This window comes from Empedobacter sp. UBA2044 (assembly GCF_002333005.1).
Taxonomy (GTDB): domain Bacteria; phylum Bacteroidota; class Bacteroidia; order Flavobacteriales; family Weeksellaceae; genus Empedobacter; species Empedobacter falsenii_B.
In genome coordinates, this window is record NZ_DDBA01000051.1 from 1 (window position 1) to 40466 (window position 40466).

General features: G+C 31.7%; 44 protein-coding genes and 1 pseudogene. 30 read left to right on the forward strand and 15 right to left on the reverse strand.

Translation table 11 applies throughout. The annotated features are described in order from the left end of the window. The first annotated feature begins 495 nt into the window (after nucleotides 1-495). Nucleotides 496-924, forward strand: coding sequence for an NUDIX domain-containing protein (locus B4E59_RS08625; RefSeq protein ID WP_280037508.1), 429 nt, complete (start codon nucleotides 496-498; stop codon nucleotides 922-924). On the opposite strand, the gene B4E59_RS08630 is transcribed toward B4E59_RS08625, so the two are convergent. The 4 genes from B4E59_RS08630 to greA are packed head-to-tail and all read right to left on the reverse strand — an operon-like array spanning nucleotide 921 to nucleotide 2771. Continuing rightward, complete coding sequence (locus tag B4E59_RS08630) at nucleotides 921-1304, reverse strand: hypothetical protein (RefSeq protein ID WP_219035367.1); 384 nt, start codon at nucleotides 1302-1304, stop codon at nucleotides 921-923. The two genes, B4E59_RS08625 and B4E59_RS08630, sit on opposite strands and share 4 nt — an antisense overlap. Next, nucleotides 1305-1874 (reverse strand): tetratricopeptide repeat protein, encoded by a 570-nt coding sequence (locus B4E59_RS08635; RefSeq protein WP_219035368.1) that lies wholly within the window; start codon nucleotides 1872-1874, stop codon nucleotides 1305-1307. 3 nt (nucleotides 1875-1877) lie between these two features. After that, nucleotides 1878-2270 carry an HIT family protein gene (locus B4E59_RS08640; RefSeq protein WP_114999218.1) on the reverse strand — a complete coding sequence of 131 codons (393 nt, stop codon included), beginning with the start codon at nucleotides 2268-2270 and terminating at the stop codon, nucleotides 1878-1880. Between the two features lie 21 nt (nucleotides 2271-2291). Beyond that, a complete protein-coding gene (gene greA / locus B4E59_RS08645) occupies nucleotides 2292-2771 on the reverse strand; it encodes a transcription elongation factor GreA (RefSeq protein WP_019976987.1) in 480 nt (159 codons plus the stop codon). A gap of 130 nt (nucleotides 2772-2901) precedes the next feature. Here greA and B4E59_RS08650 point away from each other — a divergent pair, with 130 nt between their 5' ends. The 10 genes and pseudogenes from B4E59_RS08650 to B4E59_RS08695 all read left to right on the forward strand — a co-directional run bounded on the left by B4E59_RS08650 (nucleotide 2902) and on the right by B4E59_RS08695 (nucleotide 10397). After that, nucleotides 2902-3351: a hypothetical protein gene (locus B4E59_RS08650; RefSeq protein WP_221856625.1), complete on the forward strand. Its 450-nt coding sequence runs from the start codon at nucleotides 2902-2904 to the stop codon at nucleotides 3349-3351. 206 nt (nucleotides 3352-3557) lie between these two features. Continuing rightward, nucleotides 3558-4850 carry a phosphopyruvate hydratase gene (gene eno / locus B4E59_RS08655; protein ID WP_291052510.1) on the forward strand — a complete coding sequence of 431 codons (1293 nt, stop codon included), beginning with the start codon at nucleotides 3558-3560 and terminating at the stop codon, nucleotides 4848-4850. 80 nt (nucleotides 4851-4930) lie between these two features. Then, nucleotides 4931-6214, forward strand: coding sequence for a citrate synthase (locus B4E59_RS08660; RefSeq protein WP_125350643.1), 1284 nt, complete (start codon nucleotides 4931-4933; stop codon nucleotides 6212-6214). 133 nt (nucleotides 6215-6347) lie between these two features. After that, entirely contained in the window at nucleotides 6348-7016 is a 669-nt protein-coding gene (locus B4E59_RS08665) for a sterol desaturase family protein (RefSeq protein ID WP_219035371.1), read from the forward strand. Nucleotides 7017-7055: 39 nt separating this feature from the next. Continuing rightward, nucleotides 7056-7964 (forward strand): M28 family metallopeptidase, encoded by a 909-nt coding sequence (locus B4E59_RS08670; protein WP_219035372.1) that lies wholly within the window; start codon nucleotides 7056-7058, stop codon nucleotides 7962-7964. Further along, nucleotides 7964-8146, forward strand: a complete 183-nt coding sequence (locus B4E59_RS08675) for a hypothetical protein (RefSeq protein ID WP_038333804.1) — start codon at nucleotides 7964-7966, stop codon at nucleotides 8144-8146. Before B4E59_RS08670 ends, B4E59_RS08675 begins: the two co-directional genes overlap by 1 nt. Before the next feature lie 66 nt (nucleotides 8147-8212). Next, nucleotides 8213-8731 carry a DUF421 domain-containing protein gene (locus B4E59_RS08680; RefSeq protein WP_219035373.1) on the forward strand — a complete coding sequence of 173 codons (519 nt, stop codon included), beginning with the start codon at nucleotides 8213-8215 and terminating at the stop codon, nucleotides 8729-8731. A 6-nt stretch (nucleotides 8732-8737) separates the two neighbouring features. Continuing rightward, nucleotides 8738-9301: pseudogene (locus tag B4E59_RS08685) on the forward strand (DinB family protein). 62 nt (nucleotides 9302-9363) lie between these two features. Beyond that, complete coding sequence (locus tag B4E59_RS08690; protein ID WP_125350649.1) at nucleotides 9364-9696, forward strand: PadR family transcriptional regulator; 333 nt, start codon at nucleotides 9364-9366, stop codon at nucleotides 9694-9696. 83 nt (nucleotides 9697-9779) lie between these two features. Further along, nucleotides 9780-10397, forward strand: a complete 618-nt coding sequence (locus tag B4E59_RS08695; RefSeq protein ID WP_291046996.1) for a hypothetical protein — start codon at nucleotides 9780-9782, stop codon at nucleotides 10395-10397. Between the two features lie 26 nt (nucleotides 10398-10423). Here B4E59_RS08695 and aqpZ read toward each other — a convergent pair whose 3' ends face one another. Beyond that, the gene (aqpZ, locus tag B4E59_RS08700) at nucleotides 10424-11134 is read right to left on the reverse strand and encodes an aquaporin Z (protein ID WP_291052516.1); all 711 of its coding nucleotides are present in this window, start codon (nucleotides 11132-11134) and stop codon (nucleotides 10424-10426) included. 149 nt (nucleotides 11135-11283) lie between these two features. Beyond that, on the reverse strand, nucleotides 11284-14139 hold the full coding sequence (gcvP, locus tag B4E59_RS08705) for an aminomethyl-transferring glycine dehydrogenase (RefSeq protein WP_286495377.1): 2856 nt from the start codon (nucleotides 14137-14139) through the stop codon (nucleotides 11284-11286). Nucleotides 14140-14369: 230 nt separating this feature from the next. Between gcvP and hisE the strand changes: the two genes are divergently transcribed. Genes hisE through B4E59_RS08725 form a run of 4 tightly spaced genes read left to right on the forward strand, consistent with a single transcriptional unit; the run spans nucleotide 14370 to nucleotide 16494 of the window. After that, nucleotides 14370-14714, forward strand: coding sequence for a phosphoribosyl-ATP diphosphatase (hisE, locus tag B4E59_RS08710; RefSeq protein ID WP_291052519.1), 345 nt, complete (start codon nucleotides 14370-14372; stop codon nucleotides 14712-14714). 18 nt (nucleotides 14715-14732) lie between these two features. Beyond that, nucleotides 14733-15509, forward strand: coding sequence for a M48 family metalloprotease (locus tag B4E59_RS08715; protein WP_291052522.1), 777 nt, complete (start codon nucleotides 14733-14735; stop codon nucleotides 15507-15509). A 16-nt stretch (nucleotides 15510-15525) separates the two neighbouring features. Beyond that, the gene (locus B4E59_RS08720; protein ID WP_038333832.1) at nucleotides 15526-16197 is read left to right on the forward strand and encodes a TPM domain-containing protein; all 672 of its coding nucleotides are present in this window, start codon (nucleotides 15526-15528) and stop codon (nucleotides 16195-16197) included. Nucleotides 16198-16221: 24 nt separating this feature from the next. After that, complete coding sequence (locus tag B4E59_RS08725) at nucleotides 16222-16494, forward strand: hypothetical protein (protein WP_038333836.1); 273 nt, start codon at nucleotides 16222-16224, stop codon at nucleotides 16492-16494. Nucleotides 16495-16639: 145 nt separating this feature from the next. On the opposite strand, the gene B4E59_RS08730 is transcribed toward B4E59_RS08725, so the two are convergent. After that, a complete protein-coding gene (locus tag B4E59_RS08730; protein WP_114999244.1) occupies nucleotides 16640-17041 on the reverse strand; it encodes a thiol-disulfide oxidoreductase DCC family protein in 402 nt (133 codons plus the stop codon). A gap of 72 nt (nucleotides 17042-17113) precedes the next feature. On the opposite strand from B4E59_RS08730, the gene B4E59_RS08735 reads away from it, so the two are divergent. Beyond that, the gene (locus tag B4E59_RS08735; RefSeq protein WP_291052527.1) at nucleotides 17114-18502 is read left to right on the forward strand and encodes an HTTM domain-containing protein; all 1389 of its coding nucleotides are present in this window, start codon (nucleotides 17114-17116) and stop codon (nucleotides 18500-18502) included. 42 nt (nucleotides 18503-18544) lie between these two features. Beyond that, nucleotides 18545-19048, forward strand: a complete 504-nt coding sequence (locus B4E59_RS08740; protein ID WP_219034560.1) for a DUF2314 domain-containing protein — start codon at nucleotides 18545-18547, stop codon at nucleotides 19046-19048. Between the two features lie 75 nt (nucleotides 19049-19123). Here B4E59_RS08740 and B4E59_RS08745 read toward each other — a convergent pair whose 3' ends face one another. Next, nucleotides 19124-21256, reverse strand: coding sequence for a Tex family protein (locus tag B4E59_RS08745; protein WP_291046986.1), 2133 nt, complete (start codon nucleotides 21254-21256; stop codon nucleotides 19124-19126). 362 nt (nucleotides 21257-21618) lie between these two features. On the opposite strand from B4E59_RS08745, the gene B4E59_RS08750 reads away from it, so the two are divergent. Together B4E59_RS08750 and B4E59_RS08755 are read left to right on the forward strand one after the other, a co-directional pair. Then, nucleotides 21619-22041, forward strand: a complete 423-nt coding sequence (locus tag B4E59_RS08750; RefSeq protein WP_221856687.1) for an acyl-CoA thioesterase — start codon at nucleotides 21619-21621, stop codon at nucleotides 22039-22041. Between the two features lie 54 nt (nucleotides 22042-22095). Next, nucleotides 22096-23301 (forward strand): RsmB/NOP family class I SAM-dependent RNA methyltransferase, encoded by a 1206-nt coding sequence (locus tag B4E59_RS08755; protein WP_038333863.1) that lies wholly within the window; start codon nucleotides 22096-22098, stop codon nucleotides 23299-23301. A 63-nt stretch (nucleotides 23302-23364) separates the two neighbouring features. Here the strand turns inward: B4E59_RS08755 and B4E59_RS08760 are convergent, their stop codons facing one another. Continuing rightward, nucleotides 23365-25518: an OmpA family protein gene (locus B4E59_RS08760; RefSeq protein WP_291052530.1), complete on the reverse strand. Its 2154-nt coding sequence runs from the start codon at nucleotides 25516-25518 to the stop codon at nucleotides 23365-23367. A gap of 289 nt (nucleotides 25519-25807) precedes the next feature. On the opposite strand from B4E59_RS08760, the gene B4E59_RS08765 reads away from it, so the two are divergent. The 3 genes from B4E59_RS08765 (at nucleotide 25808) to mnmA (ending at nucleotide 29414) form a co-directional block, all read left to right on the forward strand. After that, a complete protein-coding gene (locus B4E59_RS08765) occupies nucleotides 25808-26674 on the forward strand; it encodes a cupin-like domain-containing protein (protein ID WP_125350158.1) in 867 nt (288 codons plus the stop codon). A gap of 165 nt (nucleotides 26675-26839) precedes the next feature. Further along, nucleotides 26840-28156: a Na+/H+ antiporter NhaC family protein gene (locus B4E59_RS08770; protein ID WP_291052533.1), complete on the forward strand. Its 1317-nt coding sequence runs from the start codon at nucleotides 26840-26842 to the stop codon at nucleotides 28154-28156. A 64-nt stretch (nucleotides 28157-28220) separates the two neighbouring features. Continuing rightward, nucleotides 28221-29414, forward strand: coding sequence for a tRNA 2-thiouridine(34) synthase MnmA (gene mnmA, locus B4E59_RS08775; RefSeq protein WP_219034556.1), 1194 nt, complete (start codon nucleotides 28221-28223; stop codon nucleotides 29412-29414). A gap of 152 nt (nucleotides 29415-29566) precedes the next feature. On the opposite strand, the gene B4E59_RS08780 is transcribed toward mnmA, so the two are convergent. Continuing rightward, complete coding sequence (locus B4E59_RS08780) at nucleotides 29567-29797, reverse strand: CDGSH iron-sulfur domain-containing protein (protein WP_280037543.1); 231 nt, start codon at nucleotides 29795-29797, stop codon at nucleotides 29567-29569. A gap of 161 nt (nucleotides 29798-29958) precedes the next feature. On the opposite strand from B4E59_RS08780, the gene B4E59_RS08785 reads away from it, so the two are divergent. Then, nucleotides 29959-30438: a GNAT family N-acetyltransferase gene (locus B4E59_RS08785; protein ID WP_291052537.1), complete on the forward strand. Its 480-nt coding sequence runs from the start codon at nucleotides 29959-29961 to the stop codon at nucleotides 30436-30438. 56 nt (nucleotides 30439-30494) lie between these two features. On the opposite strand, the gene B4E59_RS08790 is transcribed toward B4E59_RS08785, so the two are convergent. Next, nucleotides 30495-30839, reverse strand: a complete 345-nt coding sequence (locus B4E59_RS08790; RefSeq protein ID WP_291052540.1) for a DUF2071 domain-containing protein — start codon at nucleotides 30837-30839, stop codon at nucleotides 30495-30497. A 90-nt stretch (nucleotides 30840-30929) separates the two neighbouring features. Here B4E59_RS08790 and B4E59_RS08795 point away from each other — a divergent pair, with 90 nt between their 5' ends. Next, nucleotides 30930-31964: an alpha/beta hydrolase gene (locus tag B4E59_RS08795; RefSeq protein ID WP_291046974.1), complete on the forward strand. Its 1035-nt coding sequence runs from the start codon at nucleotides 30930-30932 to the stop codon at nucleotides 31962-31964. Between the two features lie 43 nt (nucleotides 31965-32007). Here the strand turns inward: B4E59_RS08795 and B4E59_RS08800 are convergent, their stop codons facing one another. Beyond that, entirely contained in the window at nucleotides 32008-32499 is a 492-nt protein-coding gene (locus tag B4E59_RS08800) for a metallophosphoesterase family protein (RefSeq protein ID WP_125350164.1), read from the reverse strand. A 34-nt stretch (nucleotides 32500-32533) separates the two neighbouring features. On the opposite strand from B4E59_RS08800, the gene truA reads away from it, so the two are divergent. The 4 genes from truA to B4E59_RS08820 all read left to right on the forward strand — a co-directional run bounded on the left by truA (nucleotide 32534) and on the right by B4E59_RS08820 (nucleotide 36617). Then, nucleotides 32534-33289 carry a tRNA pseudouridine(38-40) synthase TruA gene (truA, locus tag B4E59_RS08805; RefSeq protein WP_291046972.1) on the forward strand — a complete coding sequence of 252 codons (756 nt, stop codon included), beginning with the start codon at nucleotides 32534-32536 and terminating at the stop codon, nucleotides 33287-33289. Then, nucleotides 33276-35036 carry an ABC transporter ATP-binding protein gene (locus B4E59_RS08810; RefSeq protein ID WP_291052543.1) on the forward strand — a complete coding sequence of 587 codons (1761 nt, stop codon included), beginning with the start codon at nucleotides 33276-33278 and terminating at the stop codon, nucleotides 35034-35036. Before truA ends, B4E59_RS08810 begins: the two co-directional genes overlap by 14 nt. A gap of 77 nt (nucleotides 35037-35113) precedes the next feature. Continuing rightward, nucleotides 35114-35530, forward strand: coding sequence for a hypothetical protein (locus B4E59_RS08815; RefSeq protein WP_019976952.1), 417 nt, complete (start codon nucleotides 35114-35116; stop codon nucleotides 35528-35530). 136 nt (nucleotides 35531-35666) lie between these two features. Next, the gene (locus tag B4E59_RS08820; RefSeq protein ID WP_038333906.1) at nucleotides 35667-36617 is read left to right on the forward strand and encodes a LysR substrate-binding domain-containing protein; all 951 of its coding nucleotides are present in this window, start codon (nucleotides 35667-35669) and stop codon (nucleotides 36615-36617) included. Between the two features lie 56 nt (nucleotides 36618-36673). Here B4E59_RS08820 and B4E59_RS08825 read toward each other — a convergent pair whose 3' ends face one another. Next, on the reverse strand, nucleotides 36674-37792 hold the full coding sequence (locus tag B4E59_RS08825; RefSeq protein WP_291052546.1) for a calcium:cation antiporter: 1119 nt from the start codon (nucleotides 37790-37792) through the stop codon (nucleotides 36674-36676). A 196-nt stretch (nucleotides 37793-37988) separates the two neighbouring features. Between B4E59_RS08825 and B4E59_RS08830 the strand changes: the two genes are divergently transcribed. After that, nucleotides 37989-38300 (forward strand): DUF3817 domain-containing protein, encoded by a 312-nt coding sequence (locus tag B4E59_RS08830; protein WP_291052549.1) that lies wholly within the window; start codon nucleotides 37989-37991, stop codon nucleotides 38298-38300. A gap of 33 nt (nucleotides 38301-38333) precedes the next feature. Here B4E59_RS08830 and B4E59_RS08835 read toward each other — a convergent pair whose 3' ends face one another. Together B4E59_RS08835 and B4E59_RS08840 are read right to left on the reverse strand one after the other, a co-directional pair. After that, the gene (locus B4E59_RS08835) at nucleotides 38334-38639 is read right to left on the reverse strand and encodes a helix-turn-helix domain-containing protein (protein ID WP_291052553.1); all 306 of its coding nucleotides are present in this window, start codon (nucleotides 38637-38639) and stop codon (nucleotides 38334-38336) included. Nucleotides 38640-38651: 12 nt separating this feature from the next. Continuing rightward, nucleotides 38652-39080, reverse strand: a complete 429-nt coding sequence (locus B4E59_RS08840; protein ID WP_280062512.1) for a transposase — start codon at nucleotides 39078-39080, stop codon at nucleotides 38652-38654. Nucleotides 39081-39230: 150 nt separating this feature from the next. On the opposite strand from B4E59_RS08840, the gene fabV reads away from it, so the two are divergent. After that, on the forward strand, nucleotides 39231-40433 hold the full coding sequence (gene fabV / locus B4E59_RS08845) for an enoyl-ACP reductase FabV (protein ID WP_291052557.1): 1203 nt from the start codon (nucleotides 39231-39233) through the stop codon (nucleotides 40431-40433). The last annotated feature ends 33 nt before the right edge of the window (nucleotides 40434-40466 follow it).

Sequence of the window (40466 nt, forward strand, 5' to 3'; positions counted from 1 at the left end):
GTTTTTATTAAAAGCCTCAAGATTTATTTCTTGAGGCTTTTTTGTATTTATGGATTTCGCTTTAGGCTGAAGGCTGTAAGCTTAATGCATCTTCAAACTATGTTCTATGAAACAAGAAGCTTCCTTTCATCCAACAAGAAGCTTCTAATTAGTCAACGAGAAGCTTCTTCTTTATAAAAAGGAAGCTTCCTTTATAACTTACAACTCATAAATCGAAAAGCCCCTATTTCCCTCAAGTGGATATTTTAACTTCTACTTCTATTCCTGTAAGTCTTAAATCTTACGTCTTATAACTTATTACTCAAAACTCAGAACTTACAACCCGCGTTAGGGATAGTAGTGGAAATCCTTTTGTAGAAATTGGATTTTCCTGTAATCACTTCCAATTTTCTTCTACAAAAGATTGCAACGGATAGCCCGACCGAAGGGAACGCTATAATAATACGCATTTGAATGAAGAATTTTTATATATTTAGGTTTTAAAGTAAACAGGATATGAAACCATTTAATGTGCGTGTATATGCGTTATTGGAACACAAGGGAAAGGTATTGGTGATTCACGAGCCGTTTCAGGGAGAGTTAATTTATAAGTTTCCTGGCGGTGGATTGGAGTTTGGTGAAGGAACAAAAGATTGTATAAGGAGAGAGATAAAAGAGGAATTGAATTTGAAAGTAGAAGTTCATGAACATTTTTATACACAAGATTTTTTTGTGTTGAATGCTTTTGATCCGACAGAACAGGTTTTATTGATTTATTATAAAGCGACAATTACAGAGAAAGCATTGGATAAATTGAAAGTTTTGGATGCGGATATCAACGAATTGTTGTGGTTATCCAAAGAAGAATTGAATGTAGAGAAATTTACGTTAGACGCAGATAAAGTGGTAGTTGATTTGTATAAAAAAGAAAACTTCGAATCTTAAGACTCGAAGTTTATTATTTTTTGATCATCAAAATACTGTATAACGGCGTATTTCATTAACAAGGTTTGTTCATTTGTTTTGAGAGGTGGTAAATCTTCCAACAACTCAAAATGTGGCCAACCATCTGGATCTAATCCATCGAAACGATAAAAACCAAAAGGTTCTAACACGCGACAAACTGCAATGTGTAATAAATTGAGTTTATCATCTTTTTTGAATCGTTTTTTTCCTTGTCCTAATTCTTGAACACCGATCAAAAAAAGAATCGTATCTAAATCTGGTCTTTCACCGTCTGTGAAATTTTGTTGAAAGAATTCTTCAATCAGTTTCCACTTGTTGGTGTTTGATGATGATTCTTCTGTAATTTTTGATATATCCATTTAGAATTTACGTCCTTTGTGACGCATATGTGGGTTTTGTAATTGCGAATTACTTACGTTGAAACGTTTCATTTGATCATTCATCATTTTGATTTGATCTGTAAACATTCCTTTCGAATCGTTTTTCTTCGCTTCTTTAATGTAACCTTCCGCTTCTTTCTTTTTACCTTTTGACATTGCAGCTCCAGCCAAAGATAAATTAGCCATTGCTCTGTCATGATCAAACGATAAACCGTAGTTTAAGGCTTCTTTCATATATTTTTCTGAAACCCCTACATTGTCCTGCGCTTCAGTAATTCCCATCATGTAGTGGTAATATCCCATTTGTTTAGGAATTAATTCTGATGATGGATTTTTGATCTTTTGTAACCATTTTTTCGCTTTTGCCATATCCTCTTTACGTAAAAACCAGAAAGCTAACAAGATGTTTTCGTTTCTGAAATAGAATAAAATTGGAAATACAGTGACTAATAACGAAACAAATCCCCAACCGTATTCGCGAATGGTAAACAAAAAGATTGCTAAAACGATTAATACAGCGGCGATTACTAATTTAATGTATTTGTTCATCGATTATAAATATGATTTGATATTATCTGCAATTTCGATCATTTTCTCGGCAGATAATTGAAGTTTTGGATTTGAGAAATTGATATCTTGCATTGTATTTAGAGGAACCAAATGCACATGTACATGTGGTACCTCTAAACCAACAACAGCTACGCCAACGCGTAAACAAGGTATTGCTTTTTCTATAGCTTGTGCAATTTCGTAAGAAAAGTCCATTAAACCTAAATAGGTTTCTTTGTCTAAATCGAAGATTTTATCGACTTCTTTTTTCGGGATAACCAATACATGACCTTCTACCAAAGGAAAAGCGTCCAAAATAGCGATGTACTTATCGTTTTCGGCAATTTTGTATGATGGTATTTCTCCGTTTATAATTTTAGTGAAAATGCTTGCCATATGTTTTTAATTTTTGAAATCTTAGTCCAAAGATATTTCTAAAATTTCAAAATTTAAAGTCATTCCGTTAGGTAATGTAATTTCTGCAACTTCTCCAAGTGATTTTCCTAACAATCCTTTTGCGATTGGAGTATTCACAGAGATACGCATTTTAGCTAAATCAGCTTCAGATTCAGGTACCAAAGTGTACACTAATTCTTGTCCGTTCGCTGTATTTTTTATTTTAACTTTTGATAATATTGATACTTTAGAATGGTCTAATTTAGATTCATCAATTACGCGTGCATATGCTACAACTTCTTTCAATTTAGCAATTTGCATCTCTAACATTCCTTGAGCCTCTTTTGCAGCATCATATTCTGCATTTTCAGATAAATCTCCTTTATCACGCGCATCAGCAATTTGTTGCGAAATTTTTGGACGCTCAAAAGTTTCTAACTGATGAAGCTCTTCACGCAACTTTTCTAATCCCTCTTTCGTTACATATTGTATATTTGCCATAACAACAATGTTTAATTTTTTATTAAATAGATCTTATAAAATAAATAATCCTACACATATGTAATACTATGCGCAGGACTATTTAGTTATTGTACTACAAAGATAATAAAAAAAATACAGCAAATTAAAAATGAAACAATTTATTAAAACGATTCTAAATAAGGTTATTTTGGTTAGTGTTTTTGCTGGCTTATTTCAAGGCTGCAATTCAGATGATGGTACAGTAAGTTGTGTGCCAAATACAATTGTGAATGTATCAATCAATATCAATTTACCATTATATTCTAATCTTAATAATCCAGGAGGATGGGTATATGTTGAAGGAGCAACAGCAGGTTCTAGAGGTTTGATTGTGGTACGTACAGCTTCTAGTTTCAAAGCTTACGATCGCAATGCGCCGCATATTTGTCCTGGTGCAGAAACCACTCTGTATGTAAAGAATGACATCAGTATTGTGTGTGATGCAGATAATTCTGAATGGATTTTATTGACAGGACAACCTACAAAAGTAGCGAATAGAGCGCCAAGAACATACCAAGTGTATGTAAATGCAAATGGAACCCTTACAATAACAAATTAAATTTTTTATCTAAAGTTTTTTTAATTCACTCAAAAAATAATAATCTTTGCAGGCATCGAAATTATACTTCTTTATTATGCATGCATAAGTTTTTCGAATTGTTTTTGAATTAAATTATTTTTAAAAAAAGATAATTTCGTTGTAAAGATTACTCAAATCCATTATTTTTGGTAAATCAAAATTTTATCAATTAAAAAATATTAATAATGAGCATTATTTCGCATATCCATGCAAGACAAATTTTAGATTCTCGTGGTAACCCAACTGTAGAAGTAGACGTGTATACAGAATCAGGTGTTTTAGGTCGTGCAGCTGTTCCATCAGGAGCATCTACAGGAGAGTATGAAGCAGTAGAATTACGTGATGGTGGAGACTTGTACTTAGGTAAAGGAGTTTTGAAAGCTATCGAGAATGTAAATGAAGTGATTGCTCCAGAATTAATTGGTTTTTCTGTTTTTGAACAAAATTTAATCGATCAAGTAATGATTGATTTAGACGGAACTGAAAACAAAGCTAAATTGGGTGCTAATGCAATTTTGGGTGTTTCTTTGGCGGTTGCAAAAGCTGCAGCAGAAGAATTAGGTTTACCATTGTTTAGATACATCGGTGGAGTTAATGCAAACACATTACCAGTTCCAATGATGAATATCGTAAATGGAGGTTCTCACTCTGATGCGCCTATTGCGTTCCAAGAATTCATGATTATGCCAGTTCAGGCAGCATCTTTTTCTGACGCTTTACGCAAAGGAACAGAAGTTTTTCATGCATTAAAGAAAATTTTACACGACCGTGGTTTATCTACAGCAGTAGGTGACGAAGGTGGATTTGCACCAACTTTTGATGGCACAGAAGATGCTTTAGATACTGTAATTTCTGCAATAGAAAAAGCAGGTTACAAAGCAGGTGAAGAAATTATGATTGCATTAGATTGTGCATCATCAGAGTTTTATCACGATGGAAAATATGACTATACAAAATTTGAAGGAGAGAAAGGAGCTATCCGTACTTCTGCAGAGCAAGCAGCTTATTTAGCAGAATTGACAGAGAAATATCCAATTATTTCTATCGAAGATGGTATGGATGAAAACGATTGGGAAGGTTGGAAAATCTTAACAGATAAAATCGGTAAACGTGTTCAGATTGTTGGAGACGATTTATTGGTAACGAATGTAACTAAATTAGAAAAAGCAATTGATGTTGAAACAGCAAATTCTATCTTAGTAAAATTCAATCAAATTGGTACGTTATCAGAAACGATCAAAGCAGTACAAATGGCGCAAAATGCACGTTATACAGCAGTTATGTCTCACCGTTCTGGAGAAACAGAAGATGCTACAATTGCAGATTTAGCTGTTGCTTTGAACACAGGACAAATTAAAACTGGTTCTGCTTCTCGCTCTGATCGTATGGCGAAATACAACCAATTATTACGTATTGAAGAGATTCTTGGAGAAACTGCAATTTTTCCAGGGCTTAAGGCTTTTAAAGTTAAGCGATAAAATAATTTGAGACTGATATTTATCAGTCTCAAATTAATAAAAAAAGTGTAAATTACGCAATAAATAATATAAACTATAAAATGTCAGATAAGGTAATATTAAATTACAACGGAAATGAGTTGGAGCTACCTGTTACAACTGGTACAATGGATGAAAAATCTATTGATATTTCCAAGTTAAGAAGTGCTACTGGATTAATCACAATGGATCCAGGTTACAAAAATACAGGGGCATGCGAATCTAAAATTACATTTTTAGATGGTGAAGAAGGTAAGTTGATGTACCGTGGATATCCTATTGAACAATTAGCAGAGAAATCTTCTTTCGTAGAAGTAATGTATTTGTTAATCAAAGGAGAATTACCTACACAAGCTGAATTAGATAAATTTATCGCTGATATTAATGAGTATAACTATGTGTCAGAAGATTTAATCAAAATCTTAGATGCATTCCCAAGTTCTGCTCACCCAATGGGAGTATTAACATCTTTAACAGCTGCTTTATCAGCATTCAACCCAAAAGTTGTTGATGTTACTTCTCCAGATGATATGTACAAAGCGGCAGTTACTTTATTAGGTAAATTCCCAGTATTAGCGTCTTGGACACAAAGAAAAATTAAAGGATTACCAGTTAACTACTCTAACGATAAATTATCTTATGTAGAAAACTTTTATCAATTATTATTCAAAAAACCAGGTCAAGAATTAGACTTAGATCCAGTTATTATTGATGCAATTGACAAATTATTAATCTTACACGCAGATCATGAGCAAAACTGTTCTACATCAAGTGTACGTTTAGTAGGTTCTTCTCATGCAGGTTTATTTGCTTCTATCTCTGGAGGTATTTCTGCATTATGGGGACCATTACACGGAGGTGCTAACCAAGCAGTATTAGAAATGTTAGAAGCGATCAAAAATGATGGTGGAGATGTTGAAAAATACTTAGCTAAAGCAAAAGATAAAAACGATCCATTCCGTTTAATGGGATTCGGACACCGTGTTTATAAAAACTTTGACCCTCGTGCGAAAATCATCAAAGTAGCTGCGGATAACGTTTTAGAGAAATTAGGAATCAATGATCCTATTTTAGATATTGCGAAAAAATTAGAACAAGCTGCTTTAGAAGACGAGTATTTCAAATCAAGAAACTTATATCCAAACGTAGATTTCTATTCAGGAATTATCTACAAAGCGTTAGATATCCCAACTGAAATGTTTACAGTTATGTTTGCTGTTGGACGTCTACCAGGATGGATTGCACAATGGATGGAAATGCGCGAAACAAATCAACCAATTGGTCGCCCTCGTCAATTATACACAGGAGCACCATTACGTGATTACGTTGAAATTGAAAACAGATAAGAATTTTCTTATTTATCATATAATCCGAAAATCAAACTTTGATTTTCGGATTTTTTTTAACAATTAATTTTTAGAGATTGTTTGTTTAAAATATGTTAAAACCTTATTTTTAAGTAAATTAAATTTTGTAACCATGAAATTTGAGAAAATACATAATAAAGGTCAAGCGCAAATCTTCGAAAACAAATACCTCGAAATGTTGACAAAAGGTCATCCCGCAGTTATTTGGGGAATGTACATTCCTCTACTTTCCTATTGTATTTATTATGGAATTTCTAGTTACGATTTATCAGTCTTAACAGTTGTCAGTCTATTTTTTGGAGCGATGTTATTTTGGACTTTATTCGAATATTTTGCACATCGTTATCTTTTTCATTGGACAGCCGAACAACCAAGTCTAAAACGAATTGTTTACATTTTTCACGGGAATCATCATCATTATCCGCGCGATAAACAACGTTTGTTTATGCCTCCAGTTCCAAGTATTCTTTTGGCGTCAATCATTTTCTTGATTCAATATTTAATTTTAGGGAAATATGCCTTTGCTTTCTTTCCGGGGTTTATGATTGGCTATTTATTGTATGCATCTATGCATTATTTGATTCATGCTATTGCACCACCTTTCAAGTTTATGAAACCACTTTGGCGCAATCATCATTTGCATCATTATAAAGACGAAGAATTAGGCTTTGGCGTTTCAAATACCTTTTGGGATCGTATTTTCGGAACAATGTTCGATCTAAAGAATGAAAAAGAAGACAAAGAAAAAGTAAAAGAATTGATGTTTGAGAAGAAAAGTTAATTTTTCGTATCTTCCGTCAAATTAATCACACATATAAAAATGAAAAAATATACTTTACTTGCAATTGGATTACTTGCTTTCAATCAAGCAAACGCGCAGTATTCTAAAGAAAATCAAAAGAAATATGTCGAAGAATTAGCCTCTGATGCTATGCAGGGTCGAAAATTTGGAACGCCCGAAAATCGATTGGCTGCTGAATTGATTGCTGAAAAATTCAAACAAAATAAATTAAAACCTTGTGTTGGTGATTCATATTTAATCGAATTTGAATATAAAGGCAAAACAGGACAAAATGTTTGCGGAATTAAAGAAGGTAAATCGTCTGATATTTACGCTGTAGGTGCGCATTTTGATCATGTTGGAACAGATGACAAAGGTGAGGATAAAATTTTTAATGGAGCAGATGATAATGCAAGTGGAACTTCGGCTGTAATGGCTTTGTCTGATTATTTCAAAAACAAAAAAGTTAAGCAAACTATGATGTTTATGGCTTTTGATGCGGAAGAAATTGGATTAATTGGCTCTAAAATGTTGGTAGAAAACACAGATTTTCAGTCTTATTTACCAAATATGAAAGTGATGTTGAATTTAGAAATGATTGGAACTGTTTCTGCTTTCGGCGAAGGAAAAGTATATATGACAGGTAGCGACCGTTCGGATTTGATGAATTTGATGAATAATAATTCTACTAAAACATTCAAAGTTGAAAACGACCCTTATTTGCAGCAACAATTATTTTATCGTTCGGATAATGTAAATTTTGTGAATCATAAAGTGGTATCGCATGCGCTTTCTTCTGTAAACATGGAGAATCAACATCATTATCATCAAAAAAACGATGAAGTTTCGGTGATTAATTTCGAAAATCTGTCAGAGATTACACAAGGAATTGGACATTCTTTATACGAAATGATGAAGAAAAATATTCAACCAAAATATAACAACTAATGGATAAAGCAATTAATATTGTTAGTATTGCGGTTATTGTAATTTTATTGTTAGCGTTTTTATCAGAAAAATTTTTCCCAATAAGAGGTCTTGAATTGTTTTATGAGAAAAAGTTTTATCTCGCAATTATCTATTTAATTTTAAGAGTTTCCAGAATTTCTATTCTTAGAAAATCAAAATAAATTTTTAAATCCGTTCCAATTTCAGAACGGATTTTTTAGTACCTTTTATTTACTTAAAATAAATGTATGGAAGGTTATTTAGAAATTGTTTTGCGCTGTATTTCGGTGTATTTTTTTATGTTAATTGCACTTAGAATTTTTGGTAAACAGCAATTATCCCAATTAAATACGGCCGATGTAATCTTAATTTTATTAATTAGTAACGCTGTACAAAATGCAATGGTTGGTTCAGATTCGAGTTTGCAAGGAGGATTGATAGCAGCTTTTGTATTGTTTCTTTTAAATTTTATTGTCAAAAGAATAATGTTGAAAAATAAATTTTTAGGAAACTTAATTGAACAAAAATCTGAAATTTTAATCCATAATGGAAAAGCTGATTTTACAATGTTGAGCAAATTGAGAATTAATTCGGAAGAATTGAACGAAGCAATGCGCGAACATGGTGTAGAACATATTAAAGATGTGAAATTGGCGATGATGGAGATTGATGGAAATATCTCAATAGTGACAACGGATAAAAATCAATTTAAGGAAACGCATTATAAACGCAAGCATAATCACAAAAATTTGCAAGGAACTAATTAACAGAATATGGAAAATAATTTAGTAAACGGGATTATCAAACAATTCCAGTATTATAAACATTTGGGTGAAAAAACATTTTCGCAATTAACGGATGAAGAATTGTTTTGGTAATACAATGAAAACTCAAATAGCATTGCGATTATCGTGAATCATCTTTCAGGAAATATGTTGTCGCGTTGGACTGATTTTTTGACAACAGATGGTGAAAAAGAGTGGCGAAATCGTGATGAAGAATTTGAAGATACAATCAAAACTAAAGAACAACTTTTAGATAAATGGGAGAAAGGTTGGAAGTATTTGTTTGATGCTTTAGCACAAATCAAAACCGACGAAGATTTACAGCAAATTATTTATATCCGAAATGAAGGACATACAATAATAGAAGCGATTAATCGTCAATTGGCGCATTATCCGTATCATGTTGGTCAAATTGTTTTTATAGGAAAATTAATAAAGGACAATGAATGGAATTCACTTTCGATTCCGAAGAATAAATCAGCAGATTATAATCAAACGAAATTCTCTTCCGATAAAAAAACTCAACATTTTACAGATGAGTTTTTGAAATAAATTTTAGTTAAAGTGTTTTTAATTGAATTATTTATCTTAACTTACATAAGAAACTTAGGTATATGAAAGATGTTCAATTTTATAAAGGAACTCTGCAACCGATTATTTTAAAACTATTACAAGATCATAAAAGAATGTATGGTTATGAAATCATTCAAAAAATTAGAATTTTAACGCAAGATGAATTTGAGTTAAAAGAGGGTGCATTGTATCCTATTTTACATAAGCTGGAAGCTGAGAATATAATTGAAGTGGAAGCTGAGCGAGTAGAAGGTCGAATAAGAAAATATTATAAGTTGACTGAGTTTGGAACTAAAGAATCTGTAAAAAGAATTCAATTGTTAACAGAAACAATGCTACAAATCCAAAAATTATTGAACCCTAAATTGATTTAATCATGAGAAAAATTTCTGCTTTTGAAGTTCAAAAATTAATCGATTTTACGCGTCAGCATTATGTTGAGTATTATGATTTGCAATTGGAATTAGCCGATCATTTGGCTTGTGGAATTGAAGAACAATGGGAAACAAATGAAACTATAACTTTTGAAGATGCTTTACAAAATGAATTTAAGAAGTTTGGAATATTTGGTTTTTCTGAAATTGTAGATAAAAGAAGGTTTGCGCTTCAAAAAAAATACAATAATTTAATTTGGAAAGTGATGAAAAGTCATTTACTTACTTTTCAGTATTTTATTTTTGTTATGAGTGGAATATTATTGTTTAATTTGATAGCTTTTAAATATAGTAAAATTGCTATTTTAAGTACGATTGTTTTATTTTTTGGATTATTTATTTATCGATATATAAGGTTACAAAAAAAATATCGTCAAAAATTAAGTGTGAAAAATAGAAAACTGATTTTACAAGAGCTTATTTTTAAAAATCTTTATATCATCTCGTTTGCATTTTCTTTGTTTAATCTAAGTTTGCAGGTTTTGATTCATCTTGATAATAACCAAATTATTTTAAATATTGTATTTTCGATTATATTTAGTTTTATCTTTTTACTTTTTTATGTAACCTGTTATTTTTTACCGAATAAAGAAGAAGAAATACTTAATGAATTTTATCCTGAATATCAGTTAATAAAATAAAAAAAGCTCCATTCGGAGCTTTTAGTTTATGCTTGACTTTCGTCTTTTTGTAATAATAATTTATAAATTAATCCACCTACAATTGCGCCAGCGATTGGTGTAACCCAAAATAACCATAATTGTGTTAAAGGTTCGTCACCTACAAAAATAGCTTGTGATGTAGAACGGGCAGGGTTTACGGATGTGTTAGTGATTGGAATAGAAATTAAGTGAATTAATGTTAAGGCTAATCCAATTGCAATTCCAGCAAATTTTCCGTTTGCAAATTTATCTGTAGCACCTAAAATAACAATTAAGAAGAAGGCTGTTAAGACATATTCAATTAGAAAAGCAGATAACATGCTATAACCATGTGGAGAAAAGGCTCCATATCCATTGGAAGCGAATGCACCAGCTTTGGTATTTTCAATTGCAAAATCTGAGTTTCCAGATGCGATTAAGTATAATACACCAGCTGCAGCAATTGCTCCGAGTACTTGTGAAATAATATAAGGAATAAGTTGTTTTCCATCAAATCGTCCTCTAGCAAATAAACCGAAAGAGACAGCAGGGTTGAAATGTCCTCCAGAAATATGACCAACTGCATAAGCCATTGTTAATACAGTAAGACCAAATGCTAATGCAACACCAGCGTAACCAATTCCTAATTCGGGAATACCAGCTGCAAAGATTGCACTACCACAACCTCCGAAAACTAACCAAAAAGTACCGAAAAACTCGGCAGCAAAATTTTTCATAAATGTTTTAATATTAAAAGTTTAGTTAGAATGAATTTTAAAAAAAATTAAGAAATACAAACATTTTAAACATTTAAATTATTTCAATAAAAAAATCGCTCCGATTTCTCAGAGCGATTTGTATTTATAATATATTCTTTCTAGAATAATTAATCCATATAGGCTTCGATAGGAGCACACGTACAGATTAAGTTACGATCTCCGTAAGCATCATCAATACGAGAAACAGATGCAAAGAATTTACGCTCGCGAACCCATTCTGCTGGATATGCAGCTTTAGAACGAGAGTAAGGATATTCCCACTCGTCTGCTGTAATCAAGTGAATTGGGTGAGGCGCGTTGTGTAATACATTGTTGTCAACTGGATAATCTCCGTTTGCAACTTCGTCGATTTCTTGACGAATAGAAATTAATGCATCACAAAAACGATCTAATTCTGCTTTGTTTTCTGATTCTGTAGGCTCTACCATCAACGTTCCAGCAACTGGGAAAGATACTGTTGGTGCGTGGAATCCGTAATCAATCAAACGTTTTGCAATATCAGTAACTTCGATACCTGCTTTTTTGAATGGACGACAATCTAAGATAAATTCGTGTGCCACTACATTGTTTCCATTTGTATATAAAATGTCAAAATGTTTCTCTAAACGAGTTTTCATGTAATTAGCATTTAAAATTGCACCTTGTGTCGCTTTCAATAAACCTTCTGCTCCTAACATTAAAATGTAAGAGTAAGAAATTGGTAAAATGAACGCAGAACCATAAGGAGCTGCAGCAAATGTATTTGTCGCTTCTTTTCCTCCAGTTTCGATTAATGGAGAAGATCCTAAGAAAGGAGCTAAGTGTGCTTTAACACAAATTGGTCCTACACCAGGTCCTCCACCTCCGTGAGGAATAGCGAATGTTTTGTGTAAGTTTAAGTGACAAACGTCTGCACCAATATTTCCTGGAGAAGTTAATCCAACTTGTGCATTCATATTTGCACCGTCCATATAAACTTGACCTCCGTATGCGTGAATCATTTCAGTAACTTCTTCGATATTGCTATCAAAAGCGCCATAAGTTGATGGATAAGTAATCATCAATGCAGCTAAGTTATCTTTATGTTTTTCACATTTTTCTTTCAAGTCAACTAAATCTGTTTCACCAGATTCTAAGTTTTTCACAACAACAACTTGCATTCCAGCCATTGCAGCAGAAGCAGGGTTAGTTCCGTGAGCAGATTGTGGAATCAACACTACATTTCTGTGTCCTTCTCCTTTTGCCTCAAAGTAAGAACGAATAACCATTAAACCTGCATATTCTCCTTGTGCACCAGAATTTGGTTGTAAAGAAGTTGCATCAAAACCTGTAATTACAGCTAAATAATCTTCTAAGTTTTTGATTAATGTTTGGTAACCTTCTACTTGATCTTTTGGAGTGAAAGGGTGAACATTCCCCATTCTTTCCCAAGACATATGCAATAATTCTGTTGCAGCATTCAATTTCATTGTACAAGAACCTAATGCAATCATCGATTGGTTAAGCGCTAAATCTTTACGTTCTAAACGTTTGATGTAACGCATTAATTCTGTTTCTGTATGATATAAATTGAAGTTTTCGTGTGTTAAGAAATCAGAAGTTCTGATTAAATCTTGAGGTAAATAAGAATCATCTACTTCAAATTCGAAACCGTCTTCTGTGTTTTTAATTGTTGCAAAAACACTTAAAATTTCAAAAATATCTTCTTCAGAAGTCATTTCATCAATTGTGATTGAAATTTTTCCGTTTTCGAATCCATTTACATTAATTTCTTCTTCTGCAAAAATCTTCACAATTTCGTCAGAGTTTTCAACCTCAATTTGAATTGTATCGAAGAAATTTGTATTCACTAATTTAAATCCTAAATGCTCTAAACCTCCGTGTAAAACAGCTGCTTTAGTATGGATTTGATCAGCGATATATTGTAAACCATCTTTACCGTGATAAACCGCGTAGAAAGAAGCCATAACTGCTAACAATACTTGTGCAGTACAAATGTTAGAAGTTGCTTTTTCACGTTTGATATGTTGTTCACGCGTTTGTAAAGCCATACGCAATGCATAATTTCCTAAACGATCTTGAGAAACTCCAATAATACGTCCTGGAATTACACGCTTATATTCTTCTGTACAAGATAAGAAAGCTGCGTGTGGTCCACCGTATCCCATTGGAACACCAAAACGTTGAGAAGTACCAATTGCGATATCAGCCCCCCATTCACCTGGAGGTGTTAATAATGTTAAAGCTAATAAATCTGTTGCAACAGCAACTTTTACGTTAACCGCATTTGCTTTTTCTACAAATGATTTATAATTATTGATTTGTCCTCCTTTTCCGATGTATTGTACAATCGCTCCGAAGAATTCTTCTGTTAATTCAGTTGTTTCAAAGTTTCCAACAACTAATTCAATTCCTAAACCGTGTGCTTTCGTTTCTAAAACTGCTACAGATTGAGGGAATAAGTTGTCTGCTACAAAAAATTTGTTGACATTGTTTTTCTTTTGATCACGAGAACGAGATTCAAATAACATGTGCATTGCTTCACCACATGCAGTACCTTCGTCTAATAAAGAGGCATTTGCGATAGGTAAACCTGTTAAATCAGAAATAACAGTTTGGAAATTTAATAAAGCTTCTAAACGTCCTTGCGCAATTTCCGCTTGGTATGGTGTATAAGCTGTGTACCAACCAGCATTTTCTAATATATTACGTTGAATTGGTGCTGGTAAAATTGTACCATAATATCCATATCCAAGATAATTTTTTACTTTTTTATTTTTTGAAGCGATTTCAGCTAAATGATTAATAGCTTCAAATTCTGATAAAGCTTCTGGTAAATCCAAAGCATTTTTCAATCGAATGTTCTGAGGAACTGTTGCCTCAATTAAAGAATCAATAGAATCTTTCCCAATTACAGAAAGCATTTCAGCTGCTTGCTGCGCATTGTTTCCAATATGTCTAATGGAAAAATCGTTTGTGTTCATTGTGTTTGCGCTATGTTTATTTTCGCGTAAAAATACGTTTTTTTATCTTAAAATAAAAGTGAATAACAATCTTAAAAATTAATTGAATGAATAGATTAGAATTTTATTTTTTTAGAAATAAATGTGAATAAAAACTTTCTTTTTTTTCAAAAAATAGTAATATTGGCAATAGAATTGAGATAAATAATTCGGTAGAATTTCTTAAATTTATTCTACGTTTAAAAAAATCTATGAAAACAAACGATTTTATGGAACTTAATGAAAATACTTCTGAAGTCAAAAAAGAAAAAAAATTTCCATTCTTAAAGAAATTGGAAATAATGATGGAAGAGGCGAAATTAGAGGATGCGAAAAAATCTAAAATGAAACGTGTTCATAAAAAAGGTAATTCGCAAATCGCTAAAAAAATGGGGGAAGAAGCTGTAGAAATGGTGATTGCTTCGGAACAAGATAACGACGAAAACTTTTTGGAAGAATCGGCAGATGTTATCTTTTATTACCTTATGGCTTTACATGCTCGTGGCTTTGAATTAAAAGATGTTTTGGAGATTTTAAAGAAAAGGCACAAAAAATAATTAACACCTTATACTGATATGCAAAAGGGCGGGACGTCGATGAAATTAATAATTGCCGCAGCAATTGTTATTTTTTCTGTTATAAAATATTTTTCTTCTTCGGAAGTCAATGAAATTACAGGCGAAAAGCAATATATTTCATTAACTAAAGATGACGAAATTGCAATGGGAATTAATTCGGCTTCGCAAATGGCTCAAGAGTTTGGTGGACTATCTCGCAATGTGCAATACCAAGAGCTTGTAAAACGAGTAGGTGCTAAAGTGGTCAATACTAGTGATGCGCATAAAACGAATTATCCATTTCAGTTTTATGTGTTGGCAGATAATCGTACTGTAAATGCTTTTGCATTGCCTGGTGGACCAATTTTTATTACCGAAGCCTTGTTGACGCGTTTGCAAAACGAAGATCAATTGGCTGGAGTTTTGGGACACGAAGTTGGTCACGTTATTGCGCGTCATAGTGCAGAACAAATGTCGAAACAAGAACTTTCGCAAGGAATTGCAGGAGCGGCAGGTGTTGCAGTTGGAGACGCAAATTCGGCTTATTACGCACAACTAGTCGCGAATATGGTGAATATGAAATATGGTCGTGATGATGAATTGGAGTCTGATGATTTGGGCGTTCGATTTATGATTCAAGCAGGATATAATCCAAAAGCATTGATTGGTGTAATGGATATTTTGGAAGAAGCTTCGGGTGGAAGTCAAGTTCCAGAATTCCAAAGTACACATCCATCACCATCAAATCGTCGCGAAAAAATAAAAGCTGCCATTGAGAAATATAAAAATCAGTAGATTTTAATTCGTTGTAATGATAAGAAATATACTTCTATTAGTTCTTTTATTCACAAATATTACATTTTCTCATGCTCAAGATTATGATCAAATCAGCAAAGAAATTTGTAAATCATTTAAAAAGAAAAAACCAGCTAAAAATTTATTTGATTTTAATAAATACCTCAATTCTGAAGCAGAAGACTTTTTAATATCAGATGTAAACATCTTTCAGTTCAATCTACAAAAGAGTTTGATTAAAAATTGTACTGAATTTCCTTTTATTGAAAATTATTCTTTGGTTCCTTTTTCAAATGTTGTTGATTTAGAAAAAGTCTTTAATAGAGAAGAGTTAGCAAAACTTGAAAAACAATTAAAGAAAATTCAAAAGACCAATCGTTTTCAGCTATTTATAATTTCTACAGATGATTATTTTCCAAATGAAAATATAACAGATTATTCATTTTCAATCCTTAATAACAATAGTTCTGATCGATTTCAAAAGGGAAATATGATAATTGTGTTTAATTTAAAATCAAGAGAAGTTAGAATTTCGACGAATGATATTGCTCGAAATATAATTTCTGACGATTTTTCTCAAAAGCTAATTGATGAGGTAGTTGTTCCAAACTTTAGTGAGGAAAAGTATTTTAAAGGAATCAATGAAGCTATTGTAAAAATTAATGAAAAAATAGTTGTAGAAGATTAAATAATTTAAACAGAGGTTAATAAAATGAAAGTACATTTTTCATTCCTTGAAGTTTTATATCTTGCTCAAGTCATTTGTTGTTTTTTATTTATTAAATACACAGATGGATTAGGCTATATGCAAGGAAATGATTTTTATTATACTTCCCAATTACAATCTTCTGGAGGTGAAGATGAAGTTTCAATTTATAGTTTAGGATTGATAACAATACTATTTTTATTCATTAGCATTCTTTCAAAAAGGAAATATAGAGTATTATCATTTTATTTGTTGTTTGCTTATTTTTCGCTTTTTTAATTCAAATGGGAGAAATAGATTCAACAATATTAAATGGAAACTTTGTTCTCTTGATAATTGTAGTATAAACCTTTTATTGACTTTTTATTTTTGGGTAATTCTTTTTAAGAAGATTAAAAACTATTTGAATCAAGAAGTTTAAAACTTAATCTAAAAACTTCGCTTTTAATTCAGGAGTAGGTAACCAACAACTTTCTTGTTTTCCAAACCAACGATAACGATTTTTCGCAATAAAACTATAAACCACATCGCGCAAAGGCTTTGGAACAATCATAAAAATAGTCAACCACGAAGTTATTCCGTCCAAATATTTAGCAATTTTTAGCGCAGCAGATGATTTGGTATAAAATTTATCATCTTCAATAAAAACGATAGAATCAAATTGAGCGGCATCCAAATTATTTTCTTTCAAAAAATTTTGTCCAAAATCAGATTGTAATGAAGCAAACTGAAATTGATTTTTATTGTCATGTTCAATCACAAACTGAACAGATTGATTGCATAAATTGCAAATTCCATCAAACAAAATAATTTTCCTCGTTTTCATACAATAAATATACGCTAAAAGTAGCTAAACTCTAAAGGTTATTTTTAAATTAGCCAAAATTAACAATCAATCATGTTTAGCGAATATTTATTCCGAAAAGTTGATAATTCTCCACTTGTAATTTTCCGAATAATCTTTGGTTTATTAATTGTTGCAGAATGTTGGGGAGCCATTTTTACAGGTTGGGTACAAACAAATTTTGTTGAACCGCACATTACATTTTCGTTCATCGGATTCGAGTGGACAAATGTTTTCTTGGGACAAAATATGATTTATTTGTACGTGCTCATGGGAATTTTAGGCTGGTTTATCGTGTTTGGATTTGCTTATCGATTTTCAATTATCGTATTTTCTATTTTATGGTCGTTGACGTATTTCATGCAAAAAACAAGCTACAACAACCATTATTATCTGTTTATGCTAGTTTCGTGGATGATGACGATAATTCCTGCGCATCATTTCTTTTCGATTGATAGTTTAATTTTTCCGAAAATAAAACGTCTAACCATGCGCAATTGGGTACCAACATTATTCATTATCCAGTTATTGATTGTGTATGTTTTTGCGGCTTTTGCAAAGATTTATCCAGATTGGTTTAACGGTGTTTTTTTACAAATGAAATTTCACGAATATGGCGATTTATTAACAACAAAATATAATTTGATTGGATTAGGAAAAGTTGTAAGTAGTTTAGAGTTTGCACAAGTTTTTGCTTGGGGCGGATTCTTTTTCGATTTATTGATTATTCCTGCAATGTTGATGAATAGAACGCGTGGAATCGCTTTCAAATGTGCTGTAGCCTTTCATATTTTCAATTCTGCAGTTTTCGGGATTGGAATATTTCCTTTCTTTGCTTTGGCAATGTTAATTTTCTTTTATGATCCCGTTAAGATTCAGGAAGTTATTTTTCCTAAAAAATCATTTATGATGGATCGTTCAGATGATGATAATTTATTGACAACTCGTCGTGTCATGTTCTCTTATTTGATGTTTTTCTACGTAGTTTGGCAAATATATTTACCTGTTCGCCATTACTTTATTCCCGGAAATGTTTTTTGGACAGAGGAAGGTCATCGCATGGCTTGGCGAATGATGTTGCGTAACAAAGCGGGTGAAGTTGTGGTATATGTTTCGAAACCAGATCCACAGAAAAAAGGTAAATTCTTGAAACGCGAGAAAGTAGATTTGACAAAATATCTAACCTTCAAACAAATGTCAAAAATGGCGGTTAGCCCAGATATGATGTGGCAATTTGCACGTTATGTAAAATATGATTATGCGAAAAATGGTGTGAAAGATGTCAAAGTTTTTGTGGATGCAAAAGTTTCTGTCAATGGTAGCGATTATTATCAATTTACAAATCCAAATTACAATTTAGCTTATACAACTTGGAGTTATTTTGGTCATCAAAAATGGATTCAGCCAACACCAAAAGAGTTGAATTTATCTTATTTTGAATAAATTTATGTAACTTTATAGGACAACAATCAAAGAAATACAATTATGAAATATACATTATTCGCAATAGCTTTTTCGGTTTTATTATTTTCTTGTGGTAACAAAGAAAATGCTGGAGTAGAAGCTTATAAAGGTTTGGATAAGCAAAAGCAAGAACAAAAAGATTTGGATAGTATTGGGAAGGAAGCGCAACAAACGTTTGATGATTTCAAATTGGCGTTGTCGATGAAAGATACAACGACAACTAATTTTATTGTCAAACAAATGTATGATATTCCGAATGCGACACAAAAAGAGCATATTTGGATTCGTGATGTATATTCGGACAACGATCAATTAAAAGGAATTGTGGACAACGTACCTCAATACACAAAATTGGTTAAACACAATGATACAATTGTGATAGATCCAACTAAATTATCAGATTGGATGTATTATAAAGGTGATAAAATGATTGGTGGATTTACAATAAAATATATGCGTAGTAAAATGACTGATGCGCAGAAAAAAGAGTTTGATAAACAATATAAAGTAAAATTTGAGGATTAATTTCTGCTCAGAAAATAATAAAATCAAAAAGGCAATCTTTCGTTAGATTGCCTTTTAATTTTGAAATTATTTTCCTTAATCAATCAAAGACAATTGAATTTTACGTTTTTCTGTATCAATTCCAATTACGGTTACTTCAATTTGTTGACTCAAATGCACTTTTGAATTTACATCTGAAATAAATTCATTCGAAATTTTAGAAATATGAATCAAACCATTTTCTTTGATTCCTATATCTACAAAACAGCCAAAATTGGTAATATTATTAATAATTCCAGGAACTTTCATGCCCAATTGCAAATCTTCGAATTTCTTTAATCGTTGATCAAAACTAAAAACTTTTGCAGTAGAACGCGGATCTAAACCAGGTTTTTCAAGTTCTTTTTTAATATCTTCTAAAGTTGGTAAACCTACTTTTTCGGTAATATATTTGGTTAAATCAAGTTGATTAATCAATTCTTTATTTTGAATCAAATCTTTCAAATCAACTTTCAAATCTTTCGCCATTTTCTCTACAAGAGCATACGATTCTGGGTGAACAGCAGAATTATCTAACGGATTTTTTGCATTTGGAATTCGTAAAAAAGCAGAAGCTTGTAAGAATGCTTTTTCACCCAAACGAGGAACTTTTAGTAACTCTTTTCTCGAATTAAATGCACCATTTTCGCTTCGATATTCTACAATATTTTCAGCCATTTTTTCACCAATTCCTGCAACATAATTTAGTAAATGTTTGCTTGCTGTGTTCAGATTTACACCAACTTTGTTTACACAGAAAGAAACAACATCATCCAACTCATTTTTCAATAAAGTTTGATCGACATCATGTTGATACTGACCAACTCCAATCGATTTTGGCTCTATTTTTACTAATTCTGCCAAAGGATCTTGTAAACGGCGGCCTATAGAAACAGCACCGCGAACGGTAACATCTTTATCCGGAAATTCGTCGCGCGCAATTTTAGAAGCCGAATAAACCGAAGCACCAGCTTCATTTACAACAAAAACTTTTAGTGGACGATCAAATGCAATATTCTGAACCAAATTTTCAGTCTCGCGAGAAGCTGTTCCATTTCCTATCGAAATTGCATCGATATTATAAGCATTGATAAGCGATTTTAGTTTTTTGATGGCTTGTGTTTTTTCATTTTGAGGCGCATGCGGATAGATGTTTTCGTTGTGCAACAAATCACCTTGCTCATCTAATACAACCACTTTACAACCCGATTTGTAACCAGGATCTATCGCTAAAATTCGTTTTTCTCCCAGAGGTGGCGCCAAAAGCAATTGATTTAAGTTTTTCGAAAAAACATTTATTGATGTTTCATCTGCTTTTTGTTTTGCTTCTTTCAACACTTCATTTGAGATTGAAGGAGCTAAAAGTCGTTTGTAAGCATCTTTTATCGCTTCCTCAATAACCCAAGAAACTTCTGGTTGAATAGATTTGATTAAAGTGTATTCTAAAAATTTGAAGGCTTCTTTTTTATCAATTGATACATTTACTTTCAAAAAACCTTCATTTTCGCCGCGTAAAATAGCCAATAATCGGTGAGAAGCAATTTTTTTCAATAATTCTTCGTATTCAAAATAGTTCGAGTATTTAGCCGAATCTTCATCATCTATTTTAGATTTTACTAGTTTACTTTCAATCAAAGCAGATTTTCTGAAAATATCTCGCAATCGATGACGTACATATTCATTTTCATTTATCCATTCTGCAATAATATCTTGTACACCTGCAAAAGCATCTTCGATACTTGTCACATCTTCATTTAGATATTTTTTTGCTAAATCATCCAAATCAGGAATATTATTTTGCTTCATGATGATTTTTGCCAAAGGCTCTAAACCTTTTTCTTTTGCAATGGTTGCACGTGTTTTTTTCTTCTTTTTATAAGGAAGATATAAATCTTCTAATTGAACCAAATCAAAACTTTTCTGAATACGTTGTTGTAATTCATTGCTCAATTGATTCTGCTCTTCCAATGTTTTTAAAATAAATTCTTTTCGAGAAACAATTTCATTGTATTGATTTTGCAGTTTTTTTATAGCAGAAATTTGAACTTCATCAAGATTTCCTGTGACCTCTTTTCTATATCTCGCAATAAAGGGTATGGTATTATCTTCATTCAAACAATTTACTGTATTGTTGATTGATTTTTCTGAAATAGAATTAAGATGTTGATGAATGTATTGAATCAAATTCATGTTAAAAGTTTGGCCTTGCAAATTACTATTTTTCACAAACATAAAAAATAGCATGTTTTATTTATATAGGTCGTATTTAATAGAGTGCTTTTTTTATATAATAATCTAATATTTAGAGTTTTTAATATCAGTCTTATTTTAAATAAAAAAGAATAATAAAAATTTTCTAAAAAGTTTTGGTGTTTATTAAATTATTTCTAAATTTGACCTTAGGTAGTAGAGAGTAAGATTGATTTTTTTTAATGTTAAATTTATACTTACTAGTGTAAGTTTTTTTAAAAATCAATTGGGTTTAAGCTGAGGAGCTTAAACCCGTTTTTTTTTATACAACTTTCTTATCTTTGAGCAAATATATCTACAAAATGGCTCGTATAAAATTAGATTTTTCAGACAAATTTTTATTTTCAACAATAATACCAGTACGCATAACTGATCTCAATTATGGAAATCATTTGGCAAACGATAAAGTATTGTCCATTATACATGAATCGCGAATTCAGTTTTTTCAACATTATGGCTATTCGGAATTAGATTTTGGAGGTGTAAGTGTGATTATGGGTGATGTTGCGATTGAGTATAAAAATCAAGCTTTTTATGGTGATGAATTGTTGATTGAGATTGGTGTGCAAGATTTTTCGCGTGTTAGTTTTGATGTAATCTATAAAATTTCTACAAAAGATAAATTAATTGCAAAAGCGAAAACAGGAATTGTGACCTTCGATTATCAGCAAAATAAAGTGGTTGAGGTTCCTCAAAAGATAAAAGATCTTTTTGAAGTTGTATAATCTTATAAATTAATTACGCTAATCATTTAAGTCTTTGTAAATTTGCACCGAGTTATGAAGATTTTACCATATAAAAATTTATTTGTCGGAATTACCGACACATTGCAACAAATTTTCTTCGAAGGAAAATATGCAGATAAAGAAGTTGAGCGAACATTGAAATCGAATAAGCAATGGGGAGCGCGCGATCGTGCTTTTATTGCCGAAACGGTTTACGATTTAGTTCGTTGGAAACGTTTGGTTGAAGGGGCAATGAGCCGTCCGCTTTCTCCTGATACAATTTGGGAGTTTGTTGGAACTTGGTTTGCTTTAGATCCAGAGCAAACGTTACCAAAATGGGAAGAATTTCAAAAAATCTATCCAAAAGAAGTCTTGAAAAGACATCACAATTCGTCTAAAAATATTGCGGTTGCAGAATCGTATCCAGATTGGATGTTCGAGTTAGGAGAGAAGTCGTTGGGAAATCGTTGGTTAGATGAAGTGCATGCAATGAACTCGCAAGCACCAACAGTTTTACGTGTGAATTCCTTGAAAACAGACCGTAAAACATTACAAAAAGCGTTGAAGGAGCGTAGAATAAAAACGAAAGTTTTATCGAAATATCAAGATGCTTTAGAGCTTGAAGAGAAAACAAATATTTTCCGTACAGATGAATTTCAGAATGGTTGGTTTGAAGTTCAAGACGCAGGATCGCAATTGATTGCGCCTTATTTACGTGTTCAGCCAGGAATGCGTGTGGTAGATGCTTGTGCTGGTGCCGGAGGAAAAACATTGCATTTAGCTGCTTTGATGGAAAACAAAGGGCAAATTATTGCAATGGATTTGTACGATTGGAAATTGAAAGAATTGAAACGTCGTGCAAAACGTAACAATGTTCAGAATGTACAAACAAAGGTGATTGAAGCAAAAACAATCAAGCGTATGGAGAATTCTGCTGATCGCTTATTGATTGATGCACCTTGTTCTGGAATGGGAGTTTTGAAACGTAATCCTGATGCAAAATGGAAATTAAGACCAGAATTTATTGACGAAATATTAGCAACACAAGAAAAAATATTAGCTGATTATTCTAAAATCATTAAAGTTGGTGGAATGATGGTTTATGCAACTTGTTCTATTTTACCACAAGAAAATGAGCAGCAAGTAGAAAAATTCTTGAAGAATAATCCAAATTATAAAATGGTTTCAGATAAAATGCATTATCCATCTCAAACTAATTATGATGGATTCTACATGGCTTTGATTGAAAGAATTTCTTAAGCTGTTAATTATTATAAGATACAAAAGACTAAGTGAAAGCTTGGTCTTTTTTTGTTACAATAATTATTTTATCTTAAATCTAACTCGTCTATTTTCAAAATTTTTCCAGTCAATACAATTTGCAGCAGGATTGCATTCTTTGTGTTTCAAGTCTGAAAAACCTTTAGCGGAAATTGAAAATCGATTTTTATTTAAGCCTTTTTCTATCAAATAATTCAACACAGCGTTTGCTCTTCGTTGTGATAAATCTATATTGTAAGATTCTGTTCCAACCGCATCTGTATGACCTTCGATAACAAAATGATGTGATGGATTTCGTTTCATAATTGCAACAACTTCATTCAATTTTGGATAATCAATAGCTCTGATTTCAGCTTTATCAAAATCAAATTCGACGGTTTCCATTAAATAATTTGAATAATCTTGAACATAATTTCCAATCTTTTTATCACTCAAATTGCTTTCTGGACAACCATTTCCAAAACGATTTCCTTTTATATACGGACATTCATCTTCGATATCCATCACGCCATCGCCATCTGTATCATAATCATTGTTGTAATTTTCTATATTTCCTTTCTGGATCAATAAATTATAAGGTGTTGAAATGTTAAATTCAGTTCCAATTTTCTCAATTTCTTTTCGATATCGTCCATCTTTTTTGCACATTTCACCGCAACGTTCCTCATCTTTTAAGAGATAATCAATTTTTTGTTTTGCCCAATAAAACTTAATTGCTTCGGTAAATTCACTTGGATTTGGTTGTTTGATTTCAAAATTTTGAGTGAAATTTTGGTTCGATTGATTACCAATAATTTCTATTTTTTTTGGATAACGACGATTACAATCGCGTGAAACAAAATTGACAGAATTTTGAGCTAAATACGTATTGAAATTCTTCGGAAACGTTTCGTTGAGGTTGATTTGGGATGATTGAACTTTAAGATGATAAATAGAAGAATTCAAAACAGCTTGCAGAAATTGTGTTATTTTCTGATTCAATTCTCTTGGTTCATTGACCGTAATCGGAAGCGTTCCTGTTGCTAAACTTATGAAATTCATCGCATGATAGTCCAATTCCTTTCCAATTCCTAATGTTATAAATTGAGTATCTTTTGCATAATTTCGGAGTGAATTGTAAACAGTTTCATTCAAATTCATCGCTCCATCAGAAATAATTGTAATGATTCGTTTATAATTTTTATCAAAAGGATTTTTCTGAATTTGTTTGATTGTTTCATCCAATAATTTTTCGCCAGTTCCATTCAAAGAATTAATTTTTTCTAAAGCTAAATTGATGTTTTCTTTCGTTGGAAATTGAGAAGAATTAAAAATTAATTCATTTTTCGTAGAATAAACCAACACATTAAATTTATCTGTTTCGTTTAGATTTGGAAGAAGTTGATACATCAATTTTTTGGTGGTTTCAATTGGTTGATTCATCATAGAACCAGAAGCATCCAAAACGAACAAAAATTCTCGTGGAGCATTATATTTAGAAGGATTATTTGCAGGTTCAATTGTTCCTAAAATATAATCGCAACCATTTTCAGTAAACGTTTCAATTCCGGTTTGTAGTTCATTTTTTGTATAAGCATATTGAAGAGTTGGAATCTTTTTATCGGAATTTTTTGAAACATAATTTCGATCATCTTCCTTTGAAAATTTTAAATCAGAAACAATTTTTGAAATCGGAAAATTTCCCGAAAGATGAATATCTGAATTTATGTTTTTCGGAAAACCATTCAATTGATTGTTCCAACGATGAATTTGGGTAAAAGATTCTGTTCGTTTCACGATAAATTCTAAAAACGAAACTTGATAATTCAAATTATTTTCTTCAACAATTTTCGAAACTTTTAGCTTAATTTTTAGTGTAGCATGTGCAGGAATTTTTCCTAAATCTAATTGTAAAACTTGATTGTTTTGTTGATTTTTAAAAATAGTTGAAGCATCAATATTTTTTAACTCTTTTCGAATATCTACAATCGATTTGGATTGAATTTCGAAAACTTTATCATTTACAAAAGCTTTTAATTCGTACACATTTTGAGAAGCTTGATAAGGATAAATAAATTTAGCCGAAATATCTTCCGAAGAATTGTTCTGAAAAGTAAAATTATGACTCAAATTACCCAATAAATGATGAAAATTATAGTCATTTTCGAGAGAAATTGCTTCTATTTTTTCAAAATCTTCTTCATTTTGAAGTTCCAAATACGGAAAAATTTGCTGTGCACAACAAAATGTATTCAGTAGAATAAAAAAAATGGAAAAAAATAGATTTTTTGTGTTCAACGAATCGATTTTAAAAATTCAATGTAAAGATAATGAAAGAATTGATGTGTTTTCTATCATCAGTTATAGTAAAGTTCAATGTATATTAAATAAATCATCAAATCAGAAATAATTATTAAATCATATTTAAAAAAGATTGGTTTAATAATTGCTTCTTTCAGATTTAACAAAAAAGTTAAGTAAATTTGCACTTTATTTTACATAAAAGATGAATTTTAATTTCACAGAAGTTGAAAGAGTAGAAAGTATTTCTGCAAAAGATTTTCAGAAATATTACGTTAAACCTCAAAAACCAGTTGTAGTAGAGCGAATTACAGAGGATTGGCCTGCGTACGAAAAGTGGAATTTTGAGTATATAAAACAAGTTGCAGGCAACAAGGTTGTCCCTTTATACAATAATGATCCGGTTGATTATACGAAGAAAGTAAATGAACCAGTAGCAAAGATGAAAATGTCTGAATATGTAGATTTGTTGCAAAGTGAGCCGACAGATTTGCGTATATTTTTGTACAATTTGATGAGTCAAGTTCCGCAATTGCAACAAGATTATAAAATGCCAGATTTGGGTTTGAATCTTTTCAAATCGATGCCAATGTTATTTTTTGGAGGTGAAGGATCGAATGTTTTTATGCATTATGATATCGATTTAGCGAATATTTTGCATTTCCATTTTGCAGGAAAAAAACGTTGTATTATTGTTCCGCCAAAGGATTCGAAATACATGTACAAAATTCCGCATTCGGTAATTTGTAGAGAAGATATTGATTTTGATAATCCTGATTTTGATAAATGGCCAGCGCTGAAAAATATAAATCCGATGGTTGCAGACCTAAAACACGGAGAAATGCTTTATATGCCAGAAGGTTGGTGGCATTATATGAAATATTTGACGCCAGGTTTTTCGATGAGTTTGCGTTCGTTGGCACATAAACCAAAAAATTTGTCCGAAGCGATTTATAACATATTTTTGATGCGTACATACGATAATGTGATGCGAAAAATAAAAGGTAAAACTTGGATTGAAGAAAAAAATGAGCGCGCAATTACACAAACAAATAAATTAATTGCGAAATAAAAATACAGTTTTTAGAAAATTTTTCTAAATGAAGGAATATCTTTCGAAAGATGTTCCTTTTTTTATTCTACTGTCCTAAAAACTTATAAATCAATAAATATTTGATTTTCATGTTTTAAAATTTCGATAGATATTTGCAGAATATTTTTCTGAATTTTTAGTAATATGATCATAAAAAAAGGAAATTTTTGGGCTTTATTGCCTTTAATCATTTTCATACTTGTCTATTTTTCGGCATCTATTTATCTGAACGATTTTTATTCTGTTCCAGCATTGGTTGTTTTCATGTTAGCATTAGTAATTGCATTTGTTCAATTCCCTAAGGTTTCATTTCATACGAAAGCCGAGGCTTTTTGTAAGAATGCGGGTGAAGAAACCATTATGTTGATGATTTTAATTTTTCTTCTCGCTGGAGCGTTTGGAAGTTTAGGATCTACAATTGGTGCTGTAGAATCAACAGTGAATTTATTTTTGAATTATCTTCCTTCTTCCTTTATTGTAGCAGGTTTCTTTTTGTTATCTTGTTTTATTGCGACGGCTTTGGGAACATCGGTTGGAACAATTGTAACTGTTGCGCCGATTGCAGTGCAAATGGATAAAATGATTCCAGGTTCTATGCCAATTTTGTTAGGAGCAGTAGTTGGTGGAGCGATGTTTGGCGATAATTTATCATTTATTTCTGATACAACAATTGCTGCAACACGTACGCAAGAAGTGAGCATGAAATCTAAATTTAAAACTAATTTTCGAATAGTAGTTCCAGCAGCTATTGTTTCGACGATTATATATTTTTCACTTTCTCAACATTTTGACACAACCAATTTTCAAGGAAAACAGTTAGATTTTGACTTGATTTTAATCTTACCTTATCTATTAGTTTTTGGACTAGCAATGTCTGGAATTAATGTGATTTGGGCTTTAATTGTAGGAATTCTTTCGTTTCTTGGAATTGGTTTGTTCTATTCTGGTGTTCCTTTACTAGACTTAGTTTCTTCTATTAATGAAGGTTTTAAAGGAATGTTTGAGTTGAGTATTATTTGTTTAATTATTGGTGGAATTGTTGGAATTATTCGTTTGAATGGTGGATTAGATTTTATCATTTATCATCTAACCAAAAATATTAAAACAAAACGTCAGGCTGAGATGAGTATTGCGTCGCTTACAGCTTTGGCGAATGCTTGTTTGGCAAATAACACGATTACAATTTTGATTTGTGGTAAAATTGCAAAAGATATTTCTGATCATCATTATTTAGAGGGAAAACGTGTGGCAAGTATTTTGGATACGGTTTCGTGTTTTGTACAAGGAATCTTACCTTATGGTGCGCAAGTTTTGGCAGCGGTTGCAGCTGCAAATACAATTTCAAGTGCAACAAAGGTTTCTTCGGTTGATGTGTTATCTAACTTATATTATCCATTTTTAACTGGAATTTGTACGCTTATTTTTATCTTATTTTTTCAGCCAAAATCATTCAAAAAATAGATTGATGTATGATATTCATTCGTCGAATATTATTTTATAACTTTGTAGACTGAAATTTTTTAAGATGAAAAGAGTTGTCGTAGGACTTTCTGGAGGAGTAGATTCAAGTGTTACAGCCTATTTGCTAAAAGAGCAAGGCTATGATGTGATCGGATTATTTATGCGTAATTGGAACGATGCATCGGTAACGTTGGAAGATGAATGCCCATGGATAGAAGATAGTGCAGACGCTTTGTTGGTAGCTAAAAAATTAGATATTCCTTTTCAGGTAATTGATATGTCTGATTCGTACAAAGAACGTATTGTAGATTATATGTTCAATGAATACGAGCAAGGAAGAACACCAAATCCTGATGTGTTGTGTAACCGAGAAATTAAGTTCGATTTGTTTTTGAAAACAGCTTTAGAACTTGGTGCAGATTATGTAGCAACAGGGCATTATGCACGAAAAACTTCTACAATTGATGAAAATGGAAAAGAGATTTTTCAATTGTTAAAAGGTAACGATAACAATAAAGATCAATCGTATTTCTTGTGTCAATTGTCGCAAGATCAATTAAGCAAAGCATTATTCCCAATTGGAGATATAGAAAAACCAGAAGTAAGAAGAATTGCGCAAGAGCAAGGCTTGGTTACAGCGAATAAGAAAGATTCGCAAGGTTTATGTTTTATTGGAAAAGTTAGTTTACCTGAATTTTTGCAACAACAATTAAAACCAAAAGAAGGTGTAATTGTAGAAATAGCCAAAGATTGGAACGGATATAAAAGAGAAATTCCAACTTTTGAAAATAAATATGAAGCATTAGATTTCGAAGCAAAAGGTTTCTCATACAAACAAGAAGACGGAGATATTGTAGGTAAACATCAAGGCGCACATTATTTCACTCGCGGTCAACGAAAAGGATTGGGAGTTGGAGGAAAAGTAGAACCTTTGTTTATTATTGATACAGATGTAGAGACTAATGTTATTTACACAGGTCAAGGCGCTGATCATTCAGGTTTATTGAAGAAAGCATTGTTTATAAAAGAAGAGGAAGTACATTGGGTTCGCGAAGATTTAACTTTGAAAACCGACGAAACAATGGAAGTGATGGCGCGTATTCGTTACCGCCAACCTTTGCAAAGAGCAATTTTACACAAAGCTGAAAACGGAATGTATGTTGAATTTGAAAACCCTCAATCTGCAATTACAGAAGGTCAATTCTGTGCTTGGTATGTTGAAGACGAACTTTTAGGCTCTGGTGTAATTAATAATTAAAAAATATAAACATCATTATTATATTGAACGCTCAAGATTTTCTTGAGCGTTTTATGTTAATATCATTTATTAAAAAAAAATCCTTTTACTTTTTGTTGCTTTGGTAAACCATCTTGAAATCTCATCTAAGCATGTGTTCCATCACAAAAAGACTAATTAAAAGATTGTCCACAACGGCAAAGATAAGTTGTATCTTTTGCTTCAAATTTTTCTCCTTCTTGGTAATTGACAGAAATTCCTTGCTGATTTGGAATGATAAACTGCTGAACAATTTTAGGCTTTCCGTGCAAGATATAAGGTCCATTTTCTGTGATTTCTATATAGATACCATCTGTATTTTGACTTGTTCCTATTTGAATATTTAACTTGTTTTGATCATCCATAATTGTAGATTTAGACTGATATTTACTACAATTTAAAAACTATTTTGGTTAGAATGAGTTTAAATTTTGTGCAGTAATTGACTATAATTTAATAGATAAAGGTTGTTGTTTTTACATAGGATTTAGAATGTTTTGATTACTTTTATTTGAAAATAATGATTATGCCAACAATTCAACTCAAACATACAGAAATTAAACATCACAATGCTTTGTTATATCATTTACCAGAAGATCAAATTTCTTTTACAGCCTTACCTAGCGAGACTTTTGAGCGTTTGAAATTACGCACAGATGGACATGCAAAACCAAATACAATTTTGTTAGATGATGAACCAATTGGTTTTTTCGTGTTAGACTATGGTGACGATAAATTGGAGATGACGAATAATACGAATTCGTTGTTGTTGCGTTCTTTATCAATAAACCCTGAGTTTCAAGGAAAAGGTTACGGAAAAATTTCGATGAGTTTGATGGATGATTTTGTAAAAGATAATTTTCCAACAATTGATGAATTGGTTTTAGCGGTTAATTTCAAAAATAAATCAGCATATGATTTGTATCTAAAAGTCGGTTATATAGATGACGGTTCTCAACGTGAATGGTTCAATGGAATGCAACATTTGTTGAAGAAGAAAATTTAATTGTTAAACTCTTTCTTTCTCCCAAGCGACAACTTGCACACCTTCTGAATAATGCATTAAATCTGGTCTCGAACCGATGAAAAATAAACACCAGATTTTCCATTTTTTGTGAGATACGTTCTCAAATTAATTTCGTCAAAATCAGAAGTAGGAGAGAGTGTAGGCAAAAAACGAGGTCGAATTTTTTCCATTGTAAATGCGATAATTGAGACCCAATCAGAATCATTTATTTCATCAATTTCTAAATCTTTTGGAACTAATTCTCTCAAAATTTCTTTGTCAATTTTGTAATGAAAAAATAACGCTCTATTCCATTCTTGATAATATTTCCATCGTTTTGTTGGATCATTCCAAGCACGATGATTTGTTTCGTCTAAAATTTGTTTGATTGTATATTTCACTTAAAACCTTGTTAAACTTATGGTTGAAGGTACAAAATCTATTGCGAAATAAAGAAAATTGTAGTTACTTCGCATACCAATTTTTATCATATGAAAAACTTGTTTTATATCTTCGTGATTAGTTTTTTAACGTCATGTGCAGCAATACATAATGTGCCAACCTCTCAGAATCCAAATAATTTTATTCAACCAAATACAACAAGTTCTTTTGTGGATCAAAACGGAAATTTTTACCCAGATAATTGGTTGAAATCGTATGGTAAACCTCCTAAAAATGCAAGTCGTAGAGATTATTCATTAATGAAAATTGCGACTGAAAGCAATTTTCAAAATCAATTAACTTCTTATGAAAGTTTGCGTTTGAAAAATATCGAAAAAAGAGTTAAAAATAAGAAACGTGTCATCATTTTTGTGCATGGAATTGATAATGATTATTTGTTTAGCCTGAAAAATTACAATAAAGCCAAAACTTATATGAATATTAATTCTTCGAATGATGAGGTGATTAATTTTTATTGGGATGGATTGGTGAACGAGAGTCTTTTTGGTACTGCAAAAGTTTGGGTAAGTGCAACGACAAATAGCCAAATGGCGGGTGTTTTCGGGCTTCGTAGAATTTTGAATGTCATTCATAACAAAGACGTTTATTTGATTTCGCATAGTCGTGGCGCATCGGTTGTTTTGAGCTCGTTGGTGAATCCTTCGTTGCGTGAAAGTGAGATAAAACGTGCTGAAACTGCGCATCATGTCGATTTTACGAATGCAGAAACTTTGTTAGAAAATAATAATAAAATTTACAGCATTATGTTGGCGCCTGCGATTGGAAAAGTTGATTTCACATTGGATAATAATCAATTAAAAACCTTTACACCTCAGTTAAAACGCATGCATATCACGATAAATAATACGGATTATGTATTAGGGAAAGGAAAGATTGGGGTTTTATCTCGAAGTTTGATTGCGACAGATTTTGGTTACAAAAAAGATTTATATGATGAGCTTTCTAAAAATTATACATTCTTAGAAGAAACAGATTTTTCTGGACAAGATTCGCACGAATTTAGAGAATATATCACTAATTCGAAGTTTGTTACTATTCTGAAAGAATTCAAGTTAGCGAAATAAAGCGAAATGCGAACTTCGAATCTCGAAATGCGAGATTCGAAAATCATTTCTTAAATTCAATCACTTCCAAATTTTCAATTTTTCCTTTATTCAACTCAAACCGTAACATTGTACGAACTTTCTGAAAACCGTGTTTACCAACTGCGCCAGGGTTCATGTGAATTAACCCTAATTGTTTATCAGGCATTACTTTTAGAATGTGTGAATGTCCACAAATAAATAATTTTGGAGGATTTTCTGTGATTTCTTTTCGTATTGTAGGATTATATTTCCCTGGATAACCGCCAATATGTGTTATCCAAACATCAACACCTTCTAACGTAAATCTGTTGTTGAGCGGAAATTCTGCGCGCGCTTTATTATCATCAATATTTCCATAAACAGCACGCAAAGGTTTTATTTCAGCTAATTTATCGGTTACAGAAATATCGCCAATATCGCCAGCATGCCAAATTTCGTCTGCTTGTTGCGCATATTCCAAAATTCTATCGTCGATATAAGAATGCGTGTCCGAAAGTAAAAGAATTTTCTTCAAAAGGTTGTATTTTTGTTGCTCAAATTTACAACAATTGCGATATTTTTTAGAATTAGCATACAACGGAAAAAATTATTTTGGTTATCAAATTCAACCCAATCAAATTTCGGTTCAAGAAGTTATTGAAGATAGATTGTCTAAAATCTTAAGAAAAGAAATTTCGATTGTCGGAGCAGGGCGTACAGATTCTGGTGTTCATGCGAAAAAGATGTTTATTCATTTTGATTATGAAGAAGAATTATCGGTTGATATAATCAAAAAGTTAAATTCTTTTTTACCAAAGGACATCGCTGCTTATCGTTTATTTTTGATGGATGATGAAGCGCATGCTCGTTTTGATGCAATTTCACGTTCTTACAATTATTTTATTTCACCTTTCAAAGATCCTTTCGCGTTTGATAGTGCTTGGATTTTTAATCGAGAATTGGATATTGAAAAAATGAATGAAGCAGCAAAATTGTTAATTAAGCAAGGAGATTTCGGAAGTTTTGCTAAATTACATACCGATGTGAAAACAAATATTTGTGATGTGAGAGAGGCTTTTTGGCGCAAAAATGAAAACGGACAATTGGTTTTTCAAATCACTGCCGATCGTTTTTTACGAAATATGGTGCGCGCAATTGTTGGAACATTGGTTGAAGTTGGATTAGGAAGAATTTCTATCCACGATTTTGAAGAAATTATTGAACAAAAACAACGTTCTTCGGCAGGAGCTTCGGCACCAGCGCAAGGATTGTATTTGGTAGATGTTCAATATCCAAAAGAATTATTTAAAAATGAGTTCAAATAACGAGAATACATCGTTTGATTTTAATGGATTAAAACGTGTTTTACAAATCGGAGCACAAAGCAAAGTGATGTTTTGGTCGGTGGTTTTTGTAGCGGTTTTTAGTGCGTGTTTTTCTGTTTATCGTCCGTATTTAACGGGAAATATCATCGATGATTATATTCAGACAAAAGATTTACCAGGACTTCAAATGCAAATCGTGAAACTATCTTTGGTATTAGTTTTCGAAGGAATTTTGTCTTTTTTTATGGTTTATTTAGCGAATGTTGTTGCACAGCGAGTTATCCGTTTGTTGCGTGTTCGTTTGTATAATCATTTGATAAAATTCAAGCTTGGTTATTTCGATAAAACGCCAAATGGCGTTTTGGTGACGCGTTCAGTTTCTGATATTGAAACGATTGCAGAGGTTTTCAACGACGGAATTTTAGTGATGTTAGGCGATGTATTGAAAATCGTTTTCATCGTTTTTGTGATGTATTGGATGAACTGGGTTTTGGCAACGGTTGTGATTGTGATTCTTCCGTTGATGATGATTATTACACGATTATTCCAAAAAGCATTGAAAAATGTATACCAAGAAGAACGTACAATTGTGGCGAAATTAAATACGTTTGTGCAAGAACGATTAACAGGAATGAATATTATTCAGGTTTTTAATCGTCAGCAAGCAGAATACAATAAATTCGTTTCGATTAATAATGATTTAAAGAAAAACTATCTAAAAACAGTTTTCTATTTTTCATTAATGTTTCCTGTTGTCGATATTATTTCGGCTTTAGCAACGGGAAGTTTGATTTGGTTTGGAGGGCTTAGAACAGCTCTTTATGGAGATGTTTCTGTCGGAGATTTGATTGCTTTTACACAATATGTTACGTTGTTAACTGCTCCAATGCGTGCAATAGCAGAGCGTTTCAATACGATTCAGCGTGGTTTGGTAGGAGCGGATCGTGTGTTCAAAATTATTGATGATGATCAAACTTTACCAGATAATGGAACAATAAAATTAGATCATGTAAAAGGTAAAATCGATTTTGAAAATGTGAAGTTTTCTTATGTTCCGAATAATTTGGTTTTGAAAGGAATTTCTTTTTCGACAAAACCAGGTGAAAAAATTGCAATTGTAGGTGCCACAGGTGCAGGAAAATCTACTATAATTAATTTATTGAGTCGTTTTTATGACATAGATTCTGGAACAATTAAAATAGATGATGTAAATATTCATGATATGGAATTGAAGAATTTACGTCAACACGTTGCAGTTGTTTTGCAGGATGTTTTCTTGTTTAATACAACGATTTATGACAATATTGTTTTAGGTAATAAAGATATTTCGTTGGAAGAAGTACAAAATGCTGCGAAAATTATTGGAATTGATAATTTTATCATGTCATTACCAAAAGGCTATTACAGTGAGGTAAGCGAGCGTGGTTCGACACTTTCTGTAGGTCAACGTCAATTGATTTCGTTTTTGAGAGCGTATATTTACAATCCAGAGATTTTGGTTTTAGATGAAGCAACTTCTTCTATTGATACAGAGTCGGAAGAATTGATACAAAAAGCAACGGATAAGCTAACACAAGGTAGAACTTCTATCATTATTGCGCATCGTTTGGCGACGATTCAAAATGCAGATAAAATTATTGTGATGGATAATGGAATGATTGTTGAGCAAGGTACACATAGCGAATTGTTAGCTCAGAAAGGTTATTATGCCAATTTATATGAAGTCCAATTCTCGAAAGAAAATTAAAAATTTAACAGAAATAAATTGTTAGATTTGATTAACTTGAACAATCAATAATATTAACTTTAAAAATCTAATTAAAAATGAAAAAATTATTTTTAGCCGCTGCAGTATTAGGTGTGGTTTCTTTATCTTCTTGTAAATCTGAAAAAGAAAAAGTAGATGCAAAAGTAGAAAATACACAAGAAAATGTAGCTGAAACTGTAACTGACCAAGTAGAAGCCGGAAAAGAAACAATGGACAAAGTAGCTGATATCGCAAAAGACTTTCCAACTTTTTCTAGTCCGGAAGCAAATGATTGGGCAAAAAGATATGGAGAATTAGCAGGAGAAATGAAAGTTGCTGCTACAGCCGGTGATCAAGCTAAATTAGCTGACTTAACTAAAAAAGCGGTTGACTTATCTACAGAGTTACAAAAAATAACTCAAAAATTGTCTCCTGAAGATGCAAAGAAATTGCAAGAGTGGTCAGCAGAAATCCAAAAACAATTAACAAAATAAGTTTACTTATTTTTACATGATAAGCTCGAATAAATTCGAGCTTTTTTTATGGATTAAATTATGATTTAAGATATAGATTGATAATATAATAATGTATATCTTTATCACAAAAATTTATAGATATCAATTTTTATATATGACATTAGTACAATTACAATATGTGCTGGCAGTGGCTGAGCATAAGAACTTTACAATTGCTGCTGATAAATCCTTTGTAACTCAACCAACATTGAGTATGCAGATTCAGAAATTGGAAAAAGAATTGAATATTGATATTTTCGATAGAACATCGCATCCAATCAAAATCACTCAAATTGGAGAGAAAATTGTTGCGCAAGCAAAAACAATTTTAATGGAAGCTAACCGAATGAAACACTTGGTAAACGAAGAAAAAGGTTTGTTAGAAGGTGATTTCATTATTGGTGTTATTCCTACTGTTTTACCTTCTTTGGTACCATTATTTTATAAAACATTTCAGAAAAATAATCCGAAATCGAATCTTATTATCAAAGAATTGCAAACGGATAAAATTATAAAAGGAATAAAAGATGGTTCGTTGGATTTTGGTATTGTGGTTTCGCCACTTTTCGAAGATCAAATTATCGAAAAACCTCTTTATTATGAACCATTGGTGGCTTATGTACCAAACGGGCATCGCTTATCTGACAAAGATAAAATCAATGAAGATGATCTAAACACTTCTGATTTATTAATCTTGCAAGAAGGACATTGTTTCAGAAATAATGTGTTGGCTTTATGTGATACTTCTAATCTGAAAAATCGTCCGATTAAGTTAGATTCAGGAAGTTTTGAAGCCTTAGTTAAATTAGCAAATGATGGATATGGAATGACCTTGTTGCCTGCTTTGGTTGCAGATGATTTGCCACAAGAGTATAAGAAATTTGTTAAAAACTTTGAGTCGCCAGTTCCAACACGTGAAGTTTCGTTAATTTTTCATCAATCTCAATTAAGAGATTCTTTCGAGAAAGAATTAATCAATACAATTCAAAGTATTTTGAGAGGAAAAATATTCTTAGAAAAAGATCAAAAGTTAGATTCGAATATGGTTTCTTTACCAAAAAAATAATAAAAAACGACTCAAAATTAAATTTTGAGTCGTTTTTTTATGTCTTTAAATTTCCTTTAAGGAACTATTGTTGTAAATAAATACGTAGCAAAAAGTGTTAATAAAACAATTCCTTGCTGAATATTTGTTCGACCAGAATTTAATGATAAATAAACAGTGAATAAGGATAATACTAATAAGATAGATGATTTTGCATCTATTCCTAATGTTACTTCTAGTCCTGTAAAATAACATACGATTGCTACAGCAGGAATTGTTAATCCAATTGATGCTAAAGCAGAGCCTAAAGCCAAGTTAAGGCTTGTTTGTAAACGGTCTTGTTTTGCGGCTTTATATGCGGCTAAACCTTCTGGTAATAAGATAACTACGGCAATTATAATTCCCACCAATGATTTTGGAGCACCTAAATCCATCACAATTGTTTCGATGGTTGGCGATAATTTTTTTGATAATAAAACAACTGCACACAAAGCAACTAATAATAAAACTAAACTCGAGATTGTAGTCAATAAATTTGGTTTTTCGACATGTAATTCTGATGTCACATTATCTTTGCTAGTTTGCGGTAAGAAATAATCGCGATGACGAATGGTTTGGACAGAAATAAATCCGCCATATAAAATAAGAGAAATAATTGCGACAAAGATTAACTGGGAAGAAGAGAATTCACCTCCTTTTTCTGATGTCAAAAAATTTGGTAAAACCAAGGTCAATATAGATATTGCAACTAAAGTAATTAAAGCAGTTGAAACACCTTGTTTGATAAAGTTCTGTTCTCTATAACGAACTCCTCCAGCCAATAAACAGATTCCGATAATTCCGGTAAGAATAATCATTACAGCAGCAAAAACGGTATCTCTTGCCAAAACAGAAGGGAAGCCGGTAGGTTCGGACATCATTAATGAAACAATTAGCGAAACTTCTATAACTGTAATAGCTAAAGCCAATATAATGGTTCCGAAAGGTTCTCCAACTTTATGCGCTACAACTTCTGCGTGATGTACAGCTGATAAAACAGCTGAAATTAAAATGATTCCTAAGACTCCAGAAAACCACATCTGATCTTTAAATCCTTCGGCTATAGTTAATGAAAATATGGCAAGAATGGGACAGATGATTGTCCAGTAGGGTAAAGCTAAATTGAATTTTTTTGAAAGAAAATTATCTACGTGCATTAATTATGAGGTTTTGGATTTTTACAAATTTAATAAATAATATTGATAATTATTATGTATGATTATCATAAATAGTAATAATTATAACATTTAATTATCATAAATATTAATAGTTATTTCAATAATTGAGTAAAAATAGCCTTTTTAACTAATGATTATCATACCTCTACTATCAATAAACGATTAAATTTGCAAAATGTTAAACGTATCTGACGAAAAGTTAAAAAAATGGTTTAGCACATCATGTGTGTGGGAAACGATAAGTTGTACGCTCTTATTTTTGGTCGCAATGCCAATTAAATATCAGTTTGGTTATGTATTGCCAATGCCATTTACCGGTTGTTTTCACGGTTTTTGGTTTACAGCTTACTTGATTTTACTTTTTAGAGTCAGAAGAATATATAAATGGGACGACGAAGACTTTATCATTTATGTGATGTACGCATTTATTCCGTTTGCAACTTTAGCGGTACATAAAGTAATAAAAGAGGATAAAAATAATAGATAAATAAAAAAAACGGTTTCTTTTTGAAACCGTTTTTTAATACCCATATATTTTACGCCATTTAGCTACAGTATTTCGACTGATTTTAAACTTATCAGCAGTAAAAGTATTGGTGTAATTATTTTTTTGCTGAATTTTTAAAATCTCTAAAACAGAATTCAAATCATAAGATTTATGCTTTTGATTTTCGGATGTTTTGTTTGCATTCAGTATTTCTGATACTTTCATGATATCCAAAACATTCATATTCTTTTTTAACAATTTTTTTGTCTGTTCTATTTTTTCAGGGAAATTGCGTTTAATAATGTCTTGATAGATTTTTTGGTAGTTTGGTTTTTCCATAGTGAGTAAGATTTAATTTTGTGGTAGGTATTTTTTTATCCAATTATGAATGGTATTTTTAGGGATATTGTATTCATTCGAAATTTCTTGAATTTTCTTTTTTTCTTCAGTGTATAAATTCAATACAAAATCTATAATCTCTTTTGTATACACACTTTTGCGATAATTTGGTAAAACAGAGCTTTTAGGGGATGTTGAAGTTGAAGCGTTTTTTCCAACAGGAGCAAATAAAATAATGTGTTGCGTATAAATTCTAAAAAAATCATATTCCAATAACTTCGACCATTTTAATAAATCGTCTGTTTGTATACTTTTACTTAAATATTGAGCATTAATTTCTTTTTCAGAATAAGTTTTGAAGAAACTTTTGATACGGGATATATCAATTCCAAGTTCGTCGACTCTTTTTTTGATTAAAGAGCCTATGTGAATATCTTTCATAGGTAAGTAGGTTATGAGTAATCGTAAATATAGGAAATTGAAATCAGTTTTCCTATTAATTATCTCAAAAATAGAATGATTTTATGTACATAAAGATCGTTTCGTTATATAGAATTTATTTTATAAATTTATGCGACTAAATTAAGTATAATGATTATTCAACCAAGAACAAGAGGTTTTATTTGCATTACGACTCATCCTGAGGGAACTGCAAAAAATGTTCACAATCAAATTGAGTACGTAAAATCAAAAAATATTTCAGCCGAAGGACCAAAAAAAGTATTGGTAATTGGAGCTTCGACAGGTTTTGGTCTGTCATCTCGTATTACAGCTGCTTTTGGATATAATGCTGCAACAATAGGTGTTTTTTTCGAAAAACCTGCTGCACCAAGAAAACCGGGAACTGCGGGTTGGTACAACACAGCTGCTTTTGAAAAAGAAGCACACGAAGCTGGTTTGTATGCAAAAAGTATTAATGGAGATGCTTTTTCTGATGAGATTAAACAACAAACGATTGATTTAATCAAACAAGATTTAGGTCAAGTAGATTTAGTGGTTTACAGTTTAGCTTCGCCACGTCGTACACACCCAAAAACAGGTGTTGCGTATTCATCAGTTCTTAAACCAATTGGAGAACCATTTACAAATAAAACAGTAGATTTTCATACAGCAGAAGTAACAGATATTACAATTGATCCGATTGAATCTCAAGAAGAAATTGATAATACAATTGCTGTAATGGGAGGTGAAGATTGGAAATTTTGGATGGAAGATTTGAAAGCTGCTGGTGTTTTAGCTGAAGGTGTAAAAACTGTTGCTTATTCTTACATTGGGCCAGAATTGACTCATAGAATTTATAAAGATGGATCGATTGGTATGGCTAAAAACGATTTAGAAAAAACGGTTCCAGTTATCAACGAATTATTGTCAGATTTGAATGGTGTTTCTTACGTTTCTGTAAACAAAGCTTTGGTAACACAGTCTAGTTCTGCGATTCCAGTTGTGCCATTATATATTTCGTTATTGTACAAAGTAATGAAAGCAAAAGGAATTCATGAAGGTACAATCGAGCAAATGCAACGTTTGTTTGCAGAGCGCTTGTATACTGCAAATGGAGAAGTTCCTTTGGATGAAAATGGACGTATTCGTATTGATGATTTGGAAATGCGTGAAGATGTACAAAAAGAAGTGGATGATTTGTGGAAAATTGTAACTTCTGAGAATATTAAAGAAATTTCTGATATCAAAGGTTATCATGATGAATTCTTACAGTTGTTTGGATTTAGTTTTGATGAAATTGATTATGATGCTGATACAAACGAATTGGTAGCAGTTCCAAGTATTGAAGAATAAGAAGATCATTTCAATTGTAACGTCCTGAAAAAA

Bases quoted from the DNA above. Each gene is read 5' to 3' on its own strand.
- B4E59_RS08625 (WP_280037508.1), top strand. From the start codon at position 496: ATGAAACCATTTAATGTGCGTGTATATGCGTTATTGGAACACAAGGGA.
- B4E59_RS08630 (WP_219035367.1), bottom strand. From the start codon at position 1,304: ATGGATATATCAAAAATTACAGAAGAATCATCATCAAACACCAACAAG.
- B4E59_RS08635 (WP_219035368.1), bottom strand. From the start codon at position 1,874: ATGAACAAATACATTAAATTAGTAATCGCCGCTGTATTAATCGTTTTA.
- B4E59_RS08640 (WP_114999218.1), bottom strand. From the start codon at position 2,270: ATGGCAAGCATTTTCACTAAAATTATAAACGGAGAAATACCATCATAC.
- greA (WP_019976987.1), bottom strand. From the start codon at position 2,771: ATGGCAAATATACAATATGTAACGAAAGAGGGATTAGAAAAGTTGCGT.
- B4E59_RS08650 (WP_221856625.1), top strand. From the start codon at position 2,902: ATGAAACAATTTATTAAAACGATTCTAAATAAGGTTATTTTGGTTAGT.
- eno (WP_291052510.1), top strand. From the start codon at position 3,558: ATGAGCATTATTTCGCATATCCATGCAAGACAAATTTTAGATTCTCGT.
- B4E59_RS08660 (WP_125350643.1), top strand. From the start codon at position 4,931: ATGTCAGATAAGGTAATATTAAATTACAACGGAAATGAGTTGGAGCTA.
- B4E59_RS08665 (WP_219035371.1), top strand. From the start codon at position 6,348: ATGAAATTTGAGAAAATACATAATAAAGGTCAAGCGCAAATCTTCGAA.
- B4E59_RS08670 (WP_219035372.1), top strand. From the start codon at position 7,056: ATGAAAAAATATACTTTACTTGCAATTGGATTACTTGCTTTCAATCAA.
- B4E59_RS08675 (WP_038333804.1), top strand. From the start codon at position 7,964: ATGGATAAAGCAATTAATATTGTTAGTATTGCGGTTATTGTAATTTTA.
- B4E59_RS08680 (WP_219035373.1), top strand. From the start codon at position 8,213: ATGGAAGGTTATTTAGAAATTGTTTTGCGCTGTATTTCGGTGTATTTT.
- B4E59_RS08690 (WP_125350649.1), top strand. From the start codon at position 9,364: ATGAAAGATGTTCAATTTTATAAAGGAACTCTGCAACCGATTATTTTA.
- aqpZ (WP_291052516.1), bottom strand. From the start codon at position 11,134: ATGAAAAATTTTGCTGCCGAGTTTTTCGGTACTTTTTGGTTAGTTTTC.
- gcvP (WP_286495377.1), bottom strand. From the start codon at position 14,139: ATGAACACAAACGATTTTTCCATTAGACATATTGGAAACAATGCGCAG.
- hisE (WP_291052519.1), top strand. From the start codon at position 14,370: ATGAAAACAAACGATTTTATGGAACTTAATGAAAATACTTCTGAAGTC.
- B4E59_RS08715 (WP_291052522.1), top strand. From the start codon at position 14,733: ATGCAAAAGGGCGGGACGTCGATGAAATTAATAATTGCCGCAGCAATT.
- B4E59_RS08720 (WP_038333832.1), top strand. From the start codon at position 15,526: ATGATAAGAAATATACTTCTATTAGTTCTTTTATTCACAAATATTACA.
- B4E59_RS08725 (WP_038333836.1), top strand. From the start codon at position 16,222: ATGAAAGTACATTTTTCATTCCTTGAAGTTTTATATCTTGCTCAAGTC.
- B4E59_RS08730 (WP_114999244.1), bottom strand. From the start codon at position 17,041: ATGAAAACGAGGAAAATTATTTTGTTTGATGGAATTTGCAATTTATGC.
- B4E59_RS08735 (WP_291052527.1), top strand. From the start codon at position 17,114: ATGTTTAGCGAATATTTATTCCGAAAAGTTGATAATTCTCCACTTGTA.
- B4E59_RS08740 (WP_219034560.1), top strand. From the start codon at position 18,545: ATGAAATATACATTATTCGCAATAGCTTTTTCGGTTTTATTATTTTCT.
- B4E59_RS08745 (WP_291046986.1), bottom strand. From the start codon at position 21,256: ATGAATTTGATTCAATACATTCATCAACATCTTAATTCTATTTCAGAA.
- B4E59_RS08750 (WP_221856687.1), top strand. From the start codon at position 21,619: ATGGCTCGTATAAAATTAGATTTTTCAGACAAATTTTTATTTTCAACA.
- B4E59_RS08755 (WP_038333863.1), top strand. From the start codon at position 22,096: ATGAAGATTTTACCATATAAAAATTTATTTGTCGGAATTACCGACACA.
- B4E59_RS08765 (WP_125350158.1), top strand. From the start codon at position 25,808: ATGAATTTTAATTTCACAGAAGTTGAAAGAGTAGAAAGTATTTCTGCA.
- B4E59_RS08770 (WP_291052533.1), top strand. From the start codon at position 26,840: ATGATCATAAAAAAAGGAAATTTTTGGGCTTTATTGCCTTTAATCATT.
- mnmA (WP_219034556.1), top strand. From the start codon at position 28,221: ATGAAAAGAGTTGTCGTAGGACTTTCTGGAGGAGTAGATTCAAGTGTT.
- B4E59_RS08780 (WP_280037543.1), bottom strand. From the start codon at position 29,797: ATGGATGATCAAAACAAGTTAAATATTCAAATAGGAACAAGTCAAAAT.
- B4E59_RS08785 (WP_291052537.1), top strand. From the start codon at position 29,959: ATGCCAACAATTCAACTCAAACATACAGAAATTAAACATCACAATGCT.
- B4E59_RS08795 (WP_291046974.1), top strand. From the start codon at position 30,930: ATGAAAAACTTGTTTTATATCTTCGTGATTAGTTTTTTAACGTCATGT.
- B4E59_RS08810 (WP_291052543.1), top strand. From the start codon at position 33,276: ATGAGTTCAAATAACGAGAATACATCGTTTGATTTTAATGGATTAAAA.
- B4E59_RS08815 (WP_019976952.1), top strand. From the start codon at position 35,114: ATGAAAAAATTATTTTTAGCCGCTGCAGTATTAGGTGTGGTTTCTTTA.
- B4E59_RS08820 (WP_038333906.1), top strand. From the start codon at position 35,667: ATGACATTAGTACAATTACAATATGTGCTGGCAGTGGCTGAGCATAAG.
- B4E59_RS08825 (WP_291052546.1), bottom strand. From the start codon at position 37,792: ATGCACGTAGATAATTTTCTTTCAAAAAAATTCAATTTAGCTTTACCC.
- B4E59_RS08830 (WP_291052549.1), top strand. From the start codon at position 37,989: ATGTTAAACGTATCTGACGAAAAGTTAAAAAAATGGTTTAGCACATCA.
- B4E59_RS08835 (WP_291052553.1), bottom strand. From the start codon at position 38,639: ATGGAAAAACCAAACTACCAAAAAATCTATCAAGACATTATTAAACGC.
- B4E59_RS08840 (WP_280062512.1), bottom strand. From the start codon at position 39,080: ATGAAAGATATTCACATAGGCTCTTTAATCAAAAAAAGAGTCGACGAA.
- fabV (WP_291052557.1), top strand. From the start codon at position 39,231: ATGATTATTCAACCAAGAACAAGAGGTTTTATTTGCATTACGACTCAT.